Below are 55,675 nucleotides of genomic sequence, written 5' to 3'. Positions count from 1 at the left end.
AACCGCGCATTGCCGTTGAGACCGGGATTAAACTGATCCGCCGTGTACACATCTGGATGGACACGATGAATGATCTCGCCAGATGTCCAGCTTGTCCGCTTCACCAACTTATCGAGGTCCGACGGCGGTGCCTTGATCAACCGCGTCGCACCAATGCCGGCAGCCGCGCGGGTCGCTGTCGGGACATCAGGAGCGGTGGACTTGCTGGACATTGGGGTGGCCGGACGTTTGGCCTTACCCATGCAGCACCCCTGCCATCTCGTCTTCGGCCGCCGCAAGCACGCGGTCAGGCGCGCTCGCCAAAATATCCTTCGGCGCCACGCCACCCAGGAAGCTGTTCGCAGACGCGAACCAGACCGCGATATCCCAATCTTCCAAATCATTGCCGAACAGCTTCAGGATTGGCGCGAGCTGCTTGACAGGGCGATAGCCCGCATCTGCATCGAGGGCGTAACCAGGATAATAGTCGCTGCCATTGCGCCGCAAGGCGAAGATCTTGCCCTCGCGCTTCCACTTGTTGGGCTGCGCGCTGGCATTTTGTCCGCTAAAACCAGCAATCTCTGATAGTTGGGCAGCGCTCAACCATTCTCCGCTTTCCAGAACCGCCTTGCGCGCTTCGGCGTTCATCCTCGCTTCGGTCAGCAGGTGCTCGGGCAACGGAACCTGTGGGACAAGGGCGTCGACCAGCTTTTCGAGCGTCGCATTTTCCTGATCAGCGATCTTGCGTACGATCATCGGTGCAATGAGGCGCACGGCCTCTGCAAATGCCGCAGTAATCCGCTTGCTGCCATGGTCGAGCTTGAGCGCAACGATCTGGTCATCGTCCGCCCCCTTCAGCCGCTCGCGGATTTCATGCACAGAACCGGCCAGCGCCTCAATGCCGAGACTGGCCAGTTCGCTATTGGGGATCGATGCCATCATCTGTTCCATTCGAATATCTCGGTTATCAATATACAGTGATAATCTTAATATTCAATGGTCCATCGTGACCGAGCCGGTTTGCTTTCGTAGGCAGTCGTAGCCGGTACTCGGGAACGCTCATCGCTCACGTGTACGAGACGATGGAAACCGCCGCCGACACACTCACGAATAATGCTTCGACATGGCGCTTGCTGGACCTATGCTCCCCGTCCAACGACTCGTAGGAGAGGGCATAATGAGGACGTCGAACGACGCCGGCTATCCATTCCATCGGTCACAGCCAGAGGCACGAAAGGCCATCGACGCGCTCCTTCGTGGGGATTGCGCAGAAGCTATTTGCATCCAACCCGAACTTGCCCTTCGCCCGCAAATGCGCGCCATGGCCGCGATGCGGCCCCCTTCATTCATGCATTAGAGGATTGCCGCGGTAGCCCGTCCGCGTCCTGCAGGTATCGGCATCGAGGAGATGTTACCGCCGCGTTCGCCGATGGGACCGGCACGCAAAGCAATCCATATTCAGGCTTGCAGCAATAACCCTTAATAAGAGCGTCCGCGGCACGCTCATATTAAGGGTTATTGGTCATTGGCACCGGACCCAGGCACGCGCGAATTGTAGCTGCCATGGCCGTAGCGAGGCCGGAAGAGAGGTGGCCGGGTTGGTCTGAACAGGGATCGGCACTTGATAAGTGGATCGTCTGCCGGTTCTTTGCTCGCACTGCCGATATGGGGCGTCATGTAGGGAGGGCGTAGCCCGACCGGAGTGACGCCCCATATCGGCGGCCAAATTAGCTTCGCTGGCCTTTGGCTCATGCTGCCATCGCCAGCGGCAGGTTGTCAAAATATGCCTGGTCCGGGGTCCGGGCACCAAGGCTCGAATGCGGCCTCCTTGCGTTGTAAAAGTTCAGATAACGACCGATCGATACCCGGGCTTCGCTGACCGCGGCGTAGGCGCGGAGGTAAACCTCCTCGTATTTCACCGAGCGCCACAGGCGCTCGACCACCACATTGTCGCGCCATGCGCCCCGTCCGTCCATGCTGATGGCGATTTCCTCCCGGTGCAGCACGCTGGTGAAGGCGAGCGAAGTGAACTGACTGCCTTGGTCGGTGTTGAAAATCTCCGGTTTTCCGAAGCGCGCGAGCGCTTCCTCCAATGCTTCGACACAGAAGTCGGCCTCCATCGTGATCGACACCCGCCAAGCCAGGACCTTCCGGCTGAACCAATCGACGATGGCCACGAGATAGACGAACCCCCTCGCCATCGGGATGTAGCTGATGTCCGTCGCCCAGACCTGGTTGGGCCGCACAATCGGCAGTTTGCGCAGCAGGTAGGGGTAGATCTTGTGCCCTGGCATCGGCTTCGATGTGTTCGGGCGACGGTAAATCGCCTCGATCGCCATCTTCTTCATCAGCGTGGCGACATGCTGGCGGCCGATCCCGATGCCTTCCTGCCGCAGCAGATCGCGCAGCATCCGACTGCCTGCGAATGGAAATTCGAGGTGCAACTCGTCGATGCGCCGCATGATCGTTAGATCCGCCGCCGAGACCGGCCTGGGCAGGTAATAGACGCTCCCCCGGCTGATCCCCAGTTCCCGCGCCTGCCGGGCCAGCGGCAAACTGTGCGAACGGTCGATCATCGTTTTGCGCTCGGCAACAGACCGGCCTTCCCGAGCGCGCCGGCCAAAAAATCATTCGCCAGCGTCAACTCGCCGATCTTGGCGTGCAGCGTCTTCACGTCGACCGGCGGTTCGCCCGTTTCCGACGCGTTGCCCGAACCAAACACGCCTGCTGCGCCCTCCAGCAACTGGCTACGCCACGTCGTGATCTGGTTCGGATGCACGTCAAATTGCTGCGCCAACTCGGCCAGCGTCTTCTCGCCCTTCACGGCAGCCAATGCCACCTTCGCCTTGAAAGCCGGGCTGTGGTTCCGGCGGGGTCGTTTGCTCATCTCTGCTCCTGTCTCGCGGCCATCCTGGCCGCCGTCAGGCAGAAAATCCACTTAGCTCACTGTCCAGTTTTGCCAGGCCACCTCTGAAGAGAGAAGAGGGGGAGGGGCATGAGCAGGAGAAATGCTTATGTCCCTCATTGCGCACAAACCATCCCAGGAACTCGTCGATCTGGTCCAGGCCCTTGGTGGCAGGTGGCACGGTCCCATTGCCATGTGCCGGTGCCCGGCCCATGCCGACAATGATCCGAGTCTATCCCTTCGGCAGGGCGATCGGGGTATATTGGTCACCTGCTTTGCCGGCTGCACCCGTGAGGACGTTCTTCGAGAATTGACCCGGGTTCGCATCACCCAGCGCGGAACGCCACCTGAAACGACAAGCCGGGCTGGCACCGGCAACGCCGTTCGCGTCTGGAACGAGGCCGTGGACGTTCGTAACACGCTTGGCGAACGCCATCTGGCGCGGCGTCACTTCACCACGATTCCGCCGGATGTCCGCTATCATCCGCGCTGTCCCTATTTGCCCAAACCTCACACCCAGTTCCTACCCGCTTTGCTGGTCGCAGTTCGCGAGCGACGGCAACTGACGGCGATTCAGCGAATATTCCTCGACCCGGAAACGGCTGACTACACACACAAGGCGATGCTGGGAACGCCCCGGCACGGTGCGTGGCAGGGTGGATATCCTCGCCGGATTCTGGGGATTGCCGAAGGCTTCGAAGACGCCCGCGCCTTCACATTGCTGCGCAACATTCCCTGCTGGGCGTCCCTCGGCGCGCGCCGATTTGATCAGCTGATCATCCCTGATCATGTCGAGATCCTGATGCTCGCCCACGATAATGATCCTGAGGGCCTCCGTGCCGCCAACGTGGCCGCTCAGCGCTATGCTCGGCCGCGTCTCGCTATCCACCATGCTCCGCCGTCCGTGAATTTCGGTGATTGGGCCGAGCTTCTCGCCGCCCGCATGGAGCAGGGGGCGAACCTTCCTGGCTGATACGGTCCGGGACAGGAAAGGGGAGGGGGATCGGGAGAAGGTGCAGCTGCCAGGAGGGCAGCCAACCTTCGGAGATCTTCATGACCGACCTGTTCGAGGCAACCGCCCGCGCCGACCGCGAGGCCGCTGACTTGCTTTGTCGCCATCTTGACGGCAATGAACCGATAACACGTCGCCACCTCAATGATGCCATGGTGCAGGCCTTCGGCGGAAGCGATGCCGACGGCCGCTGGACCCAGCGCGACAGCTTCGAGATCCTTGAACATGCGCTGGCGCTGCATCTGGTGCGGCAACCGACGCCGCCATCATCGCTGACCGAGGTGCGAGCCGCCATCACCTTGGTTGACCGCTTGCCCACCCAGACGGTGCGCAGCGAGCAACAGATTGCCTGGCAGCAATTCTCCACCCCCGTCGATATCGCTGCGCTGGCTGTGGTGCTCGCAGATGTGCAGCACGATGACATCATCCTGGAACCCAGCGCGGGCAACGGCCTACTGATCGCCCAGTGCGGTCCACATGAATCGTTGCACCTCAACGAACTGGATCCAGCCCGCCGCGCGCGGCTCGCCTCCGCATTCCCTCATGCCAGCATCACCGGCCATGACGGGGCGACGCTCAATTCCACCCTCGCATCAATCGAGCGGCCGACGCTCGTTCTCATGAATCCGCCTTTCGCGCGCTCGTTTGGACGCGGTGCCGATGACTATGCCGCCGTTCGTCATCTCCAGGCCGCGCTCAGGATGCTTCGCCCAGGTGGAAGACTCGTCACTATCATGCCCGACTGGTTCAGCAACAACGGTCGGATGCGCGACCAGTTCGAAACCACCCTGCGCGATACAAGCGTGCGAACCTCGCTGCGCTTGGAAAAATGCTACACCAAGCATGGCACATCGATCGCCGTCAGGTTGTTCGTGATCGACAAAGTGCCGGGCGGCACAGTTCCATCGACGATCCAGCGGGCCTCCGTTGCGGATTTCCTAGATTGCTGCACGGTTGCTGCGCGCTCGGAGGTTCGGACCGTCACGGCCCCCGCGCCCAAACGTAGCGCGGGCATCTCCCTGTTCCGCGCGGTCAAAAGCACCAAGCCCGCGCCACGACCCTGGCATGCGCCGGTGAAAAATGATGTCCTGCCGGTCGATTACACGCCGCTCGATATCCCGGCGCCGCTGCTCGAACAGACCGGCATCTATCTTCCCTATCGGCCCAGCCGTATAGCTTTCACATCCGCCGGCGAACATCCGACCGCACTGGTGGAGTCGATCGCCATGGGGTCGATCCCGGCGCCCATCCCAAGCTACGTCCCGCATTTGCCCGAACGGACCGTCACGGAACGGCTGCTCTCCGCATCCCAGCTCGAAACCGTCGTCTATGCCGGCCACGCCTGGTCGCAATTCCAGCCGGGACGCTCCAGGCCTGACAAGGAGGGCGTTGGCCTTGTCATAGCCGAAGATGGCGACCGTTATCGCAAGGGCTTTTTCCTGGGCGACGGCACCGGGGCAGGGAAGGGGAGGCAGGTCGCCGCCTGCATCCTCGACAATTGGCTCGCCGGCCGTCGCCGCAACATCTGGGTTACCAAGAATGAGCCGCTGCTCGAAGACGCGCGCCGCGACTGGACTGCGCTCGGTGGCGTCGCAGCCGATATCCAGCCGATCAACAACTGGAAGATCGACGAGCCCATCACGCTCCAGGACGGGGTGTTGTTCGTCACCTATCCGACCCTCCGCTCGATGCGATCCGATCATAGCCGCTTGCGGCAGATCATTGAGTGGGCAGGGGCTGATTTCGAAGGCGTGATAGCCTTCGACGAAGCCCATGAGATGGGCGGCGTGGCAGGCGGGGAAGGGGCTCTTGGCGCCAAGGCTGGATCGCAACAGGGTATCTGCGGCGTCCGGCTCCAGAACCATCTTCCGCTCGCTCGCGTCCTCTATGCGTCGGCCACCGGCGCCTCCGAGGTCAACAATCTTGCTTATGCGGTGCGCCTGGGGCTGTGGGGACCAGAAACGGCCTTCGCCGATCGGGAACGGTTCATCACCGACATCCGTCAGGGCGGCATTGCGGCCATGGAATTGGTGGCGCGTGATTTGAAGGCCATGGGCCTCTACCTTTGCCGGGCGCTGAGCTTCGCCGGCGTTGAATATGATGTGCTCAAGCACAGCCTGACCCCGGCACAGATCGAGATCTACGACATCTATAGTTCGGCGTGGTCGGTCATTCATCGCAATATGGAGGCGGCGCTTGAACAGACCGGCGTTGTCGATGGCCTTGAGAACACGACCCTCAATAGCGGCGCCAATGCCGCGGCGCGGTCGCGCCTGCACAGCACGGTGCAGCGCTTCTTCGGCCAAGTGCTTCTCTCGATGAAATTGCCGACAGTGATCGCTGCGGTCGATCACCATTTGCGCGAGGGTCAATCGGTGGTGCTGCAGCTTGTGACCACGGCAGAGTCCATTCTCGATCGTCGCCTTGGAGCGCTCAGTCCTGATGAGCGGGCGGAGCTTAGTTTGGACTTGTCTCCGGTCGATTTCATGGTGGATTATCTCGAACGCGCCTTTCCAACGCGCCAAATGCGGGTCTTCACCGACGATACTGGCACCGCCCGATCGGAGCCGATGACCGATGATCATGGTAATCCTGTCTATAACCCACAGGCCGAAGCGGCGCGCGCCGGGCTCATAGAGCATATCTGCGCGCTACCGCCGATCGCGGCCGCGCTCGATGGGCTGCTGGAGCATTTCGGCCATGACCATGTCGCCGAGGTCACCGGGCGGACCAAAAGGCTGGTATCGACCGGCGGTGGCGCGCAGAAGCTGGAAAGCCGATCCACCCGCTCGTCCCAGGCCGACGCTGCGGCATTCATGGCTGGAACCAAGCGCATCCTGGTCTTTTCCGACGCCGGCGGCACCGGCCGCTCCTATCATGCTTCGCTCGACGTGGTGAACCAGGAGCAGCGCGTTCATTTCCTGCTCGAACCGGGGTGGCGCGCTGACCGGGCGATCCAAGGCCTCGGCCGAACCCACCGTACCCACCAGGCCAGCTCCCCGCTGTTCCGGCCGGTCACGACCGACTGCAAGGGCGAGTTGCGCTTCACCAGCACGATCGCCCGGCGGCTCGATAGCCTGGGTGCGCTCACGCGCGGCCAGCGCCAGACCGGCGGCCAAAACTTGTTCGACCCTGCCGACAATCTGGAGAGCGAATATGCCTGTGCCGCGCTGACCAGCTGGTTCCACCTGCTCGTGAACGGCAAACTTCAGAGCGTCAGCTTTACCGAGTTCGAGGAGCTGACCGGGCTCGAACTGACCGACAAGGACGGCATATTGAAGGAGGACCTGCCGCCGATCCAGCGCTGGCTCAATCGCTTGCTCGCGCTCCCCATCGATCTTCAGAACCGGATTTTCGACGAGTTCCTGACGCTGGTCGAAACCCGTGTCACGGCTGCGCGCGAAGCGGGGCGGCTCGATGTCGGCGTCGAAACCATGTTGGTTGATGATGCGACCATCCTTGATGATACCGTGCTGCGCACCGATCCGCTCAGCGGCGCCACCTCGCATCTTATCACCATCGAGGTTGCCCGACGCCGAACGCCCGTATCGCTGGAACGCATCCTTCGGATCGCCGATGCCGATGATGCGTCGGAGTTTCTGATCAACGGCAAGTCCGGCAAGGTGGCGCTACAGGTGCAGGCACGCTCCCTGATGGAAGAGAATGACGGTACGCCCATTCCCCGCGTCGAGCTGATGCGGCCCACCCGGCGGGAATATCAGCGCGTAGCGGACATGTTTGAAACCGCCTGGAAACCCATCTTGCGCGAGGATTTTGCCGAGCGCTGGGCGGCCGAGGCCGATGAAGCTGCGCAGACGCTGGAACGCGAGACCATCCGGATAGCGACCGGATTGCTGCTGCCCATCTGGTCAGCGCTTCCGAGCGATCATCTGATCGTCAACCGCATTGCCACGGCCGATGGCCGCTCTTGGCTGGGCCGCATGGTCTATGATGAACATGTCGCCCACCTCTACACCAAGCTAGGCGTGGATCGTGCCGACAATCTCCCGGCGGACCAGATTGCGAAATCGGTTCTGTCGGGCCGGAGCGTCGACCTTGTCCGTCCCTTCGCGATCACCGTCAAGCGGGCGATCGTGAACGGCAAGCCGCGTATCGAACTGGTCGGGGCGCCGGCGGCCCAGTTGCCTTGGCTTAAATCGTTGGGCGCCTTCACTGAAATCATCCAGTTTCGGACTCGGGTCTTTTTGCCGGTGGCCGAAGCGGAGTTGATCCTGGGGAAAATCCTCGAACCAACCTGATGCGATGAAAGGGAAGGGGGAGCGGGGAGGGTGTCCGGGCTGAACCGGACGCCAGAAGGAGTTACCCCCGTGATCGATTCCATCAAGCTCTCCAAGCTCCGCCTTTCCCCCATCAACGTCCGCAAGCGGCCCGATGATCAGCTTCAGATCCCGCAATTGGCCGCCGATATTGACGCGCGCGGCGTTCTCCAGAATCTGCTGGTCACGCCGGCGAAGAAGCCACGCGGCACCTTTGAGGTGTTCGACGGCGGCCGCCGGCTGCGCGCGCTCATGCTGCTCGCCGAACAGGGTGACATTGATGCGGGCGCCTATGATGTGCCAGTGAAGGTTCTCCAGGGCGACGAAGCGACACTCACCGAAACCTCGACCGCTGCCAATTTCCAGCAGTTGCGGATGACGCCAGCCGAAGAATGCCGGGCCTTCCAGCATTTCATCGGCACGAGCGGCGATATCGACGGGGTCGCGAAACGCTTCGGTGTCACCCGGCGCTTCGTGGAAGGCCGGCTGCGGCTCGCCTCGCTTGCCGAACCAATCTTCACCGCGCTCAGCGAAGGCGAGATTACGCTCGATATGGCTAAGGCCTTCGCTTCGACCGAAAATCGCGACAAGCAACTGCTCGTCTGGGACAGTTACAATATTTCCTACACCTCGGCCGATACCATCCGCCGTGCCATCAGCAACGAGACGATGAACGCCAGCGACGCGATCGCCATTCTCGTCGGGCACGAGCGCTACGAGGCGGAAGGCGGACGGATCGACCGCGATCTCTTCAGCGAAAATGGCGATCGCTGGATCGACCCGGAAATCGCCCACCGTCTCGCCGGCGAGATCATGGAAGCGGAAGCCGCGCGCCTGGGCGAAGAGAGCGGCCTTGCCTGGATCCGCCCGATTGCCAGCAGCTATACCCATAGCGCGGCGCATGGACTGTACCGCGTCCATCTCCCGCAGCCCGAGCTGACCCTGGAACAGGCCGAGCGTCTTCAGGCGATCGAGGTGCGCCGCGAGGAGATCGAAACCGAGCTCGAAGATGAGGATTTGGCCGAAGAAGCCTACGATACGCTCAACAGCGAAGATGACGCGCTCTTTGCCGAATGGCAGGAAATCGACAATCGCGCTCCCATCCTGCCCGACGCTTATAAGCCGTTGGTCGGCCTTTTCCTCACCCTCCAGCCCGACGGCGCGATGAAGCTCGACAGCTGCTATTATAGCGAGCAGCCCATCCGTACCGAGGCCGAGGAGGGGAGGGGCACTGGCAATGGCAGCGAGGGAACCAGCCTCTCGGGCGGGGGCGGTGCCTCCCCAGCGCCCAGCCTTCCGCCGGAAAATGTCGCGCCCGGCGGCAAGCCACTCAGCGCCCGTCTCTATGATGAACTCGCGATGCAGCGCCGCGACATATTGGCAGCGGCCCTCCTGGCTGAACCAGCGCTTGCGCTCGACTATGCAATCTTCTGCATGGTCGACGAGCGCGGTTACGGCTCGGACCCGGTCGGCTCCACTATCCGGGCCGGCAAGCCGCAGGATCCTGTTTCGGGTGCGGTGCCTGCTTCCCATGCCCGCGATTATCTTGCCGAGGCCCATGATGGCCTCAATGTCGCATGGAAGGATCACAAGTCGGTCATCGATCGCTTCGAGGCATTCCGCGCCCTGGATGATGATAGCAAGGCGGCATGGCTTGCTTTCGCGGTGGCGATGTCGCTGGAGGCCAAGGCCGGATATCGCAACGAGCAGGTGCCTCTCCACGATCGGCTCGGTACCATACTCGAAATCGACTCCGCCCATTGGTGGCGGCCGACGTCGGAAAATTATTTCGATCGCATTCCCAAGGCCTCGACGCTGGCGCTGCTCAATGAGGTTGGGGGACCGGCCGTCATGGCGCGGCATGCGACGCTCAAGAAGCCGGAGATCTCCGCGAGCTGCCATAAACTGTTCGCCGGCGAGTCGATCGTCGAACCGGAGGTGAAGGAAGCGGCTCTCGCCTGGGTTCCGGACATCATGCGCTTCCGCGACACCGCTGCCGACAGCGTCGAGCCAGCGGAATCGGTCGAGGCTCAGGACCCCGAGGCCGGCGAACGGAACGACGAAACCGGACAAGACGATGCGGTCGATGAGACCGCCGAAGAAGAAGCGGTGGATGACGCGGCTGAAGCGGCCTGATCGATCGCCCCTTCTCTCCCGACGACCCGCCGGCACGATCGACCCGTCGGCGGGTCCACGCCTCGCACCTTAGGGGAACGGCCATGGCGTCCAAGAAGACAAGCCGCGAGGTCGCGGCAGAAATCACCGCGCTCATTATCCGCAAGCTGGAAGAAGGTGTGGCGCCCTGGAAACGGCCCTGGGCTGTCACTGGCGCCGGTGGCCGGCCGCTGCGCCATTGCGGCACGCCGTACACCGGCATCAATAATCTTTATCTCTGGGCGATTGCTGACGCCTGCGGCTATCGCTCGCGCTTCTGGATGACCCGCCGGCAAGCCGAGGAGCTTGGTGGCAATGTGCGGTCCGGTGAGTCCGGTTCGCTCTCCGTCTATTATTCGGCCTTTACCAAAAGGAAGAATGATCCAGCGACCGGAGAGGAACGTGATCGCAAGTTTCGCTTCCTGCGCCACTATGTCGTTTATAATTGCGATCAGGTCGATGGCCTGCCCGACTTCTACTATCCACCGGTCCTGCCGGACACACCTATCGACCCATCGGCACGGCAGGCTGAGATCGATCGCTTCTTCAACGCCATACCCGCTGATGTCCGCCATGGCGGCAATGAAGCCTATTATAATCCGTCACGGGATTATATTCAGCTGCCCGCTCCGCGATCATTCAAGTCGATGGATTATTATGCCAGTGTTCGCGCGCATGAAAGCCTGCACTGGTCCGGTTCCGCGTCACGCCTGGCAAGAGTATTCGGCAAGAGATTTGGCGACAAGGCTTATTGCTTCGAAGAACTCGTCGCCGAAATAGGTTCAGGTCTGATTTGTGCTGATCTTGGACTGCCCCATGAACTGCATGATAGTCATGCAAGCTACGTAGGTCAATGGATTTCCGTTTTGAAAGCGGACACGACCGCGATCATCCACGCGGCGTCCAAGGCCGAGCAGGCCTTTACCTATCTGCGACAATTCAGCGAAAGCACAGATGAGGTCAATAAACCTATGCCTGCCGCTGCGGACCACCCGGCCGCGCTGGCCGCCTGATCGGGAGACACATCATGGCCCTGGAAATCTCGAAAATGCTTCACCTCTCGACGGCCCATGTTACGCCAGCTGTCGCCGAGGCCTTGGACCGTCATGTCGAAGTCGTCCATCCTCCCGGTCAGAAATCCGATCCAGGCCTATGGCAAAGTCATCTCGTGCCGAACGCTGGTCGGAATATGGTTGGTTCATCTGGGTCAAGTCGACCAGCCGTGAACTGATGCCAAAGCGGCTGCAGGAATGCCTCGCTTTTGCCGAGGGCATCGGGATAACCTGGATCAGTTCGACCGCGACTGCGAGCCGATTGCCAACCTTCCGACCTATGACTGGCCCTGACCGGCTAACATTCAACACAGGAGATAAGCCATGGGATGGCTCACCATGCCGTTCAGCTCGATGGGCGGTTACAAGACCGCGAGCGCCTATCTGGATGCTCAACTCACCTATGAACGTGAATTGGAAGATGGCACGACGCAGGGTCTTCGGGTTCTGGCTTCTTCCTGTCCAGGGAACCGCGTCTATTATGCAGCGGTGCAGTCCATCACCAACGGTATTCCGGGTGAGGTCTTCGCTGTCGTCTGTCTCGTTAAATGGAGTCCCCGCAGCCCAAGCGGTGAGAATTTCGGATATAAGGATATGAGCGAATCCGCAGGGCCGCACGAAGCAGAATGCCCCGCCGATATTCTGGGCCTGCTGACGACGACTGACAGCGAATATGCGCTCGATTGGCGCCGGCGTTGCCTTGCCCGATTGCGTCTTCGCTCCCGTGCCCTCCGCAGCGGCGACCGGGTGCGCTTGGCATCCCCATTGCGGTTCACCGACGGAGAGACACGCGATCAATTCATCGTCGAAAAGCGTGGCCGCACCATGCGCTTCCGCGACGCCCAAGGTGGCAGCCTTTGCCATATCAACCACTTCATGGATCGGCACTGGCTCATCGTGCCGACGACCCGGGTCCATAAGACGGTCTTCGGATGAAGGGGAGGCCGTCTATCCTGTTGCACCGATGAGGGAATGTCATGTTCGCCAAGGATGAACCCATCTCGCCCAAGCGCCGCGCCCTGTGCAGCCGCGAAAATGCGGAGCGCATCGCATCGCGGATCTTCGATCAGGGCTTCTGCCCCGTGAGCGTCATCCGAACCGGAGATGCGCTCCAACCCTTCAGGGTTTCGACGGCACCGTCGCAGGATGATCATGTTGAATTGCAGATGGTGTCGTGAGGCGACGCCCTTGTTCCTTCAGCCAGTCGGCATAGGAGAGCGGGCTTTGAGCAATGGCTCGAATGGCGCGCAACATTCGACGCCTGACGATCCATTTGAAGGTCCGCTGGCGTCGAGCGATGTCTGCATAGCTCAGTCCCTCGAGCCGGTTCAACAGAAAAGCCTCGCGGACCTGCACTGGCATCGTCGCCAGAACCGCCTGCCTCACGAGCAGGTCGTCATCTTCAGCATCGCCCCATGCTATGATTTCCCGCCTTCCCCGGATGCGCAACGCCTGCTCGCAATAGGCGCGGTGCCGCTGTCGCAGCGCCCGTTCCGCAGGCTCGATATTTGCGTTTTGCGAGCGACTGGGCTTCTCCCCGTCCATCACCGTCGCGACCATGGCCAGCGCTTCGGCGAGGCACGCCTGGACGGCTAAAGCATCGATGGACAGGCGGCCCGCAATTTCCGCGAAGGACAGATCATCATCTCGGCACAGCAGGAAAATCTCGCCCATCAGCGCGGGCAGATCGTTCACGGCGGCGTCGATGGCCACCAGCCTCGCCGCGTCAGGTCGGGTCTTGGCAGTCTCCCGGGGTAATGGGGAGATTGCTGATGTCCGGTGGGTGTGCGGCATCATGCCTGCACCTCACGCTGTTCGCGCCGCCAACCATTCGGGCGGCGATGGCCGGTCACATCATGGACATGGTCGAGCAGCGTGCGAAGCAATGGTGCAACCTTGCTTGTCGTGAAGCCGCCATCGTCCGGTCGCGCTTCAAATCGATGGGCATGGCCCCACTTCCAATATGGCGAAAGGACGGCTGCTAACCGCGCCATGTCCGGGCAGCCATGCCCGAAGCCGGTTGCGTTGGCATAGGCAAGCGACTTGGCGACATCGAGACGGATGTGCCGCGCATTCCATTCGTCGGAAAAGCCGATGTCGAGCAAGTAGGAGGACAGGCCCAGTTGGACGACAATGCCGGATCGATACAGCATTTCGCCGACGTCATTGCCGCAGATGCCCTGGTTCAATCCCCACAAGAAGGACTCTGCATTATGATAGCGGAACCGGCTCAGACTTCGGCCCTCCCTGGTCCGCGCAAGGGTGGCTGGCTGGTCTTCATACTGCGTGTGCAGCACGGCCAGCGCATCGCTTGCGGGCGATACGACTGCCACAACCGGGGCGGCCGTGAGTGCCCGCAAAAGATCGCGGCGTGACGGGCGGGGATCAAACTCATCCATATGCGCCTCCTTTTCCGCATCCGATGCGGTCCTTGCGGAGAAGCCGGGATGGACAGGGCACGGTCCCGGCGCTTTCCACATGATTCGCGGCGATTCCATTGCGATGGGCCAACCAGCGGATTGGCCGAATGGCAATATACGCCACCGTTTATTGCATAAACGACGTCGTATATGTAAATAAACGGTGGCGTCAATAGCTTTGGCTTGGAGATTGCAGATATGACCGTTAGCGACGAAGCAATGGGACGAAGGCCGCTTGGAATGAAGCCGACTACGGTCAGGCTATCGGAAGAGACGATCAGCCGTATCGATGCGCTGGTCGGCAACCGACGCTTCGCGCTATTTGTCCGCGAGGCGGTCGAGAATGAGTTGCGCCGCCGGGAAGAGCCGGAGAAGGCGAAGGATTAAGCCGCTTGATCGGCTGATTGAACCTGCTGGATCCGATGCAGAGTTCCGGCGGGAAGCTGCGAGGCCGGATCGACCCCGCAGCCTGAAAGTGACGCCTAGCGGCGCAACGCCTCGTCCATCCACCAGGATGGACCCTGTCGGAAATCCTCGGCCATTCCGATCATTGGTCCGTCCGGTTCATCGGCGACATAGGGCCGTTTGACCGGCATCGTCGGGATCTTCAGGCGCATCTGTTCACCCGCGACCCGCCCGCGCGGTTCGAGGAGAGTTTCGAGCCATTCGAGATCGTCGAGCATCTCGATCACCCCGCGGCCCGCCAGGCAGAAATAGATGCAGCGCTGGAAATCGTCGCAATTGTCGTTCGACAGGATCGACATCAGCTTCCGCTTTCCCGCTGCGGCGCCATCAAGGACCCACTGCGCGGCTTCCCGCAGTTCCCGCACCGAATAATAGGCGTCCTCCACCGGCATGTTGATGCAGGCGTTGGCGATCATCCGGCGCGTCGGCCGATTTTCCGCGTCGAGCGCGGCATCGCGCAGGCCAATGTCGAGATCAAAATGGCGGCGAATGTCTTTCTCAAGGCTCATGGGCACATCTCCTCGGAAAAGAACATATAGAGAACAATTCGCCGGGTCAAGCTTGGTTCGACCGGCAGAAGGAGAGGGGGAGCGAAGCCGTGAAGCAAAAAGGAGTACAACATGACGATCTTCCTACCCTCAGCCCAGCCGACCATGAGCATTTGGGGCGCCATCCAGAGCGCCGATCAGATCGCGCCCGGCATCTGGCATGTGTCGACCCCGAGCCACGGTGGCATCCTCTTGTCGGAGCAGCGGCAGGCGGCGATGCCCGATGCGCTCCGGCGCGACGAGCCCTTCTACGAGGAGGACGTTAACTGGGCGCTCGTCTATCTGGGTTTCGAGGCCGAACTGCGCCGGGTCGATCGGCCGGCCATGGGCGCGGCAATCCTGCTGGCGCACGACACCGTTCGATCCTGGCGGCCGCAGGCCTACAGTGACTTTACTGGCAAGCCAGTCACGCCCCGCGACAGTCATGTGCTGCGCGCGATCGCGGCCTATGAAGCCGTGATCGGCGAGGTCGTGGTGGTCGCCGCCTTCGGCTCTCATGCCGATTGGGTGCCGGAGGGGAAGACCGGGGTCATCGGCCGACGGGTGCTTAGCGTCGATCATCTGGGACATGCGACCTATGAGATGATCGACCATCGTGCCCTGGTCGATGCCGAGCGCTATGACAGCTGCCAGATCGTCAACAGCTTCACGGCGATCGGCGCCGAACCGTTGCCGTGACGATGGAGATCATCGTCGGGTTGCCGCATCTGGGCAAGGGGCCGATCCTCGACCGCGTGGTTGCGCTACGGCAACCGGCGCTTATTTCGGCCAACTGCCTTTCCAGATATTCCGCGAGCAAGGGATGGCGCGATTGGACGAGATGGAGAACCGGGCAGCTCGCCAACGCTCGTCCGCTGGCATCGCTTCATCTCGACAGCGCGGGTTTCGTCGCGACGGCGCGCTATGGAGCATTCCCCTGGTCGATCGCCCATTATGTGGCGCTTGCCGCCGCCTTTCCATTCCGATGGTGGGCCAGCGCCGACTATTGCGTGGAACAGGAAATTGCCGCTGACCGCGCACAGGTGCTTGAACGGCTGTCACGCACCATCGCGGCCAATTTCGAATGCTGCCGCCGCGCCGATGATCATGGTATCTTGTCGACCATGATGCCGGTGATCCAGGGCCGTCGACCCTGCGATTATGAGCGCTGCCTCGACGCGCTATGGGGATTGATCGAGCGTGCGCCGCTTATCGGTGTCGGCAGCATGTGCCGTCGCGAGGTCGCCGGACCTGAAGGGTTGATCGCGGTGGTCGAGCATCTCGACCGGATCTTGCCGCCGTCAACCCGCCTCCATCTGTTCGGCGTCAAAGGCCCGGCCATTCCCTATCTGCTTCCGTTCGGGAAGCGGATCCGCTCGATTGACAGCCAGGCCTATGGCACCAGCGCGCGTCGCGAGGCCCTGAGCCGGGGCATCTCAAAGACCGACCGCTTCGTTGCGGACCATCTTGAGACCTGGCTGGGCCGTCAGGCCGAGCGGCTTGGCGATGCGCCAAAAGCTCTGCCCATAAACGCTCCCAATATCACGGATGCCCTGCCGGCCGATGGGTGGGAAGCGGCGATCGCGCAGGCGCGGGGCGAGATCCAATCCTTGATCGAACAGGGTGAACTCGACCATGATGCGCTGGTCGAGCCTTGGATCCAAACATGGGCGGCCGAGATCTACCATAGTCGCAGGGATGCGTTCGGAGGAACGGCTATCCGCGCAGCGGCATGATGTCAGCCGTCATTATCATGTCCGTTCGCGCGCTCCCGTTTATCCTGGTCTGAACGATCCGAGGCGATCACGCGCACGCCCAACGCCTGGATGATCTGCATGACGTCAGGAGCGAGCTTCGCATCCTCCCACTCGGCTGCGCCGGACCATGGTTCCTCAGGCGAGACAGGGGTGAGCTCTCCGGACGAAAAGTCCATGAGATGGCCCGACTGAATGAAGTGATTCTGGAAGTCGCACTGATAGTCACCCAGGATCTGAACCGGGATTTGCTCATCGCCGGCCTGTCGCGCCGCAAACACCTCATGTTCACCGGCAAGGACGATATAGAGTGTTGGCAGTCGTGCGCCGCTGACGCGCATCACCTCGATGGGACCCGCGGGCCTTTCCTCGCGCCGCGCCGTGATGGCGCTGACCATGCGATTGTAGTTCCAGGGTTGCGCCAGCACATGGCGCGTTTCGACCTGTTGCGTGACCTGCCCTTCCAGCGATGTGCATTTGCCGGTGGTGGCGATCAGCGCTGCGGCCAAGCGATCGACCTGAAACGCCCCGCCGATCACCGTCAGCACGCCGGTTGAATTGAGCGCGGCGGAGCGATCATCGTCGGAGGCCAAGGGGGATACGCTGGGCAATCGCACGTCGATCGTCCCAGCCTGTATCAAATCGATCAAATTCATAACCACGGCATTGGCCCCCCGGCGCGACGCGGCGATGCTAATGTCGATCGCCCGCGCAAGCCATACTGCCGATGGGGTATGAACCGCAGAAAAACGGCTGCTGGCCCAGATCGGCAAAGAGGAGGGGGATCGAGGTGGAAGGAGCGCGCCCTGCGCTTGAAGCCGGAGACCCCATCATGAGCTACGATGTTGCCTTTCGCCACGCCCAGGCCCTTGATCCGAGCGGATGCACGACCATCGCCGCAACACTTCACGTGCTTGAAGCGGCGATCACCGATTGTCGCAACGCGGGCAAAGACATTGAGTGCGATCCTGCCGTCATTCTGTTGGCCCGCCATTTCAGCACCGTGTGCGCGAGCAAGGCCTCCGAGGCCGAGATGCGGCAGGCGTGCATGACGGAGATCGCCGCCATTCGCGGCAGCCCGACATTGCCCGTCCTTTGTCAGCGCGGCGTCGCGTATGACGCGCCGGCCAAACGCACCTTTCACGCCGAAGGGCGCCGCGCTCTGCTTCGCTTTGCCGATGCGTTGGGGCTTGCACCGGGGGCCTACAGCATTCGTTCCAACCCGGCGGGGCCGGCGGTATCGGGCGACATCACCCTGCATGGCCAAAATCTGTGGATGCAATTGTCGATCTCTCCTTTTGGCCCTGGCCATGAAATCTGCTTTCGTCGCGTGCGGGGCCGCGACGATCACATAGGAGAACGCAACCACTGGGCTTCGGTTCAGGAGCTGCTCACCCCGGACCGATTGGCTGACCGGGTTTGCCGCGACCTCAAGCTGCCCTGCTGCGCCAAGCCGCGTCTCGCCGTTTGACGGCGCCGGTCCGCCAACGCCTTCCCATCCTACGGATGATGGGGCTGCCGCGACCAGCCTGCTGGCGCATGCGACAATCAGGAACGCCACCCATGGACACCAAAAGCTTCATCGCATCCGATCCCGCCTGTTGGATCAGCCGAGGCCGAACCGCCGAGCATGCGGAAATGATCGCTGCCGCTTGGCGTGCCTATCCCGACCTCCCGAACGACGCCCCTCTGGATTTGCGCATGACCCGGACGCGCGAACGGGTGGTCGCCATGCGGCCAGTTACGAACGCGATTGCGCGTCAAACCGAATGCGAACGGCAGGCCCGCAATTTCGCCTTCACGCAAGCGAAGGTGGCACGGGGTGGCGGCACGCGACTTGATCAGGCTATTCTGATCGGCCGCACGGATCATGGCTATGACTGGAACGAGGCCGTGGAATTTGCCAATGGCTGGTATGCTTTATGCCCAGCTGCGCATAAGGCGTATTATCGCGAGGTTGGAATAATGCGAAGGAAGTCAGCTATGCACGAGAATTACGCCGTTTTCTAACCGCGTTGCTGCGCATTATTTTTGTTGCGAACGTCTCCGGTGTCTGAAACGACCGAGGAGACAAACGTGCTGAATATCCATGATGAGCTGATCGCTGACCTGTCCAGATCTTTGACCGAGAAGCGCTACAATCCAGTGGCTGCCCAGAACAATGTTCTCTACGCGTCCGAATTTCTGATTTATCTTTCGGAGATTGATCTGCCGATTGAGGTTGTGACCCCGTCACATGTCGATCAGTATATTCGGTATGCGACTGAGTGCTTCGAAGCCAAATATGGTCGGTATCCTTCGCCACGATGGGATAGGCTTCCCCGAACAGCGATTTGTAAAATCCTCAGCCTTGCACAGGGGCAATGGCCGCCGCAGTCAGAAGTTGCGGAGGAGTCCGCCAAGCTGCACGGTGATTTAGCTAATGGCTACAGAAGATGGATGGAAGACGAACGAGGATTTACCGATCAAACCGTTCGAGGAAATATGTGGGAAGCAAGAACCTTCCTTAAATGGCAATTGGACCGGGGGTCGGATAATAGCGTCTTATCGTTGAGTGTAAGTGACATAGACGCATATATGGACATGCGTAGCTCCAATATGAGCCGTAAATCGATTTCAGGAATTGCGGCGCGGCTCCGCTCGTTGCTCCGATACCTGTATCAAGCAAGGCTTGTTTTGACCGATCTTGCTCCCCTTGTCATCGGGCCGAGCATCTATGCCTATGAGGGCGTACCTTCGATAATCGATAGCACCCAGATCAGGGCCGTCCTGGAAGAAACTGCGAAGGACAAGTCGCCCCGGGGTTTGCGCGATTATGCCATACTCCAAATCCTGGCCACATATGGGCTCAGGGATCGTGAAATTGTTAGAATCTCAATAGATGACTTGGATTGGCGAGCGGCGACATTGCGCGTTAGCCACCGGAAAACAGGAACATTTTCTATTCTCCCACTATCCGATGCGGTCGGAGAGGCTTTAATCGAATATCTGCGGCATGGACGCCCGCAAGTAGAATCACGCAATATATTTGTTCTGGCGTTGGCGCCCTACACCCCGATGACGACTGTTTACAACGTGGCGTCGAGGCGATTGGCGGCGGCAGGCGTCCATCTGCCCGGCAGGCGAGGGCCGCATGTCTTTCGGCACGCGCGCGCGACCGAGTTGCTTCGCGCTTCGGTTCCGCAAAAGATCATTGGGGATCTGCTTGGGCATCGGTCGGTCGAATCCTCAAATACCTACCTCAAGCTTGCGACTGAGGATCTCAGGGGGGTGGCGCTTGAAGTACCGGGATCGGGGGTGCGGTCATGAGCGCGTGGCTGGATACCGACGATACAGTGGCCGAGGAATTTCTGAAGACGCGCAAATTGACGGAGAAGCGCTTCAGAGCTTATCGGTCCGTTATCCGCAGCTTTGAGCGAGTATCTCAAAGGCATCAGGCGTTAAGCCGCGAGATGCTCTCCGAATGGATGAGGGAGCGTAAGGTAAACTTTTGGCCGAAGTCGTCCCAGGTACAGGAAATACATATCGTCGACGACTTCATCGATTATCTGCTTAAACGTGGCCTGATTGACAAAAATCCCATTGCTGACCTTCGGTTAAAACATGGTGCAAGGGGCAATAGACCAGTGTGGCGGGCTATTGCGTCTCCAAATCCGGATGATGCCCTCGTGGCGCTTCGTCGGCCGGCTCCCTTCGGGAGCTTCTTGGGCGATTTTATGCAGAACCATGTGACGCTGATGCGCAATCGTGGTTACAAATACACGACAGAGGCGGACCTTCTGCTCAGATTTGATCGCTTTCTTCAGGCTAGTCCGCATTTGGCGGGAGAGAGTATTGAGAAGATGGTAGCCGCATGGGCGGCCGCCAAGCGCACACCGCATCACGCTGCACAATGCCAAAAAGCGGAGCGGATGCTCACCAAGGCCCGATATCGCATCGATGCAAAGATGCTCCCAAGACCGTGCGATCCGCGAGTTGGGCAACAGGTCGCGCGGATTTATCGGAAACCTCATATTCTCAGCCCTGGTGACGTACGGTTGATGCTCGACGTGTCACGCTCCTACTCGACGCGGACGTTTTCCTACCGTCCGCTATGTGCGCGGCACATGATAATTCTGGCCTATTGTGCTGGATTGCGCCGCGGGGAGATTGCCAGGCTGAATCTCGGCGACGTGGACTTCAATTCCGGGACGATCACGATCCGGGACACGAAGTTCTACAAGACCAGAATTCTACCTTTGTCCGACAGCGCCTTGAGCGAGCTGGGCGCTTTTGTCGACGCGAGACGAGGCGCCGGCGCCTCGCAAGATCCGCAGTCTGCGCTGTTCTGGCATGATCATCCGAGTGGCCGCCACAGCTCGTATATGGTCTCCAAAATGATCACCGAAGTCATGCGCCAAGCCGGGCTTAAACCTCTTTCTGGGAGGGCGGGGCCACGCGTTCATGATCTTCGGCACTCAATGGTCGTGAACCGGATTCTCGAATGGTACAGAACCGGCGTAAATCCTCAGGAAAGGCTGCGCTTCCTTTCCACCTATATGGGCCACCGCGACATCAATTCCACGCTGGTCTACATAACCGTCACGCGCGATCTCCTGCACGAAGCGAACGAGCGCTTCCGCGCCATTGGCATCCGATGCCTTAACCTGGAGGTGGCGTCATGAAAAAGGGCGATCCCTTTCCGACGTTGTTGCGAGCGTTCTTCCAGGAGTGGCTGGCTGAGCAACGCAACGCATCGATCCACACGATCCGGTCTTATCGGGATACCTGGAGGCTGTTGCTCCGATTCGTTGCAGAACGAAAGAAGAGCGTGGTCGCGCGGCTGACCTTGGCTGATATTTCAGCCAGCGAGGTGCGGGCGTTTCTCAATCATGCCGAGAATGAACGCAAAGGCACGATCGGCACACGCAATTGCCGGCTCTCCGCAATCCGTAGCTTTTTCAGCTTCGTATCGGGCAAGGACCCCGAGTTGATTGTTCATTGTGCGGAAGTTCTTGCGGTGCCGGTGAAACGGGAACCCACCTCTGCCCCGTTCTACCTCGAACCTAACGAGGTCGAGGCCATTCTTGCACAGCCTGACCGGTCAACTCTCGCGGGGCTTCGCGACCATGTGCTGCTTTCGTTTCTTTATAACACGGGAGCGCGTATCCAGGAGGCGCTGGACCTATGCCCAGACGCAATCCGGTTGGACGCCCCTAATTTCGTGCGGCTCTATGGGAAGGGCCAGAAGGAACGCATCTGCCCGCTTTGGCCGGAAACGGTCATGCTGCTCGAAACGCTGCTGGCAAGGCAGCCTCGAGCGCCCCATGAACGTATCTTCGTCAACCGCTATGGCGAGCCCTTGGGCGCCTCAGGGGTGCGGTTCAAGCTCGCCGCCTATGTGAAGGAAGCAGCGAAAACCGTACCGACCCTGCGATCGAAGCATATAACCCCGCACAGTTTTCGGCACGCGACGGCAGTTCATCTTGTTGCTGCCGGGGTCGATATCACTGTCATCCGCAGTTGGCTTGGCCACGTCAGCCTCGACACGACTAACCACTACGCCCAGGCCGATTTGGAAACGAAGCGCAAGGCGCTGGAGCGGGTTGGCGTTCCAGTAACAGGCACCGCTACTCCTTCGTGGAAACGAGAGGCCAGTTTGATGGAGTGGCTGGACACCCTGTAAATTAATGCGAAGGAGCGTGGCAAAATATGGCGGTTTTGCACTTATGTCCCGCGCTCCTTCGCATTATTACAACCTCGCGATAATATGCAGCGCAGGCCGGTTGGGATGTGCGCGGTCCCGTCAAACCGTTGGTTGGTTGTCCTGATCCACGGTTCGTTTCGGCCTATCATAAGGGCTTCCGCGAAGGCGGCGGCAATATCGACGATCTGTTCGATACTGCGCGGCGCGCCAATCTTGCCGTTCACCATAATGGCAGTGAAGCGCCGGCCAGGAAGGGTCATGCATCCCGGCCACTACCCTCGACCTGGCCACAGCCTTCCGATGCGGCCCGGCCGACGCCCTGGTCAAAGCGGCTTGTGCTGATGAGCGCCCGCGAGGCCGAGGAGGGTCTGGTCGACACGATCCGCCGGGCGCCAGGCGCGCATCAAGCGACCATCATCATGATCTGTCCGACGCGGGGATTCCGCAATGCGAACGATGCGGCGCAAGCTGGGTCGCTTGGAGACCTCCTCCGAGGCCGTGAATTTGAGGACATCCTGATCGCCGCGCAGGATCACGACCTGGCCGTTGCCGACGCCCATGCCGGCGCGCTGCCTCTGTGTCGAACCATGGAACGCTTGCGCCACACCAGGCTTCTCCAGCGCGCGCAATTGCGGACCTGGATCGCCCGAGGCCTTGAGGTGGGACAGGTCGCGGGCGCAGGGCATATCCGGTGGGGCAAGGCTATCAGCGGGCTTACCGGCCGGCTGGGTGAATTTACGGCGCGCTATGCTGGGCCTGCCCAGCCGCGAGGACACCGCATCGTCATCGAGGTCGATGGTGGTCGTCCGGCGACCGGCTATTTCGATGTCCAGGGTCAACCGCTCGATCCCGAGGCCGTGATCAGCAATCGAGCCCGGCTTCGCGCCGAAATGGCTGCGTTGCTGCGGTCATTTGCCGCCTCGACCCGGCTGCCCTGCATCCAGCCCTCACTCCTATGAATGGAAATCCATGCGATGCTGAACCAATTCCAGCGCATCTGCGCGCAAACCTATGACGGCGGCGATTTTGCGCATGTCGAAAATCTCGATGAGGCTGGCGCCTGCGGCGACACGCTGTTCGCGTTCCTGATGATCGAACTCTCTTCCCCAGAAGATTGTGACAGCCGTGACGAGGCCGTCCGGCGGCTCGAAGTGGCCATCGACAATGTCAAAGCCGTGATTGCCGTCCTCAAATCCTCGGAGTCTCACTGAGCGGTAATCGGCAAAGGAGAGGGCGCCAGTCCGTCGGGCATCCGATTCAAGAGGAGGGGGAACGGGACAGGCGGTTTCGAGGCCGGGAAAGGTGCTCGGCGCTGAACCTTTCCTCTGGAGAACCCTCATGTCCGATATCGCCCCGAATGCCGCCTTCCGCGCTGCCAGCCTCGTGCCCGACGAGAGGCGCATCAACTTCATCCCGACGCTGTTTGGCCGACGTCATTTCTTCAAGGGCGAAACGCTGCTCTACACTTTCATGCAGTCGCTTTCGCCCGATTATAGCGGCGGATATTGGCAGTTCTTCGAGGTCGGTCACCAACCGCTCTATCTCGCTCCGAACGGTCGGGATCGGTTCCGGATCCGATGCGGCAGCAACGGCTATGATGGCGAGGTCTCTGCAGACGCAGCCGGGATCATCGCAACGCTTTTCACCTTCTCCTATCTCTCGTTCGAATTCGACGATGACGACGACCACATTGCACAGGCCTTCCACCGGCTGCGCGATCATGCGCTCGACCATCCCGAGGCGGCGGAGATCTTCAGCGCGATCGACTAAGGCGAAAAGGGGAGTGGGAACAGGGGCCGGGAGCAAATCCGCTCCGAGGAGTTCCCATGTCCCTTCCCGCTATCATCCGCAGCGAGATCGACCCTGCGGCGATCGCCAAGGTCACGCGTCTGTTCAACAACACGCTCGGCGATGTGCTCGCCGAGCTTTTGCAGAACGCCCGCCGCGCGGGTGCCACAGTTGTCGACCTCGAGGTTCATACCATCGGCGACGATGTCTGGCTTTCGGTGAATGACGATGGTGCCGGCATAGCTGATCCCGCCGTAATACTCGCGCTGGGCCGCTCGGGCTGGAACGACGACATTGCAAAGCGTGAGGATCCGGCCGGCATGGGCGTGTTCAGCCTCGCGGGCCGCGATGTCGAGGTCCAGTCCTGCGCGAATGACGAAGGGGCGGGCTGGATAGTGCGTGTCGCCGCCGACGCGTGGGAAGCCCGCTCTCCGGTCGCCGTTGCTTCGCTCAACCGATCGCGCGGCACCACGATCCGGTTTCAGCTCGATATGCGTTGGAAGGAATCGCTCGACGCGGCAGCGAAGTCAGCTGCACTCTATTGTCCATTGCCGGTGCGCCTTCGCGGCATTTCGCTCCATCAGGAGGACTGGCTTGCCGGCGCCGAGGTTGTGGTCGAGGAGGCCGGCGTGCGCATTGGCCTGTTCAACGACCTGCGCGCGACGCGGTTCAGTCCCTGCGTCAATTTCCATGGAGTCATCGTCGCGACCGCTTTGCCATCGGTCGGCGAAAAGCGGCGCAACTGGTGGGCCCGTGTCGATATCGTCGATGCGCCTGACCTTCAGCTTGTTCTGCCGGCGCGCAAGGAGATGGTCGAGAACGCCGCGCTTGACGCGCTGCGCGACAGGGTTCGTTGCGTCATCTATCGCCATATTCAATCGCTCGGCACCCATCGCCTAGCCCACGAACAATGGCGCGAGGCCGCAGCACTCGGCATCGCGCTTCCCGAGGCCGAGCCGCTACTTCGACCCTGGTCGCCCGCGACCGCCGACCCTCACAATTGTTCCGCAGCCAGCGGCGAGCGCATTGCAAGTGAAGACCACATCATTGTCGACAGTTTCGAACCGGCCTTCGAGCAATGCGCGGCTTTTGCACTCGGCAAGCACGGCGGCTACGAGGGTCGACTGGCAGAGCCCGACGACACGATGGCGGGCTATAGCTGGTACAATTGCTTGCCGCACATCGCGGTGTTGCGGTTCGAGATAGAGCGGGACGGCGCGACGGCAATACTTGATCCCGGTGAATTTCCCGGCCTCGACAGTGGCACCGTCAATCGCCTCACTCTGGTGCTCGAGTTTAGCGGTGAAGAGGCGGACCAGATCCGGATCCCCGCGCCGGTCGCCATCGAATATGACGAACGTACGCACTGGAGCTTTGAGGAAGCCCGCATTCTGCTCGCGTCACGCGATGCCCTTACACCGGCCGAACTTGTCGACCTTCTTGAAGGGGCCTGCTTCAGCCCAAGCGACGATCGTGATGCCGACAGCTGGGACACCCAGCACAGCCGGTTCCTGCTTGATGCCCAGGAGATGGCGACCCGGTTGCTCCTGGGCGACGACGCGGCGCTGATCGAGCGCCTCCACGCCATTCTCGCCTATCGCGCGCAATGGTTTGTGCCGGAGGGCCGGCGTTTTGCGATTGTGCTTGCCCGCGACACGATCAATATCGGCCTCGAGCCTGCACAAGAGAACAAGCGGACAGTGGCTGGGGACGCCAATGCCTGACATCAAATCCGCGACGCCTGCCGACCGGGACGCTGTCCTCGCCGGAACCATGTATCTGCGGCTCGCACGTAAGCTGCTCGTCGAGGCGGGGCTCCCGCGCGCCGCAGCAGCCGTCCGCAAAAGCCCCGACGGTGCGGTGCGCCATATCGATCAACGCCTACGCAGGAGTCCATCATGAGCCGATACGACCTCAAGCCCAAGGCCGGCAGCGGCGCGTGTCGCGTCGTCGTCGGATGGGACCGACCGCTCCAAACCTTCTTCGCCCAAGTCTTCACTCCGACCGAGAACGAGCCGGACGAGGGTGAGGCAACGATCTGGCTCGGCACGGAACCGGGAGAATTGTCGACGCCCGAGGCCGCGATCGCCATTATTGCCCCCTACACGGAGATACCCAATGGTCTCGCGGCCGAACTCGAAGCCGACATGCGCGCAAGCATCGGCGTAAAAGACGGTGCGTACCAGGCTGAGGCCAAGCGCGGTTTATTCGGCTCGCTCCACTGACCGGGAACCTCGACCCCGAGGCCGCGAAGTGCGGACCTCGGATTGGGGCGCTAACGCGCCTGCTCGGCCGAACGGCCGAGGAGAGGAGGGGGAGGGAGGAAGGTGTCTCGGACACGGGAGTTCGAGCCATCATCCAGGAGAATCCCCATGAACATCGGTTCCATCAAGCAGAATGACGCCGGCATCCACGTCGGCAAGATCGCGACGCTCACGATCGCCATGACCATTGCACTGCGTGAGCTCCACTCCTCCAATCCCAAGGCGCCCAAGTACGAAGTGCTGGCGCTTTCCGCCTCACGGGCATGGGTGCAGGTCGGCGCGCTCTTCGAACTCTTCTCGAACGGCACCGGCGAGGCCTTCCTCAACGGCAAGATCGAGGATCCGAGCCTGGCCGCGCCGCTCTACATCTCAGCGTTCCGCCAAGACGACGGCAGCTACAACATCGTCTGGTCCCGCCCGACCCGCCGCCGCGATCTCGCGGCCGAAATGGCGGCCAAGGCGGACGACAGCCTGCCGCCACTGCCCGGTGAAGGCGCCGAAGCCAGCGTGGGCGAGGCGGCGCGCGAACGCACCGAGGCCGGCCTCGGCCAGTCGTCGAGCGAACACGCTTTCGCGGGCTGATCCTTCGCACCCTCAATAGGGCCCTCGCTCCGCATAGGGGCGGGGGCCTTTTCTCGTTTCCGCGCGGCCCCCGGCCGACGAGGGGAGGGCATATAAAGGCCGAGACGGTATTCGGGGTCACCATCACGAACAGTGACCAGCCCGAGGTGCCGGTGCGCCTTATCGGCGAACAACATGTGGTTGAAGATCTGGGCCGCATTCCCTCGTTCGCCGATTGGGTCCGGCTCATACAGCCGCTGCCCTGGATCCTTCGCGGCAATCCCGCCCGCTCGCCCGGCCTCGATTCTTCCTTGCAAAGGACGGCTAAGGCATGATCCTCCTGGCAATATGATGGAGTGTAAGGTCGATGGAAGAAGGTCCCTTTGGCAAACGAGCCGCGACCGCGGCCCTTGATCGGTTGATCGAGATTGCCCGGTGTGACACCGGGCAGTCCCGCCGGGTCGCCAATTTCCTCCTGGCCTGGTGGAACGGCGATGATTGTGGACATTTTCCCATCGCCGACCTTTTTGGTGTCGATGCCACGATCGCGACCCATATGACGACGATCATCGGCTTTCTCGGCCAACACGAAGGCGCGATCTATCCAGATGCCTTCGGGCGAAAAACCGACATGGTCGAGCTCGTCCAGCGCTGGCGGCAATTTGACGGCGATTAGCACGCCTGGCTCCCGGTAGAGCAGCATTTCTGCTATTACGCGACTCATGGCCGAGCTTGATCCCCACACATTGCGGGTGGCTGCATCGCTCATCCGCTTACGCATCGCCAACCTCCATCGCGACCCGCGTATGGACGGGCTGCAGCGCCTCGGCGCCCATCGCACCTTGACCCAGCTCGCCATCGATATCGAGGCATCAGCCGACCATGTCGGCCGGACCCGGCGCCGCAAGACGATCTAACGCCCCCCGCGCTTGGCGCGCGGACCGATTGTCTTCCCTACCTCGCCCAGGTTGGACTCAGAATGTCGGCGCCCCGACTGCGCCGATGGTCAGCGTCGGCCTTGAACGGCTTATCATTTATGTATATGTTGATGTATATGCAAAGGAGGCTTCATGGATCCCCGACGTTCCGATCCCACGCCCGCACGTGAGGCAAAGCTGTTTCGCAACAACAAGAGCCAGGCTGTGCGTATTCCTGCGGATTTCGAACTCCCCGGGACAAGTGTCATGATTTATCGCGACGGCGCCCGCCTTATCATCGAGCCGATCCGCCGGAAGAATATCCTGGAGGTTCTCGCCAGTCTCGAACCGCTGGGACCTGACGATCAATTCCCCGATATCGACGACACGCTGTTGCCGGCCAAGGCGATCGACCTGTGAGCAGCCTCTATATGCTCGACACCAATATCATCTCCGAACTGGCTCGCAATCCTCACGGCGGTGTCGCAAAGCGCATTGCCGAGGTTGGGCCGGATGCCATTTGCGTCAGCATCGTTACCGCGGCGGAACTGCGCTACGGTTGCGCCAAAAAGGGGTCGCCGAGGCTGCTCGCGCAAATCGACGCCATTCTCGACAGCGTCCAAATTCTCGCCCTCGATGTGCCGGCCGATACAGAATATGGCGGAATTCGCGCTGAGCTCGAAGCTGCCGGGAAGCCCATTGGACCCAACGATCTCTTCATCGCCGCGCACGCCTATGCTTTGGACGCAACGCTCGTGACAGCCAACATGGGCGAGTTCTCGCGCGTACGCGCGCTCAAAGTGGAGAACTGGATCACAGACCCACATTGATCGCAGCGAGCCGATGCGTCGCCGTGCTGGGCGTCTACAGCCTGTGATCTGCACTGCTCATTTTGGACCACCGAGGCCGCGAGGGCTTTCGCGGCCGACGGTCACGCCGCGTGCGCCTTCCGCGCGCCTTGCTGCAATACCGGAGACCGCCCGCCTTGGTAGAACATCGCGGCACCCGGCCAGCCTGTTCCCGCCTTGCCACGCGCGCCTTGCGCGGGTTGTGCAACGAAGAGGCAGCGACTAACCGCATCGGCGCCTGGTCGCGGCCGTCCAAAATCCGGCCGTCTTCCTCATACCTCTCGTTCCCGTCAGTCCTGTCCCGATGGGCCATCCGGCCACCCGCTTGAAGGGATGAACACTACGCCCGTGCGGGGCCGGCGCAACCCGCGATCTTCCGGCCGTGTTGAGGCCTGACGGCCTCTGCCCGCACCACCCGGAAGATCGCAGGTTCCCCTGCGCTGACGCTTCGGTGCGCCAGCCCCTCATGCCCGGGCTTCGTCGTCTTTTCATCCCAGCGGGATCGGCCCGCTGGCGCAAAGGAAGGACAGCATCATGAACAAGGTTTTTCTCTCAGGCCGGATCACCTCGGACATCAGCCGCTTCGGCACCGACAGCAAGGGCGGCGTAAGCTTCTCCCTCGTCACCAGCAAGCCCGTCATCAAGGACGGCCAGGTCCAAAAAGGCGACAACGGCTACACCGAAACCTACGACGAATTCCACACCGTCAAAGCGTTCAACGGCCTAGGCAAGTCGGTCGCCAACCACAAGAAGAAGGGCGACAAGCTCATGGTCGTCGGCGAAATCCGCTACAGCCGCAACGAGCGGGACGGCCGTACCTTCTACAACACCGACATCGTCGCTGAGGAAATCGAGTTCTTCTGGCCCCGGACGGGCGGCCCTCGGGCCGCCCCCTCATCTTCACGGAGACGATAGATGTTTCAGCTTGCCAGCTTTGAAGAGATCGCCGGGGTCGCCCACCGGATCGAAATCCTCAACCCCCATCTGGTCGCCCGCATCCGCCGGGCTGCCGACCAGCTCAACCGTCATGAAATCGCCGCGCATCTCGCCGGCGCGATCACCGAGGCTGCGGACGCCGCCCATATCCGGTCGTTCGAGGAAGCCCAGTTCGGCGAAGCCAGCGCCGATGCGATCGTTGATTGTGAATATCATGACGAGCTCGCCGCCGCCTGGTCGCTGGTGGCCGCCGAACATCAGCTCGTCTGCCCCGATCTCCTCCTCTCCTACGACGGGTCGGTCCACTGACCCGTCACACGCCTCCCGGCGAGTCCACCCCTGGGCTCGCCGTTCCTGCATTGCCCGTGTTGAGGATCATGCCATGATCATCCTGTCCGCCCACGTCGAAGGTCCGGTCGTTATCGAAAACGTCTGTGACGAAGCCGCCAAGCTGTGCAATCGCCTCGGCATTGGCCTTGACCTCACCATAGGCGAACACAAACTGAGCGTTCGCGCCGGCAATCATCCTTACAATCTCAAGCGCGCCTATGAACGGGCGGAACGCGCCGCGGCCGCGCGGGAAGCATAGCAGCGTTTAGCCACGCGCCTGACCCCGCCAGCGACAGCATCGGGACGCGAAGCCATCGACTGGATCAGGCCGATGTGACGACAGGCGCCGCCCCGCGGGCCGGGACCGTTGACGGTCCCGGCCTCGCCGGTGGAGCGGCCGTTGCCGGCGCAGCGTTCGCCTTGTCGAGCGCGCCTGCGACCTTGATGGCGACCTCGTCGAGCGTCGCCATCAGGCGATTGAGCTGGGACAAGTCGCCGCTCAGTTCGGGGCCATAGCGGATCGAGAGATATTCTCGGCCTTCGCTTAGTTTGCCGAGATGGTCGAGCGTGCGTTGGCGCAGCCGCAGGGCGGATACCGCGGGGTTCGCTGTGCGCTTGCGCAGGTCATGCTGGTAGCCTCTGATCTCGGCTGGCTTCACGCCGCGCGCCAGCAGCAACGCGTTGAGGTAAAGCTCGATTGCCTGGATTGCCGTCATCCGCGCGGGCGCCCAGCTCGAAGGATTGCCGCGCTTGCCTCGGCCCATCAGATCATGTGCCACGCCGCGATACTCGTCGGCGAGCTGCCTGATATCGTTCGGTGTCGCGACTTCGCCTGGATAGGCTTTCGATTCCCCCTGCATCACCTCAGTCTATGATCGACGCTGAAAAGTTCCAACGATGTTCCGACGCAGAAATAGCCGTCTGCGCGTTCGGCGCATCCCGCCCCGCGCAGCGCGCCGGACGGGACCGGGGCTCTATTCGCTAAGCCGCCGCCGGCCTGTGGCCGACCCCGGCTAACCTCACGGAGCCGCGCGAGCGCGTCTCCGCCCATCCGGGTCACGATCCCCTTGCGGGATGGTGACGCAGGGTGAGGTTATACACCCCTATTCCTCTCTTGTGTCTGCCTAGTGTGGCATGCGGGGTTGGCGGTCCGTCAAGCATGAGCGGTCCCCCCAATTTTCAGCCCGATGCCGCTGGCGCGGCTCCGTCAGAAAATCGGCTCCCCCGCTCCCCGCGTGGCGGCGGCGACGGCAAGCCGGTCGCCGTGCCTGACCTCCCTGACCACCGCATGCCCTGAGGCAAGCCTCATCGAACGGATGAGACATCCAATCCTTGGAGGCTCAAATGACCAACAGTTTCTCGAACTTCGCCGATCTCGCCAGCCACATCGCCACCGAAACGGGTACGGACGAACGCAGTTCGCTCTACGCCGACGCCTTTCTCGAGCATGACGAGCGCGCGAAGCTCTCGCCGGTCGACGAGAGCGAGCAGCTCGAAATGCCAGATCCTGACCAAGCCCGCGCGGCAGTCGAGATGGTGATGGCGACGTTGTTCGACGTGTTCCGCGATACCCGTCTCGAACCCTTCGCGGGCGACCTCGCCTGGGGCTTCGTCAACAGCTTCCATGTCGTGGCGAAGCGCATCAACGACCGCGAAGACGATGCCGCCAAGGAACTCGGCGACCTCGCGCGCAGCTTCGATCCCAGCGAAATCTACGCTTCCCAGATCGAAGAAGCGCAGATGCTCTGCCAGACCCTTCAAGGGTGCCGCGACGCCATGGAATGCATGCGCGACCATGCGGCAGAGGTCTACCGTGTGGAGACCGGACGCCCCTACGCGCCGACGCGTGGCAGCCGGGTTTCGAAGGGCGTCACCGCATCGATGATCGAAGCCCGCGACTTCCTTGCAGCGCGTGGCCGGGAACGCCGCGAGCAGTTCAGTCCCGAAGGCCCCATCGTCGCCTTCTCGGGCGGCCAGCAGTGGGAAGATCATGACCTGCTCTGGAAGGGTCTGGACTCTATCAAAGCCCGAATTCCGGAGATGGTGCTCGCAACAACCGCGCAGGCGAAAGGCTGCGACGCCATCGCTCAGGCATGGGCGGCAGCGCGAGGCGTGAAGGTCATCATGTTCCGACTGGATCGAAGGTTGGGCGCCAAGGCCGCGTTCGTGCGCAACGATCGCCTGTTGGCCCTCAAGCCGGTTGAAGCCGTGGTCTGCGAAGGCAGCGGCATCCAGATGAACCTCGCACAGAAGCTGCGGCAGGCAGGTGTCCCTTTGCATGTCGTGAAGCTCGCCCATCAGACCGTCCGCCCGACGCCGCAGCGCATGGCCGCTCGGGTTCGCCAGGGGCGCTGACGCCTCGGTTCCGAGAGGCTCCGGCCAAGGCCGGGGCCTCTTGTCCCTCTCCTTGCTTGATCATGCGGCGCTCAGGGGCATCGAACCCCTTCGACGCCGCTTCGAGGCGGCACCCCGTCCGACGGTTTTGCTTCTGGTGGGCACCATGAACGGCTTTCCCAGAGCAAAGAGAAAAGGGGGCGCGGCAAAGCGGACCAACAAGGGAGGACAAGATGTCCATCAGATTCCGCATCGCTACCAATTCCGATGACGGCGCCTTTCGGCACGCCACGATCTCCGCGCGGCAGCTCGCGGCCTTTCGACAGTTGCTTCGAGAGCAAGGCGATCGTCTCGGAACCGTGCTGCTCGACCCGGAAAACGGGCAGCATAATTTCCTCTCCTACCAGTTCGATGCGTGCATCTGCCCCATCGCGCTCGCCACCATCTGCACTCTGTTCGACCATGATCCCGATGTGGTCGCGGTGATGGAAGAGGCCCAATTTCGGCAGCGCCGCGTGACCATCTATCCCGGCCTCCATTCGCGCGACATTCGGGTGCGCGTGTCCCTGACCTCCGACGCCGGGCTGGAACTCGATCTGGCTTCCACCGATGCCCACGCGCTGCTCGCAAGCCTTGGCCTTTCGCCCGATGATGTTGGTGAAATTGGCATCGAACCGATCAGGGAGCGGCTCGCCCATCCGGCGGTGCGTCGGCGCTGCCTGGAGACGGGTGTCGCCGCCAATGCCGAACGCCTGACGCACCTCCTTGTCCTTGCCGACATGGATGAAACGGCGCGCCTGGAATGGGCATAATCGCCCAAGAGATGACAAAGTGATGCGTTTGTGCTAGCTTGTGTACAACGGAGAAAACCGCATGACTGCAACCACGACGATGACGATCCGCGTAAGCGAAGAAACCCGCGCAAAACTTGACCGTCTTGCCAGTGGAATGCGACGGAGCCGGTCCTTTCTGGCGGCAGAAGCCCTGACCGCTTATGTCGAACGCGAACTCCAGATCATCGAGGGCATTCAGCGCGGCCTGGCTGACGTCGAAAACGGGCGAACCATTCCGCACGACGAAGCCATGGACCAGCTCGATGCCATGATCGAGGGTATGCGGTCGCCTAAGCAGTGAGGCGTGTCCAATGGTCGCTTGCCGCGCTGGAAGACTTTCGGCGGCAGATCGCCCATATTGCCGCCGATGATCCCGACGCTGCCGCCAAGGTCGCGCGGCGTATCCGTGAAACAGGCGCTGCGCTCGGTGATTTCGCAACCGGTCATCCAGGCCGCGTTGCCGGCACCTACGAGAAAAGCGTGACCGGCTATCGATATATTATCGCCTATGCCCTGACCAATGATCAGACCGTGGTCTCAATCCTTCATGTCATTCACGCCTCGCGCGACTGGCAGGACGAACGCTGGCCAGAATAGGGCGACCGAGCATAGTCGAGCAGCCGCGCATGTTGGCTATGAATCCCCGCTCGAGCGCGAACGCAGATCACCATGTCGATCTGTGATTTGTCACCGCTATCGCTATAGCTACGGAAGGCACTAGCGGGGGCGCAGATACCGGGTTGTGGCTAATGCGACCGTCATCGTCAGACCGGCTCGCGCGCATGTTGCACGGTCCCTGCGAACCCCGCGCCGAACCGCCTTGCCGGCGCTTCCACAGCTAAAGAGGATCTCTCACAGACTTCCATTATGCGGTGCTTTGCTGTTAACCCCGAACCCCGCAGGGTGTTCGGGGGCAAAGCAGCAGGCTCTCACATCTCGGCATCAGACGAGACTTCATCGCCAAAGCATGACGCTGGGTGTCGATCGGCCGTCAAGGATCAGCGGTCCCCCCAATTTTGCCGCCGCCTCGCTGCGCTCTGCAGCAACAAAATCGGCTCCCCCGCTGCCCGCTTCGCGGCGACTTCGTCGTCCCTGACCGCCTCAACACCGCGTCCCAGATGCCTTCATCCTCATCCGATGGAGATGGGGAGCACCTACGTAATGGAGGCTCACATGACCAATACAAAATCCCAAAGCGTTCGCATCGTCGCTTCACACGAACCGGGCTACTGGCCGGCGCAAGCTACCGGCTTCCGCCTTATTCGTCTCCTCGAAAAATATCTCGCCCTATCCCAGACCTGTGCACGCTCAATCGGCGTCGCCAGAACTTGCATCGAACGGGATTTCTTCAGGGCCGAATATGACCGGCTCTACCGCTTAAGCGGCCGTATCGCACACCAGGTCGCCCGCTCGAACGGCTATACAATCTTACGAGCGCTCGCCGTCGACAGCCCGGCATACCGCGTGGTCATACAACGCCAACACATCCTACTGTCCACGGATTCGCGCTTCGAGGACACACCGCAATTTATCGCTTTGGAGAAGTTCCGAGCGGACGCCGAGCGCCTCGCCGAGGCGGAGATGCGGGCCACCGCAGGCGCTACCTTTGAACTCTACGCCCGCCAGTTCAGTGAGCAATGTGCGCGCTACATCGACCGGCTTGATCCGAACCTCCAGCGCTATGCCGTCGTGATTGCGAATGACCACGGTTACGTCGAGGACGAAGAAGAGCGTTACGCCGACTTTGGTGCCGATCTATGCTCCCTCACCGGCATCGACGAACAATATTGCCACTGCGGACGTCACCCCTGACGGCAGCGGGGACCGGGCTTCGCGCTCGGTCCAATTCCTTCTTCAACGCGGACCTATTTCCTGCTCGCTCGCGTGTCGCACGGTCCCTTTGGACCGCGCGGCGCTACGCCTTGCCGGAGCTTCCACAGGAAAGGAAAATCTCTCACAGACTTCCTATTATGTCGTGCGGGCCGGCGCCGCGTGCAAGGATGAGCGGTGCCCCCAATTTTGCCGCGGCCTACGCTCCGCTTCGCTGCGCTCCACCCCCGACAAAATCGGCACCCCCACTCCCCGCTGCGCGGCGCGGGGCTGTGCCCCGCGTCCTTGACCCGACCCCGACCCGCACGACGCCCATGCCCTGTCATTCAAGACGACAGGAGGACGCCATGCAGATCACATCGACCTATGCGCTTGCCGATCACGCCGCCTTCACCGCCGCTGTTGCCAATGCGCAGCGCCGCGCGCTCCACAGCTTCTTCGACCAGCACGTTATAGAGGAAGAAGGCGCCTACATCACCATCGACGAAGGGGATTATGACGCCCTGCCGATGACGATCATCGACCGGGTGGTCCATACAGTGCCCAGCGCCATGACAGACGAATATTGAAGACAGGGGAGGGCCTCATGGCTCTCCCCCCAATTTTATGTTTCGAGATGTGGACAGACCGGGCATCGAGCCCGGCCTGTCCATGTGCTGCCTGCGACCGCGCCGATCGGTTTCACGCTGCCAGGCGCTTTTGAACCTCATCGATGCCCAGCGTCTTGATCCGGCTGAGAATGGTCGTCAGCTTCTTTGGCTCAGCCTTTAGCAATCCCGATTTTTCAACGGCGGCGATCGCCATCTGCCGCTCTTTTTCCTCCAGCGCTTTCAACCGCTCCTGGAGCCTTGTTTGCTCGGCTTCAATCGCCGCGCGTTCCTGTTCCACAGTCTTTGCCATGGGGTATTCCTTGTCCATGAGATAGGGCTCCGGACAAGCCTCTCTATATCCAACCTGAACGAGCAAAGGAAGCCATGCCGGCCTTGGTTGCGTGGCCCGGGATGAGCGGTCATCGGGGGGCATCTTTCTGGGTGAGGTCATGCCGGAGATGAGGGCATCGAACCCTCATCTCCGGGCCGCTGCCAGGGGCAGCGGCGGAGGGGCTGGATGATGATGAACAGGACCGTGGATGGGCATCGGCCCTTGGCGCTCTGCGACAAGTTTGGCGGCTCGGCGGATCGTTCCTCACCGCCGACCGGGGCTCTATTCGCCGGGCCGCAGACACCCCTTGGCAGGGCTGTCGCCTCCCCGAGCTCACGGCGCCGGGGCGATGCCCCGTCGCCGCCCGTTCGGGTCACGATCCCCTGCCGGCTCGACGCGGCCAGGGCCGCGTGGGATTTTCCGAACATTGGTCCTGCTCCGCCCACTTGCAGGCCAGTTTCAGGCCCGCCCCCAGGGCTCGAAGATCGCCTTCTCCACGCCGCATTTCTGGCCGCCCGATGGGCGGTCCAGTCCCCCGCCGGAACGGCTGACCCTCCCATGACATCACCGATCAAAGCGTCCCAAGGCACCAGATTCAAGCCCAAGGATTTAAGCACACCGAACGCACCGGCTGGTGCAAGAAGTCATTGAAAATAAACTATAAATCTCAAAATAATGGGTCGGACAGTGTCTGACAGTTTTGAAAGCCGTAGAAAACCACGCATTTCAGTGGTTTGAGCGTCAGACATTTGCGGACGGCATTTTCTGCAAATTGCTCAATGACTTGCCTCAGGCAAGCAAATCCGCTATGCCTTGCCCTGCCTTTTTAATCCCCACCAGCCACCATAATGGAGGCTGGACGTGACAGGCACATCCCCAAGACTTTCGGTTCGCATCGATCCGCGCCATTTGACGCTCATCGAGGATGTCGCGCGCAAGCAGAATGTGTCGCCCTCGCAGGTGGTGCGCTGGGCCATCGACGCCTATCTCGCCGGCGCCCATGACCATGGTTCCAGCCGTCGTCGTCTGGCCCGGTTGGCCGAGTTTCAGAACCTCGCCCTGGACGTCATCATCCTGGAACAATATCCCGAATTGCGGGAGCGGATGATCGCGGAAACCGACAAGCGCCTGGAGCAATATCATGGCGCATAAGGACATAAGGTCGAACGGCCAGAACATCCCGCTCACCCATCATTCGGCACGCGGCCGGGTGCAGCGCAATTCAGGCAATTTCACTCGCGGCAGCCAGCTTCTCACCCACGAGATGCTGATGTGGTTTTCCGGGGTCAGACTGCCCTTCATCATCTGGTTCTTCGTGTTCGTCGCGGCCTGGTTCGCCATCATGTCGATCCGGCTCGATGAGCATGGCTTCCAGCTCATCTGCATGAAGCTTTATTCAGCGCTCTGGAACTGGGTTGGTCTCGATCCCACGAAGCGGGTCAATGTCACCCTGCCCAATGGCGAGATGCTACGCACGATCATGCCGATGGTGCCGGCCATACCGGCGGTGAAGACCGCTTGGGCGATCGCCATGCGGGGTCTGCTCGGCTCCTTTTTCATCTCGCTGTTTATCGTCGCGCCGCTCTCGATCTGGTTCGTCGACCTGTCGCGCCGACGCGGGAAATCGATCCTTCAGGAGCGGCATGAACGCGGTGCCATGCTGGTCGATGTCGACCTGCTGCGTGGCGAGATCAATCAGCATAATCTGACGAAATATGAGGAGGACGTCGCAGCGCTGTGCCGGGGTCTGTCGCCGGGCCAAGTATTGCGACTTCCCTTTGCCGAGCGGAAGGGCAGGGGCATCCACCACCCCTATAGTCTCGCCGGTGTTCCCTATCCGCACCGGATGGAACAGTCGCACACCATGCTGATCGGCACCACTGGATCGGGCAAGACCACGGAGCTGCGCAGCCTCGTCTCGCAGATGCGGGCGCGCGCCGACAGCGCAGTGATTTTCGACCTGACCGGCGCCTATGTCGAGGCCTTCTATGAACCTGAGCGGGACACGATCCTCAACCCCATGGATGCGCGATGCCCGGCCTGGTCGATCTTCAACGACTGCGCCACCCATAGCGAATTTACCGCCGCCGCCGCCGCGCTGATCCCGTCCGACGGCGGCTCCTCCGAACCCTTCTGGGCACTGGCGGCACGGACCCTCTTCATTGAGATGTGCGTGCGCCTCATCGAGCGCGGCCAGGCCACCAATCTGGCCCTGGCCGAAAATCTGATGACCGCTGATCTGAAACGCGTCCATCGCTTCCTCACCAACACCATCGCCGATCCTCTCACCGCGCCGGAGGCGGCTCGCATGGCGGAGTCCATCCGCGCGGTTTTCAACACCAATGCGCAGGTGTTGCGCTTCTTGCCGGAAGAGGGGGAAGCCTTCTCGATCCGGCAATGGATGACCCAGGAAAAGCGTCCGGGCTCGATCCTGTTCATCACCTCCAACTATGTCGATCTGCCGATGAACAAGGCGCTGCTGACGCTGTGGATGGACCTTGCCATCAACACGCTCATGACCATGCCACGCACGCGCAATTTACGCACTTGGTTCATGTTCGATGAGCTGGGCGCGCTGCACCGGTTGCCCGCGATCGAAAACGGGCTTCAGACCGCCCGCGCCTTTGGCGGAGCAATGATCCTCGGCATCCACAGTTTCGAGAAATTGGTCGAAGTGTATGGCGAGCAGGGCGCCCGTAATCTGGCATCTCTGGCGCGCACCAAGTTGATCCTCGCCACGGCGGATCTCGACACGGCCGAGCAGTGCGCGCGCTATATCGGCAATCGAGAAGTACGGCAGATGGATGAGGCCTATAGCTACGGCTACAACCAGACGCGCGATGCCTCCACCCTGACACCGCGCAAGCAGGTCGAGCCGCTCGTCATCGCCGACGACATCACCAACCTGCCGTCCATGCACGGCTTTGTGAAATTCCCCGACGGATTTCCCGCGGCCCGGATTCTCCTCCAGTGGAAGGACTATCCGCAGGTGGCGCAAGGGTTCGTCCGCTGTGCCCATGTGAACCCGGTTCGCTCGAAGCGAACCGACGCCCTGTTCGCGGAAGAGGGGGGTGAGGCAGGCGGCCGGGATGGCGCGGCGCAGATTGTCGAGGAGGTGCCCGATCCCGAAGTCAATCTTGCCAAGGAGATGGCCGCCCGCATCCTGTTCGGAGAGAGAAATGAAGAGCATGAAGCAGCCCGGCGGGCTGCCGATCGCGACCAGCCCGAACCTAGCAGAGTGGCCCCTCGTCATGCGGCGGACCGGGCGCTCGCAGACCGCGCCGATCCGGCAACGGGTCAGCCCGTCGGACGGGCAGGGCAGGGGAGCAGTCAGCCATCCCCGCGCGCGCCGGCGGAGGATCAGTCGCTCATTGAGATGCGGCAGGATTTTTCGGGCGGCAAGGATCTTGGCGACAGCGCGGATTGGGGGATATGATCCATGCTGTCGATCGCCTCTGTCCGCTCCGCATCGGGCGCCGCCAACTATTTCGCGCAGGACAATTATTACACCGTCGAGGGCTCGTCGGAACTCAGCCTCTGGGAAGGGGAGGGCGCCCGCGACCTGGGCCTGGCGGGCGAGGTTGGCAAGGATGCGTTCGAGGCAATCCTCAAGGGAGAATTGCCCTCGGGCGAACAGGTCGGGCAGGTCGAGAACCGACGCGCCGGCTATGACCTCACCTTCTCCATGCCCAAGTCCGCCTCGGTCATGGCCTATGTCGCGGGCGACCGCCGCATTCTCGCCGCCAATATGTCCGCGGTGAAGGCGACCATGGCCTGGGTCGAGAAGAATTTGGCGGAAGGCCGCAAGGACCAGGAGGGGCGCAAGGTTCCGATCCCGACCGGCAATCTCGTCTATGCCCTGTTCGAGCATGATACCAGCCGGGCGCTTGATCCGCAGGGGCATATCCACGCCGTCATCGCGAACCTCACCAAGATGCTGGATGGCAAATGGCAGGCGCTCCATGCCGACAGGATCTGGAGCAACAACAGCGTGATCGGCGCCATCTATCATGCCTATCTGCGCGGCGAGATCGAGAAGCTCGGCTATGGCGTCGACCTGAAGGGAAAGCACGGCACCTTCGAGATTACCGGTGTCCCGCAACCGGTGATCGACGCGTACAGCCAGCGGCGGCAGGACATATTGGAGAAGGCGACGGAACTGGGCCTTAAATCTCCCGAGGCGCTGCGCGAAATTACCACGCGCACCCGTGATCCCAAGCTCAACGTCGAGGATCGCGCGGCCCTGCTTCAGGGCTGGAAGGACAAGGGTGAAGGCCTTGGCTTTACCGGGCAGGAATTGCGGGAGGCAGCGATCCTGCGGAGCGCGGGCCACGAAGCAGCCGGGCGTCTGGAAACCGGCTATCGCGCCATCCGCGACGCGGTTGCCGGAGCATGGCATGCGGTGGGCGCCGTGTTGTCCCATGATGATCCGCTGGTCGATCGCCGGATCGCCCGCATCGTGCAAAGCCCCGCGGCGGGCCGCGCGCAGCTGGCGGTCGCCTCGGCGGTGCGGATCCATGGCGAGCGGGAAGCCGCGTTCGAACAGCATAAGCTTGCCAAGACCGCGCTCGACCTCGGGTTGAAGGGCGTGACCATCGAGCATGTCGAACGGCGGATCGGGCAGCTCGTCGACAAGGGACTGTTGCTCCGCGGGGTGGAGCGCGCCGCCCCTATGTTAACCACGAGGGAGGCGCTCGCGACCGAAGAGAATATCCTGGCCCTGGTGGAGGCGAGCAAGGGGCAGGCAGCGCCCATGCTCGATCCTGCCGAGGCGCCGCAGCGCCTGCAGCAGGCAAGCAGTCATCCGCTCAACCCTGGTCAGCTGGGCTCCGCCACGCTGATCGTCAGTTCCTCCGATCGGACGATCTCGATCCAGGGCGTCGCGGGCGCCGGCAAATCAACGATGCTCTCGGCGGTCGCACGGGTTGCGGAAGGGGAGGGGCGCAAGATTCTCGGCCTCGCCGTTCAGAACAAGATGGTCGCCGACATGAAGGAAGGCGCAGGCATCGAGGCACAGACGATCGCCTCCTTTGTTCTCGCCCATGAACGCTTCGTGGCGCGGCGCGAGGGTCCTGCCTATGAGGTGGCCCGCGAGCGTATGGAGGGCGCCATGCTGGTGGTGGACGAGACCTCGATGGTGTCGTCCCGCGACATGCTGAGCCTACACCAGATTGTCGCGGCGCTGGGGATCGAGCAGTTGGTTCTGGTCGGTGATCGCCAGCAACTCTCTTCGATCGATGCCGGCAAGGCCTTCGCCATGATCCAGGCAGGCGGCGGCACGATGGCGCGCATGGACCAGAATATCCGCCAGCGCACCGACGAACTGCGCGCCGTCGCGGCGCTGGCCAATCTCGGCAAGGCCAGCCAGGCCATGAAAGTGCTGGGCGACAAGGTGGTTGAGAGCGCTGCCCCAGCGGACGAAGCCGCCGATCGCTGGCTGTCTTTGTCGCCACAGGAGCGCGCCGCGACGGCAGTGTTCGCCTCGGGACGCGAAACCCGGCAGGCGATCAATGAGTGCATCCAGGCGGGCCTTTCCGCAGAGGGCACCCTCAAGGGCGAGGGCATCCACCTTACCATCTTCGAGCGCGTCAACATGACTCGCGAAGAATTGCGCTATGCCGCCAATTACCGTGCCGGACAGGTGCTGGAGGTTGGGCGGGGCGGCGCGAACGATGTCGGGCTCAAGGCCGGACGCTATGATGTCCTCAAGGTTCATGCCAATGGCCGGGTCGATCTCACCGATGGCCGCCGCAAGATCCGGTTCGATCCCGCCCGGCTGTCCCCCACCGAGCAGCGCGACCGGTTGCAACTTTCCGAAAAGAAGGGCCTGCATCTCCGAGAAGGCGACACGATCCGCTGGACGGCGAAGGACAAGCCGCGAGAACTGTGGAACGCCGCCATCGCGCGCGTTGTCCGCGTCGACGCCACCGGCGTTACCGTCAATCTCGGGCAGGACAAACAGCTGACCCTGGCGGTGGGCGATCCGATGCTCTCGCGCCTTGACCTTGCCTATAGCCTCAACATGCACATGGCCCAGGGGATCACGACCGACAAGGCGATCACGGTCATGGCGAGCCATGAGCGCAACCTCTCGAACCAGCGCCTGTTCAATGTGGGGGTCACGCGCGTGCGTGACGAACTGACCATGATCGTCGACGACAAGGAAAAGCTGGCGCGCCAGCTCGACCATAATCCGGGAAACAAGACCTCCGCGCTGGAGACCCTGGGGCGGCTTGCAATTGACGGACCCCAGGCGCGAGGCCCTGCCAAGTTCGACCCTGGTCCGGTTGAAGGGGTGACCACGGGCGCTGGTTCCCATCCCGCGGACTTCCCCGCCGATCTTCCGCCGCTGCCGGACAATTGCGGCAAGCCAGTCGACCCCAGAGACGGGCATGGTCCGCCAGCACAAGGCCAGGATCGCGCCGACCTCCTGCCGCCGCTGCCCGAGCGCGGCCTGGGCCTAGATTTGTGACCTTGATTCTCACGAAGGAGCATCGTCATGAAATATGCATTTCCCGCGCTCGCTGTCCTTTCCCTCGCGACCTCCCCGCTCGCTGCGCAAAAGCTGGGCAAGGGTGGCACGTCGATGAGACATCCAGCCTCCCGCAATGCGCGCAGCCTTTGGGTACGGTGGCGCTCGTGGAAGACAAGGTGCCGGCGCTCGATGATCAACTGCCGCCGGGTATGCGCGAAAGAACAGGTCGGAAGTCGCCCAGCTCATCGGCGCAGAGCATGATCGGCCCGAAACCATGGAGGAGACGCTCGAGCGCATCCTCATTCTTGAGCATGGCGCGAACCAATATGCGCGCGTCATCGCTGACGAGCTCGATGCACCGGAATTGAGGAGCGTCATCGACAGAGCCGAAGAGCCGGCGTTACGCTACGTGGTGGATATGTGCCTGGAAGGGCGCAAGGCAGTGGTGAAAACCGAGCTGGAGTTCGTCAATCGCTACCTTAATGCCCCGGGTCACATTTCCGTGCCGGGCGATCCGGGCGGGATTTTTGATCGAACGAAATTCGAGCTTGGGGAGATCGACTGGGCTCTGGTCGATGCCATGATGCTGGAGTGGCACTTCTTCTGATCAGTGCGATCGACGTCTGGCCTTGAGTGACCCATGTGTCACTTTACCTGCGTTGAAAAAGTGACATGCAATTTTGTGATGGGAAGGGCCGTTGAACCGTCGTTCGGCGGCCCTTCACGGCTTACCCGTTCACTTGGTCCTTGAGCGCCTTGCCAGGCGTGAAGGTCAGCTTCTTCGACGCAGCGATCTGGATCGTCGCACCGGTCGAAGGATTGCGGCCTTCGCGGGCCGGGCTGTCCTGTCGGGTAGGAGCGACCCGTTACCGGACCGCTCCCCCCTTAGAACTGCACGTGCAAGTTTCCCTGCATGCAGCTCAAGCCTCCACGAAGCCCTGTGTGACCAGAGCCACCAGTCCCCTCGATCAAGGGGCGGATGCGGGTCATCCGAGGTCTGCCGGTAGATCCGTGGGTCGGCTGCGCCTTGCGGCGAAGTAACCGTCCCAGACCGGATCAAACGGATTGGCAGCAGCCCGGATTTTGCAATGGCGACGGATGGGAACGTCGGCTGCATTCAGCAACCGTGTGAACGTGACGTTTCCTCCGTCGTCCTTCACGCCTGCGCGGAACACCCAGTCGCGCGTGCCTTCCCGAATGAAGTAACGCCCCTTCACCCAACGACGCGGTTTGTTCGGGTGCCTACGACAGGCCCACTGCCAGAGACACTTCCAGATGAGGTGATCGACCTTTCGGAAGGTTTCCTTCGCCACCTGGTTGTGATGATAATTGGTCCAACCCCGTATGACAGGGTTGAGTCGCCATATCAGATGCTCCTGCCTTATGCTGGCGGCGGATTTGATAATCGTTCGGATTTTGCGCATGAACGCCGCCACGTTCTTCTTGGCGGGTTTGATGTGGGTGTGCCCATCATATCTGCGCACGTTCCAGCCGAGGAAGTCGAAGCCTTCCTCGACCCGCACGAGGCGAGTCTTTTCTTCAGACAGGGATAGACCCCGTGCAGATAGAAATTCCTCTACCAAAGTCCTTGCCTCCTCCAGCACTTCTCTCGATGCACCAGTAATGACAAAGTCATCGGCGTAACGTATCATATTGACCTTGGTGCGTATGTTTCGATGTTTGGGGCCGTAATGAGCCTTTAACATCGTTTCCATTCCGTCCAAGGCCATGTTGGCAAGTGTTGGCGAGATTATTCCGCCTTGCGGAGTTCCCGCTCGAGTTGCGTGCCATTCGCCGTCCTGCATATAACCGGAGTCCAGCCACTTCCGGAGCACCGCCCTGTCCATGGAGATGTTGGCGGTGAGCCAGTCCTTGCTGATTTCGTCGAAGCAGCCAGCAATGTCAGCGTCCAGAACCCATCCCGCCGTCCCCCGTCCCCGCAGTGCAATGAAGCACTGGCGAGCCGCATCACGCGCGGCGCGAAAGGGACGGAAGCCGTATGAGTTAGGGTCTGCCGTGGTTTCCGCGACAGGCAGTAGCGCAAGCAGGTGAAGTGCCTGCATGGCCCTGTCTTTCATCGTCGGAATACCAAGCGGACGCAGCTTTTTGCTATTTGCCTTCGGGATATACACCCGCCTCAGCGGTAGTGGCCGATAGCCCCGCCGTCTGAGCGACAATACTCCTCTGACGCATTTGCCCGGCGTGTCCCAGATGATCCGGTCGACTCCGGGCGTCCTCTTACCTCGATTTTCGGTAACTCGTTTTACGGCAAGAGCCTTGCCGCTGAACGAATGGGTCAGCAGCCGCTGTAAGGCTTGCACCTTACCCCAGCGACCTTCCCGAACTGCCTTCGCGATACGCATTTGCAGCCGTCGCACGGTTCGACGCACCGAGGACCAGTCAATCTGGCTCCAGTCCGCCGTTTCGCGGGAGGCCGCACCAGTCGCTATGACCGTCATTTGCCTGTCCTCCTTTGAGGGTTCTGCATATTTTCTCGCGATGAGAGACCCGTCGGAAGTCTGCTCCTTTTCAGGCGGGGTGATGTTGGCAAGCCGCAACCCCTGTCCAGACCATTACAGCCCGGCCTTCGCTTTCTCCGACATCCTTTACCCGCACCACCGACAGCTTTCCTTGCGGTTGGCCTGCCCACTGCCGGGCGGAGATACGGGCTTACCGTGTTTCATCTAAATAACGGGGGTGGGTTAGACCCTGCCTATTCGCCGGCGGTCTATCTTGTCCGTGTGTCTCCAAAGTAAAGAGAGACATCCGACCGCGCACCTTTTGGTTCAAGCCTATCAGCATCTTTGGCTTGTCAAATTTCACGACGTTTATCAGCAGTTCACTTCAATTAGTCATACCACCCAGCCTAGCGCCCCATCCGCTCTGATGCTTGCAGAAGATACCGCCACCTCACGGCATCGGCACGGCCCGAAGGCCCGGCTACATTGTCCCAGCAGCTTCATACCGGACCGTTACCAGTCCCGCATGTGCCGGTAGGCTACTGATGACGGAACATCAGGTTTGATCCATGAGATTATTCATGCGCAAACAATTATTTAGACGACTTTCACGTCGCACTCACCTTGAACTTGCCGAAGCCGTTCAGCGACACCTCCTGCCCCTTGGCAGCCGCATTGGCGATCGAGCTGAAAACGGCGTCGACATATTTGCGGGCATCGGCCTTGGTGAGGCCCTGGTCGGCAGCCAGGGCTTCGGCGAGATCGGTGTTGTTCATTGGGCATTCTCCCGTTGATGATGCGCAAGGGCATAAGCTGGAAGATGGCCGACCGGAAGAGGGGAATTGCCCCAGAACACGGGGCGTAGCCGGGCAAAGTGACACATGGGTTTTATCTGGCACCGGCGCAGAAAAGGGGATTCACAGCGACTCATCATCTGCTAGATTCCTGATATGTTCTATCAGGCCGACCGTTTCGAGCAACCTCTGCCGTCTGCGAAGAAGCCTGTACGGCCGACGCTCGCGCCAGCGAGCGCAACGCAGCCGGAACTGGTCGATCGTATTGCGGCCGTCACGCGCCGACCGCGCTATGCGCTGCTGGTACTGGAACTCATCGCACGAGAAGCCGGACCCAATGGAAGCCTCGGGCCTTATGTGAGGACCGAGGAGGGGAGGGTGCCTGTTCGCGATTGGCTCTGCCAGGCCTTGGCTCCGCTGGCGAAACGCGATTGCCGGCGCATCGCCATGGTGGAAGCCGTGCGGGGAGAGGTGCTAGGCATGGCGCAGGATGGCGCTGATCCAGCCGAGCTGGAGCGCGCATGTGAGGCGCAGATTCAGGAGCGCATCATCCGTTCCGGTCGAACCAGTGTGAGCCGGGCGGTTTCGGATCTGGTGAAGGCCGGCCTGCTGCGGCGGCATTATCAGGGCTACCGCGTCGATCATCCCAATCGCGGTGCGCAGCGAGAAGCGGTCTACACGATCACCGCCGAGGTTAGGCGGACGCTTCGGCGACACCGAGCGATACCGCTACATGGCGGGTGAGGAAAGGGTTCATTGAAACGGCCCGTTCGCTTCAATCCAGTTGACCGCGATCGCTTCCGCGCCCGTCCTGATGCCTTCGACCACCACGTTCGATTGAAGAAGATGAACGACATTTTTAAGAAGGCCGACCTCCCAAAGCGCACCATTGCGCGCTTGGACATAGGGATTGACCGCACCTGCGACGAGGACGCCTTCGAGGCGGAAATATGAACCGATATTCATGTGGCGCAGGTAGCCTGCCTCCTGTGACATCGCCATGACGCATCCCCGGCGCGTGCAAATAAGCGGACGGAGCGAGGCACACCGCTCCTGTCAGAGACGGTCGAACACCGAACCCAAGCGTGGGGAAAACAACCGCTCATATGTTTTGAGCAGATGCGTGTCGGTCATCGCTGCAACATAATCGCAGATGATGCGCAGGTCGCCGCCCGCTGCCTCAAACTTCAAAAGCTCTTCGCGGGGGAGAAGCCGGACCGGGTCGGCCTGCATGGCTTCAAAAACGGCGATGACCATCCCCTGACCCTTGAACTCCAGATGCTGGACCCCGGGGCTGGTGATGACTTCCCGCACGACGAAATTTTGCAGGACGTCGAGGAACTGACGCTCGCCTTCCCGTACCCGGACGCGGTAACGCAGCAATGGCTCGGCAAAGGCGTCCAGTTCGACATATTCCACGGCGGTGAGAAAATGGTGGACCAGCCGTCCGATGAAGCGCTTGCGCGAGGCAGCGCCGCCGAATAAACCGTCTATCATCTGCGAGAAGACGTCATTGGCGCTCTCGCCCGGATATTTTTCCTTGAGGGCGTCGAGAAAAGTCGGGCAGCGATCCTGCAGCGCGGCGGCAAAACGCTCCCGCGTGACGAGGTCAAGGGCGATCGCATCTTCCAGATCATGGACGCCATAAGCGATGTCGTCGGCCGTATCCATGATGGAGCAATCGAGCGATTTGTGGATGGACCGACCATGCTTGCCGGGCTGGGGCGCGAACGTCTGGAATGTTTCGCGATCCTCATTGTCCAGCGGCGCAAGAATCCAGTCGACAACGTCCTGCTCGCTATCATGATAGCACTTGGGGGGCTTGCACGCCTTGCCGTCGAGTATCTTGATGGTGGTCGGGCCGGTGACGAGGGCAGGGATGATCGCCGGATTGCTCACTCGGCTGAAGGCGACGGGATATTTCAGGATGCCGAGCATGGTCCGGCGCGTCAGGTTCGCCCCGGCATGGGAGGAGAAATGCTCCAGTCGGCCCAATATTCTCAACGTCTGGCCATTCCCCTCGAACCCGCCTGCATCGCGCATGCAATAGTTGAGCGCGATCTCACCGCCATGGCCGAAGGGAGGATGGCCGAAATCATGGGTGCAACCGATCGAATGGATGGTCCCGCGGTCGGGCAGGAGCGAGGCGGCGGGGTGATCGGGGATGCTCTTGCCGAGTTGGCGGGCTATTCCGCCTGCAATCTGCGCGACTTCTAGCGAGTGGGTCAGGCGCGTCCGGTAGAAGTCGCTGTCGCCGAGATTCAAAATCTGCGTCTTGCCTTGCAGTCGGCGGAACGCGGCCGAGTGGATGACGCGAGAGTAATAGACATCCCCGTCATCGCGGGCATCTTCACTCTGTGGATTCCAGCCCTCGCGGCGCGCTGACCAGCTCATGGGCGGCGGCAGGCCATGCCTGCTGCGGCGCTGGTGATGGTCGTCATCGGTGGGCTCATGATGTGGTCCAGGTCCAAAGACAGTTGGTAAAAAGAGAGGGGCATTGAAGCAGTTAATAGTCAGTCTGGAAAAAGCATCGCTCCGTAATCCTGAGCGCCATGCAGGATGTGAACAATGACGACCTTGTCCGCTTCCACGCGATAGAAGATCAGATAATTTCCATGCCCGCGGCGCCGCACGCCCAGTCCTTCGAAGCGTGGCACGAGCGGGAAACGTTCAGGATGATTCGACAGGTCCAGGCATTTCTCGCGCAGCTCGCGCAAAAAGCTTATCGCCCGGGCGGGGTTGTCCTGCGCAATATAATCACCGATCGTCTCAAGGTCATGCTCGGCCTCGGCCGAAAGGTGGACGATCATTGAGAGCCGGTATCCATGGCGCGATATTTGTCTTCAAGGCGATCAAACACCGCTTCTGCGGGAGTTGTGTTCCCTGTATCAGCGTCGGCGAGCCCGCGCGCGATCGAAGCATCGAGCGCTGCAAGGCGGGTTTCTCGGTCCTGAATCATGCGCACTCCCTCGCGGAGCACCTCACTTTTCGAATTGTATCGACCGTTCGCGACCAAGCTGGTCACGAACGTTTCAAGCTGCTGTCCAAGATCCGCGCTGATCATCCAAATACCTCCTGACCCGAGGATAGCATCTTATCAACAGTTGATAAAGCGATCTTCGACAGCTTCGGTAGCTGTGCCTACCTCTGGCATTTCTCACAGCGCCGAAAAAATACCGTCATCCGAGGTAATTACCGCACCGCTGGAAAACGGAGCTTGCCATTCAAGGATGGATCCGCAGCATGCTACCGAAATGCCGTAGCTGACCGCAACCGAGCGATTTTCCTGTTCGGATCGAGGAAATGGCTGGGGGATGTGATACCGCCCAAACAGGGGTTCGGCGAACGCAGTGTAAATCGCAAAGGCTAAGAAGCCATATAACATGTTGACAACGCGTACATAAAATGTTCCTGCTACTTAGAGAAGTCACAATCTCTGCCAAATAGAAATGACACTCTTTCGATCAGCAGGGGCTGCGTGGAGCCCTCGAGATAGCGCAGCGCAGACCCTGCTGGAAGCGCGACTTAGATGGGGAAGGGCATGGACCCGCTGCGCACGCAGCGGGCTCGGTCAGCGCGGCCTTAGCGCGCTTTCACGAACTCGAGCGTGCCGCGCGCCCGTAACTCCGCCTGGCTGAGCCGGGGGCCGCGTTTGAGCTTGGCCCCGCCCAACCGGCGCCCATCGATCTTCGCCGGCACCTCCGGTTCCGGGAACAGATGTGTGGGCTGGTCACGACGGGCAGGAGCATTGTTGTTGCGCTGCCGGTGATGCGGGGCGATCGCCTGGATCTGCTTCGCCAGCAGCAAGGCCGCGTCGAGATGGCGGTTCTCCACGATCGCCGGCTGCTTCACCTGCCGCATCTTGTCGAACTGGCGATAGGGCAACACATGGCCTTCATGCTGGATCTCCAGCCGGCCATCAGGATATTCGCACACCATCACTCGCTTGCGCACCAGCTCCCTGGCGATCTCGGTCGGTTCCAGGATGAACATCGCCTTGTTGTAATGGAGTGTCAGCGCCGCCGTGACTGTCCGTTGTTCGCGCCACACCATGATCGCGCGCAGATCGTCATGGAGGGCGAGCGGACGGTGGAGATCGCGACTATCGAAAGCGGGACGAGCGAAGCGGGCATTGTGGCGGACCATATAGCCCGGCAGAAAGGCGTTCGCTTCTTCGATCGAAGATATGCCCTCCAGCCGCATCGCCTTGACCAGCCGATCCTGCAACGTGCCGTTGGCCCGCTCGACCCGGCCCTTGGCCTGCGGCGAGTTGGCGCAGATGATCTCGATGTTCAGCGCGTCCAGCGCGCGGCCGAAATGAGTCATGCCATCCCCGCGCGCCGCGCTGGCGCGGGAATTACGGAAGACGCTGTGCTGATCGGAGTAGAAGGCCACCGGCTTGCCATGCCGCTCGATATATTCGCGCGTCGCTTCCATGTAGGAAAAGGTGCTCTCACTCTCGACCATCTGAAGATGCATCAGTTCACTGGTCGCGTCGTCAATATAGACGAGCAGGGTGCATTGCGGACCACGATCTTCGAACCACCAATGCTTCGAGCCATCGATCTGGACCAGTTCGCCGCGGCAGTCCCGGCGGTAGCGCGGCTGATAGGGGCGCGGACGACGCGCCGCACGGTCCTTCCACAAACCAGCCTCGATCATCAGCTTGCGCAGCGTCTCACGGGAAATATGCACATCATGCCGCTCCGCCAGATACTCGGCAGCCAGCGTCGGCCCAAAATCATGGTAATGCTCCCGAACCAACGCAATCGCATGATCGCGAATTCCGTCGCCGAGCCAGCGGTTGCTACGGCGTCCACGACGTCGGGAAACCAGGCCCGACGCACCGTCCGCGCGCATCCGTATCAGCAATCGATAAACCTGCCGACGCGACAAACCGAGCAGCGTTGCTGCATCCTCGGCCCGCAACTCCCGGCGTTCAACACGTAGCAGAGTATCAAAGCGTGTAAGCTCGCCATGGCTCATGGACACCACCATCATCCGCGCACTCCCTGCATCCAGGGAGCACCATGCCACCAGTGACATCTCTATTTTGCAGAGGGTGACATTTCTATCCGGCGCTGGCGGTTTCCATTTGAAGCGCGACACCCGAGGTGATGCGTAGCATTTCATCCGGGGTGGGGCGAGCCCCACCCCGGATGGCAAAATTTATCCGGCCTTGAGGAGGGCGATCTGTTCTCCCAGGACCTCGTGCGGGGTGCGATAGCCCAGGCACTTGCGGGGTGTGCTGTTGAGGCGATCGGCGACGGCCTGGATCTCTTTGTCCGACAGGAGCGCAATGTCGGTGTTGGAGGGCAGGAAGCGCCGTATTCGGCCATTGCAATTTTCCACGCCGCCTTTCTGCCAGGGCGCGGACGGTAAGCAGAAATAACTGGTGACGCCGAGCCTGTTTCGCAGTGTCGCAAAAGCCGCAAATTCCGTGCCGCGATCAAAGGTGATGCTACGCCGGAGGGAAGGGGGGATGCCGCGCAAATGCCGATCGATCCCGGCCATGACACCGGCAGAATGTCGGCTCGGATTACGCGCGAGGAAGGTGAAGCGGCTGCAGCGTTCGACCAGCGAGGTGAGGTTGGCTTTGCCATATTCTCTCCGGAAGATCAGGAGATCGCCTTCCCAATGTCCGAAGCTGCTGCGATCCGCAATTTCCTGCGGACGTGCGCCGATCGTATTGGCCACAGGAATATGGAGACCGCGTGGCTTACGAGCGTAGCGCTGCCGTCGAGAACGGCGGGCAACGGGAAGATGGCGCCACAGCTTCTGGTGGCGTCCATCAGGTCCATAGACATATTGGTAAATGGTCTCGTGGCACACCGCCTCCCGGTTGCCCCGATGACGCCGCAGGTAACCCGCAATCTGTTCTGGCGACCAGGCGGCCGACAAGCGATCAGCGATATAAGCGGCGAGTTCCGGTTGGCGAGCGATCTTCCCGCCACGAACTCGACGCCCGCGCGCCATGGTCTGTGCGACAGTCGGAAAATAGCCGCGAAACAGCGGATTCTCATCCAGATGGCGGTTGCGCTTGAGCTCTCGATAAATCGTCGAAGGATGCCGACACAGCGCGTCAGCAATTTGCTGTGCTGACCGTCCGGTTGCTGCCAATCGATAAATGTCGCGCCGCTCGTCCAAACCCAGATGCTGATAGCCGTTCATTGCGTGCCTTCCTGGAAAAGGGATCAAACCCTTATAAAACCTAGGATTTCGCACTTCGAAATAGAATCCACCCGCTTACAGGCTCAATAGTCGATAATAAACATTATGTTAAATCAATGCGCTGGCGGCACGAATCTTGCATAAGTGTCTGCGCCGGGTTCTTCGCCCAGGAGCCGAAGTAATGATCGGATTTGACCCCAAGGAAATAGCCCGTGCAGGCTTGGCGCACCGCGCCTTCGACGTCGCCTAGGCCATATACCGCATCTGCCGCTACCCATGAAAAGGGTACATCCGCCGCCAGCGCACGCCTTATCATCTCGACCCAAGGCGGGCTTGGCGGCAAAGGACACAGTCTCTGGAACATGGGTGGCGGCAAGCTTTGTCCGATCACCAGTCCAGCTCTTGGGCAAGTAGAGGGCTCGATCGACAAAGGCATGACCCCGAGCCGAAACATAGGTCGCGAACACCGATCTGGCAGTTTGTTGTCTTGCCTGCCGAACCGGTATATTGGTGTGCGACACCGCAGGTGGCATCGCCCTTCTTAAGGAAGCCGGTCTCGTCGATGGCCAGAACAGCGTCATCTGGGGCAAGGTTCTCTACGACATAGTCACGCACGATGTCTTGAAGACCGTCTGCGTCCCAGCGCCCGCGACCCAGAATGGCCTGCTGTCGCCAGGGCTCAGGATCTCCGGCCGCCTCTGCACGCATCCATCCTGTTTTGCGCCGTTTCTCACCCAACAAACCATCCAGGAAAAGATTGGCCGATGCCGCAACGCGTTCCTGGGTGAATAGCACGCGCATGCGAGCCTTCACGTCCCGCAGCGACGATGCCCAAAGCTCCAGTGTCGTTTCAATCGATGCGCCCGTCATCCACGGCCTCCCTACCATGGAGACCTATTGATTCAGAATTTCAATCAATATGCAACTGTAATGCTAGTTGTCTGGTTGCGACACATCATTGGCGTAATATAGTACGTCGTCGACTTTAGTCATAAGATCGTCCGGTGCCGTCGGCTTGTAAAGAGGATTGGCGAGCGCGGGCATAAGGCCGATCCGCTCCTCTACCTTCTGGCATGGCGAACTGCCGTGGAGCACGCGCTGTCGTCGCCGATTGTAGGCACGGTTGAAGCCGGTCAGCAGGATTTCGAGATCAGCATGGCCGGCGACGTTGATGCCCATCACTTCGCTGGCGATGCGGCCGTTGAAGCGTTCGACCATGCCATTGGTTTGCGGCGTATAGGGTCGCGTCGTGCGGTGAACGACCTTGATCTTCGCGCAGGCGCGTTCGAAATCGTCGGCGGTAAAACAGGATCCCCGGTCTGTCAGCACATGGGTGATGCGGAAGGGGAAAGCCCTTCTGGCGGCCTTGAGGAAGGCGACGGCGTTGGCAGCATTTTCAGCATCGTAGACGGCCAGATGGACGAAGCGTGAGCAGCGATCGATGGCGACATAAAGGAAACGCTTGCGAGTTTCGCCGTCCGCGGTGCGCAGCTTGGGCAGATGTTTGACGTCGATATGGACAAAGCCCAGGTCATAGTCCTGGAAGCGCCCCTGTCCTTTACGCGGCTGCGCCGTGGGCTTGGGCGGTCGTCGATTGAGCCCTTCGGCCTTGAGTACCCTGTAGATGCTGTCGCGATTGAGGTGTGGCAGGAAGTGCCGGAGCACGAAGGTCAGGTCATCCAGGGCAAAGCCTGTCGCCCTGCGTACAGCACAGATGATCGCGCGTTCTTCCTCATTCATACGCCAAGCCAGACGATGGGGCCGACTTGGGCGATCCAGGATCGCCTGCTCTCCTCGCTTGCGCCATTTGCGGACCGTCTCATCGCTGATGCCATAGCGTTTCGCCACGACACTGGCAGGCTCGGTCGAACGGGCAATTTCCGCCCTTACAGCAGGCGTGGTTCGAGCCTGGGGATGTATCTGCACCATCACGAAACCTCATCAGCAAGGACGGCAAAGCGCCACGCGTGATCCGCGATGGCATTCTTTACCATATCCCAATGATGTGTCGCAACCAGACAGCTAGTCCAGTCGTAGAAGCTATTACCACCCTTTGATTCCCTAGTTCAGATGCCTGCACGTATGCCGAACGATCACCATGGGACGCTCGCATCACGATCTAACGGTGATGAAAAGCCATCGTGCTTGCCTATAGAAGGCAAGGAACGCGAGTCACACCCCGGAGCGCAGGGCACGGCGCGCTTCCTCAGTGATGGCGTACATGACCTGACGCTGCGCGCCGCGATTGTGATGATCGACCCGATATCCTTGATATCGCCTTTGGACTAATCCGGCTCGAACCAGTTCTGAGACGGCGCGACTGACGTTAGTTCGACCGGAAATCCGGATGCGCTCGCGTACCAGATCGTCGATCAAGGCGCCTGCTGCCGCGCTATCTTCTGGTAGCGCATTATCGTCCTCCAGCGCGCGTCGAACCTTTCCGGCGATCGCGAGCCGGCGGGGATCGCGCTGGGCGACCGGGGTCAGAGCGTCAGATAACCAGTCTCGAACCGGAATCCGCGTCTCGCCCGCTCGGACGAACGGACCGGCCGAGCCAGTTTTCGCACTCAATTGCGCGATCAGATTCAGCACCATGAAGCTGTACCGGGGGCGCTCGCAAAAGTCGGCCAGTCGCTCGAGGATACCAGGCACGTCGAGCACCGGTTGTTCCGAAACGCTGGCCGGTTCCGAGGTCGCCTCTGTGGCAAAAAGATCAGGCTGAAACATCAGAACATTTGAAGCACAATAAGAACGGAATGTGAATCCGTTATCGACCGGCTAAGGCGGTTGGACCAGTCGTGGCACTTCACCGAAGCGCAGCGGCTATTAGAGCGTGAGGTCACTAACTCGCTAGATCCTCGCTACCCACAGAACTGAGGACCGTGGCACTTTACCGACGGGTGAAGTGCCGCGGTTGGCATGCGATGTCCTCCGCAAAATACGGGCCGTTTGCGGGAGGGAGCGAAATCCTACGCTAAGGATTTTGGCCAGCGATATTCGCCGGTGAGGTTGATTTGCTCCCAAACCAGCGGTGAGAAATGGGCGAGGAGATCGGGTGGGACGGTAGCGCCATTAGCGGATCGACCGGTGACGACATCGCTGAGCTTAATCTTATTCCAGAAGATGATGATGGCGGCGAGGAAGTTCATGCCGGCGATGTGATAATGCTGACCTTCACCCGATCGGTCCCGGATTTCACCGCGCCGATGGAAGCTGATGGCGCGCTTCAGCGCATGATGGGCTTCACCTTTTTTGAGGCCGATCTGGGCCTCGCGCTGCAAACCGGCGTCTAGAGTCCAGTCGATCATGAACAGCGCCCGTTCGACAAGACCGACTTCCCAAAGGGCAAGGGCCAGCTCATTTTGACGAGGATATGAAGCCAGCTTCCGCAGAATCTGGCTGGGGGCGACAATGTCGGCGGCGATCGTGGCCATGACCCGCAGGATGTCGGGCCAGTTCCGCTCGATGAGGGGCTCATTGATCTTCCCGCCTACCAGACCCCGCACATTGGCCGGCGTCGCACCGGGGGTAAAGGCATAGTGTCTTTTCTGTTGCAGGTCGCGGATGCGTGGCGCGAACCTGTAGCCGAGAAGCGAGCAGGCGACGAAGACGTGATCGGTAAATTCGCCCGTATCGGCAATGTGCTGACGGACATGGCGGCCTGCGTCATTCATGAGCAGCCCGTCGAGAATATAGGGTGCCTTTGCTGACGGTCGCCGGGATGACCTGGGTAGCAAACGGCGCGTATTGATCAGAGACATGGCTGTATCCTTTCAAGCCTGGGACATTGCCGTATTTGGCGTTGACCATGTTCATCGCTTCGCCCCGCTCGGTCGCGAGGAAGAACTGTCCGTCGCTGGAGGCGGAGTGCCCCTGTCCCCAGAACGCGGCCATGGGTAGATCGGCATGTGCCTCCAAGATCAAGGCGAGCGCCCGATCATAGGCCCTGCCTTCAACATGCCAACGCGCGCTCCGCAGCAATT

General features: G+C 61.1%; 56 protein-coding genes and 5 pseudogenes (1 of these 61 cut by a window edge). 38 read left to right on the top strand and 23 right to left on the bottom strand.

All coding sequences use genetic code 11. From position 1 onward, the window contains the following. The 3 genes from SAB01S_RS13615 to SAB01S_RS13605 form a co-directional block, all read right to left on the bottom strand. Positions 1–242, bottom strand: partial view of an RES family NAD+ phosphorylase gene (locus SAB01S_RS13615; protein WP_061940023.1) — the 5' end (the start) only. The gene continues 502 nt to the left of window position 1, outside the view; only the first 242 of its 744 coding nucleotides appear in the window; the start codon lies at positions 240–242; the stop codon falls past the left edge of the window. Further along, the gene (locus SAB01S_RS13610) at positions 235–921 is read right to left on the bottom strand and encodes a hypothetical protein (protein WP_245646489.1); all 687 of its coding nucleotides are present in this window, start codon (positions 919–921) and stop codon (positions 235–237) included. The genes SAB01S_RS13615 and SAB01S_RS13610 overlap by 8 nt, the downstream gene beginning before the upstream one ends. A gap of 806 nt (positions 922–1,727) precedes the next feature. Next, positions 1,728–2,866, bottom strand: a protein-coding gene (locus SAB01S_RS13605; RefSeq protein ID WP_099187111.1) for an IS3 family transposase whose coding sequence is annotated in 2 segments (ribosomal slippage) — positions 1,728–2,599 and positions 2,599–2,866 — 1,140 coding nt in all. Because the reading frame shifts where the segments join, the coding sequence is not laid out codon by codon here. Between the two features lie 121 nt (positions 2,867–2,987). On the opposite strand from SAB01S_RS13605, the gene SAB01S_RS13595 reads away from it, so the two are divergent. The 5 genes from SAB01S_RS13595 to SAB01S_RS13575 all read left to right on the top strand — a co-directional run bounded on the left by SAB01S_RS13595 (position 2,988) and on the right by SAB01S_RS13575 (position 12,315). Further along, positions 2,988–3,857 carry a DUF7146 domain-containing protein gene (locus tag SAB01S_RS13595; RefSeq protein ID WP_439646681.1) on the top strand — a complete coding sequence of 290 codons (870 nt, stop codon included), beginning with the start codon at positions 2,988–2,990 and terminating at the stop codon, positions 3,855–3,857. Between the two features lie 80 nt (positions 3,858–3,937). Further along, complete coding sequence (locus SAB01S_RS13590) at positions 3,938–8,155, top strand: strawberry notch-like NTP hydrolase domain-containing protein (protein ID WP_061934253.1); 4,218 nt, start codon at positions 3,938–3,940, stop codon at positions 8,153–8,155. 69 nt (positions 8,156–8,224) lie between these two features. After that, complete coding sequence (locus SAB01S_RS13585) at positions 8,225–10,309, top strand: ParB/RepB/Spo0J family partition protein (protein WP_061934255.1); 2,085 nt, start codon at positions 8,225–8,227, stop codon at positions 10,307–10,309. Positions 10,310–10,392: 83 nt separating this feature from the next. Continuing rightward, the gene (locus SAB01S_RS13580) at positions 10,393–11,340 is read left to right on the top strand and encodes an ArdC family protein (protein WP_061934257.1); all 948 of its coding nucleotides are present in this window, start codon (positions 10,393–10,395) and stop codon (positions 11,338–11,340) included. A 363-nt stretch (positions 11,341–11,703) separates the two neighbouring features. After that, positions 11,704–12,315, top strand: coding sequence for a DUF6927 domain-containing protein (locus SAB01S_RS13575; protein WP_061934259.1), 612 nt, complete (start codon positions 11,704–11,706; stop codon positions 12,313–12,315). A 183-nt stretch (positions 12,316–12,498) separates the two neighbouring features. On the opposite strand, the gene SAB01S_RS13570 is transcribed toward SAB01S_RS13575, so the two are convergent. Both SAB01S_RS13570 and SAB01S_RS13565 read right to left on the bottom strand, forming a co-directional pair. Beyond that, a complete protein-coding gene (locus SAB01S_RS13570; RefSeq protein ID WP_061934261.1) occupies positions 12,499–13,092 on the bottom strand; it encodes a sigma factor-like helix-turn-helix DNA-binding protein in 594 nt (197 codons plus the stop codon). A gap of 80 nt (positions 13,093–13,172) precedes the next feature. Beyond that, positions 13,173–13,778: a twin-arginine translocation signal domain-containing protein gene (locus SAB01S_RS13565; RefSeq protein ID WP_061934263.1), complete on the bottom strand. Its 606-nt coding sequence runs from the start codon at positions 13,776–13,778 to the stop codon at positions 13,173–13,175. Between the two features lie 261 nt (positions 13,779–14,039). Between SAB01S_RS13565 and SAB01S_RS13560 the strand changes: the two genes are divergently transcribed. Next, entirely contained in the window at positions 14,040–14,186 is a 147-nt protein-coding gene (locus SAB01S_RS13560) for a hypothetical protein (protein ID WP_162492717.1), read from the top strand. 95 nt (positions 14,187–14,281) lie between these two features. On the opposite strand, the gene SAB01S_RS13555 is transcribed toward SAB01S_RS13560, so the two are convergent. Next, the gene (locus SAB01S_RS13555) at positions 14,282–14,773 is read right to left on the bottom strand and encodes a hypothetical protein (RefSeq protein WP_061934265.1); all 492 of its coding nucleotides are present in this window, start codon (positions 14,771–14,773) and stop codon (positions 14,282–14,284) included. A gap of 111 nt (positions 14,774–14,884) precedes the next feature. Here SAB01S_RS13555 and SAB01S_RS13550 point away from each other — a divergent pair, with 111 nt between their 5' ends. Both SAB01S_RS13550 and SAB01S_RS13545 read left to right on the top strand, forming a co-directional pair. Continuing rightward, entirely contained in the window at positions 14,885–15,490 is a 606-nt protein-coding gene (locus SAB01S_RS13550; protein ID WP_139111423.1) for a DUF7007 domain-containing protein, read from the top strand. After that, complete coding sequence (locus SAB01S_RS13545) at positions 15,487–16,527, top strand: deazapurine DNA modification protein DpdA family protein (protein ID WP_082718596.1); 1,041 nt, start codon at positions 15,487–15,489, stop codon at positions 16,525–16,527. The genes SAB01S_RS13550 and SAB01S_RS13545 overlap by 4 nt, the downstream gene beginning before the upstream one ends. Positions 16,528–16,529: 2 nt before the next feature. Here SAB01S_RS13545 and SAB01S_RS13540 read toward each other — a convergent pair whose 3' ends face one another. Then, positions 16,530–17,201, bottom strand: coding sequence for a hypothetical protein (locus tag SAB01S_RS13540; protein ID WP_061934270.1), 672 nt, complete (start codon positions 17,199–17,201; stop codon positions 16,530–16,532). 176 nt (positions 17,202–17,377) lie between these two features. Between SAB01S_RS13540 and SAB01S_RS13535 the strand changes: the two genes are divergently transcribed. The 19 genes and pseudogenes from SAB01S_RS13535 to SAB01S_RS13455 all read left to right on the top strand — a co-directional run bounded on the left by SAB01S_RS13535 (position 17,378) and on the right by SAB01S_RS13455 (position 29,854). Next, entirely contained in the window at positions 17,378–18,016 is a 639-nt protein-coding gene (locus SAB01S_RS13535) for a hypothetical protein (RefSeq protein WP_061934272.1), read from the top strand. Positions 18,017–18,246: 230 nt separating this feature from the next. Continuing rightward, a complete protein-coding gene (locus SAB01S_RS18670; protein ID WP_169576416.1) occupies positions 18,247–18,555 on the top strand; it encodes a hypothetical protein in 309 nt (102 codons plus the stop codon). Positions 18,556–18,621: 66 nt separating this feature from the next. Continuing rightward, positions 18,622–19,854 (top strand): site-specific integrase, encoded by a 1,233-nt coding sequence (locus SAB01S_RS13525; protein WP_048578767.1) that lies wholly within the window; start codon positions 18,622–18,624, stop codon positions 19,852–19,854. After that, entirely contained in the window at positions 19,851–21,209 is a 1,359-nt protein-coding gene (locus SAB01S_RS13520) for a tyrosine-type recombinase/integrase (protein WP_048578766.1), read from the top strand. Before SAB01S_RS13525 ends, SAB01S_RS13520 begins: the two co-directional genes overlap by 4 nt. Next, positions 21,206–22,210, top strand: coding sequence for a tyrosine-type recombinase/integrase (locus tag SAB01S_RS13515; protein WP_048578765.1), 1,005 nt, complete (start codon positions 21,206–21,208; stop codon positions 22,208–22,210). The genes SAB01S_RS13520 and SAB01S_RS13515 overlap by 4 nt, the downstream gene beginning before the upstream one ends. A 107-nt stretch (positions 22,211–22,317) precedes the next feature. After that, a complete protein-coding gene (locus SAB01S_RS13510) occupies positions 22,318–23,190 on the top strand; it encodes a hypothetical protein (protein ID WP_139111422.1) in 873 nt (290 codons plus the stop codon). 15 nt (positions 23,191–23,205) lie between these two features. Then, positions 23,206–23,442, top strand: coding sequence for a hypothetical protein (locus SAB01S_RS13505; protein WP_139111421.1), 237 nt, complete (start codon positions 23,206–23,208; stop codon positions 23,440–23,442). Between the two features lie 127 nt (positions 23,443–23,569). Continuing rightward, the gene (locus tag SAB01S_RS13500; protein WP_061939533.1) at positions 23,570–24,001 is read left to right on the top strand and encodes an antirestriction protein; all 432 of its coding nucleotides are present in this window, start codon (positions 23,570–23,572) and stop codon (positions 23,999–24,001) included. A gap of 56 nt (positions 24,002–24,057) precedes the next feature. Then, the gene (locus SAB01S_RS13495; RefSeq protein ID WP_061939532.1) at positions 24,058–25,743 is read left to right on the top strand and encodes an ATP-binding protein; all 1,686 of its coding nucleotides are present in this window, start codon (positions 24,058–24,060) and stop codon (positions 25,741–25,743) included. After that, positions 25,736–25,921 (top strand): hypothetical protein, encoded by a 186-nt coding sequence (locus tag SAB01S_RS18155; protein WP_062017400.1) that lies wholly within the window; start codon positions 25,736–25,738, stop codon positions 25,919–25,921. Before SAB01S_RS13495 ends, SAB01S_RS18155 begins: the two co-directional genes overlap by 8 nt. Then, a complete protein-coding gene (locus SAB01S_RS13490; RefSeq protein ID WP_061939530.1) occupies positions 25,918–26,244 on the top strand; it encodes a hypothetical protein in 327 nt (108 codons plus the stop codon). Before SAB01S_RS18155 ends, SAB01S_RS13490 begins: the two co-directional genes overlap by 4 nt. Positions 26,245–26,391: 147 nt before the next feature. Further along, a complete protein-coding gene (locus SAB01S_RS13485; protein ID WP_062733593.1) occupies positions 26,392–26,865 on the top strand; it encodes a DUF736 domain-containing protein in 474 nt (157 codons plus the stop codon). An 86-nt stretch (positions 26,866–26,951) separates the two neighbouring features. Further along, positions 26,952–27,179 (top strand): annotated as a pseudogene (locus tag SAB01S_RS18875) (DUF6915 family protein); the annotation flags it as partial. 32 nt (positions 27,180–27,211) lie between these two features. Continuing rightward, on the top strand, positions 27,212–27,520 hold the full coding sequence (locus tag SAB01S_RS13480; RefSeq protein WP_061939528.1) for a DUF7673 family protein: 309 nt from the start codon (positions 27,212–27,214) through the stop codon (positions 27,518–27,520). Positions 27,521–27,566: 46 nt separating this feature from the next. Continuing rightward, entirely contained in the window at positions 27,567–27,761 is a 195-nt protein-coding gene (locus tag SAB01S_RS13475; RefSeq protein ID WP_061939526.1) for a hypothetical protein, read from the top strand. Between the two features lie 153 nt (positions 27,762–27,914). Next, positions 27,915–28,181: an antitoxin gene (locus SAB01S_RS13470; protein ID WP_061939523.1), complete on the top strand. Its 267-nt coding sequence runs from the start codon at positions 27,915–27,917 to the stop codon at positions 28,179–28,181. Continuing rightward, entirely contained in the window at positions 28,178–28,591 is a 414-nt protein-coding gene (locus tag SAB01S_RS13465; protein ID WP_061939521.1) for a type II toxin-antitoxin system VapC family toxin, read from the top strand. The genes SAB01S_RS13470 and SAB01S_RS13465 overlap by 4 nt, the downstream gene beginning before the upstream one ends. Before the next feature lie 552 nt (positions 28,592–29,143). Beyond that, the gene (locus SAB01S_RS13460; protein WP_061939519.1) at positions 29,144–29,524 is read left to right on the top strand and encodes a single-stranded DNA-binding protein; all 381 of its coding nucleotides are present in this window, start codon (positions 29,144–29,146) and stop codon (positions 29,522–29,524) included. Beyond that, entirely contained in the window at positions 29,525–29,854 is a 330-nt protein-coding gene (locus SAB01S_RS13455) for a hypothetical protein (RefSeq protein WP_061939517.1), read from the top strand. 4 nt (positions 29,855–29,858) lie between these two features. Here SAB01S_RS13455 and SAB01S_RS18495 read toward each other — a convergent pair whose 3' ends face one another. Beyond that, positions 29,859–30,071, bottom strand: coding sequence for a hypothetical protein (locus SAB01S_RS18495; protein WP_157078345.1), 213 nt, complete (start codon positions 30,069–30,071; stop codon positions 29,859–29,861). A 127-nt stretch (positions 30,072–30,198) separates the two neighbouring features. Next, complete coding sequence (locus SAB01S_RS13445; RefSeq protein WP_061939513.1) at positions 30,199–30,735, bottom strand: HEPN domain-containing protein; 537 nt, start codon at positions 30,733–30,735, stop codon at positions 30,199–30,201. Positions 30,736–31,219: 484 nt separating this feature from the next. Between SAB01S_RS13445 and SAB01S_RS13440 the strand changes: the two genes are divergently transcribed. From SAB01S_RS13440 to SAB01S_RS13415, 6 genes are all read left to right on the top strand, one after another. Further along, positions 31,220–32,230 (top strand): DUF2493 domain-containing protein, encoded by a 1,011-nt coding sequence (locus SAB01S_RS13440; protein ID WP_061939511.1) that lies wholly within the window; start codon positions 31,220–31,222, stop codon positions 32,228–32,230. Between the two features lie 212 nt (positions 32,231–32,442). After that, on the top strand, positions 32,443–33,021 hold the full coding sequence (locus SAB01S_RS13435; protein WP_061939509.1) for a hypothetical protein: 579 nt from the start codon (positions 32,443–32,445) through the stop codon (positions 33,019–33,021). Between the two features lie 61 nt (positions 33,022–33,082). After that, the gene (locus tag SAB01S_RS13430; protein WP_061939507.1) at positions 33,083–33,343 is read left to right on the top strand and encodes a CopG family ribbon-helix-helix protein; all 261 of its coding nucleotides are present in this window, start codon (positions 33,083–33,085) and stop codon (positions 33,341–33,343) included. Beyond that, complete coding sequence (locus SAB01S_RS13425; RefSeq protein ID WP_061939505.1) at positions 33,340–33,639, top strand: type II toxin-antitoxin system RelE/ParE family toxin; 300 nt, start codon at positions 33,340–33,342, stop codon at positions 33,637–33,639. The genes SAB01S_RS13430 and SAB01S_RS13425 overlap by 4 nt, the downstream gene beginning before the upstream one ends. Positions 33,640–34,215: 576 nt before the next feature. Continuing rightward, positions 34,216–34,854, top strand: coding sequence for a peptidylprolyl isomerase (locus SAB01S_RS13420; protein WP_061939541.1), 639 nt, complete (start codon positions 34,216–34,218; stop codon positions 34,852–34,854). 365 nt (positions 34,855–35,219) lie between these two features. Continuing rightward, positions 35,220–35,441, top strand: a complete 222-nt coding sequence (locus SAB01S_RS13415) for a hypothetical protein (RefSeq protein ID WP_061939503.1) — start codon at positions 35,220–35,222, stop codon at positions 35,439–35,441. Between the two features lie 112 nt (positions 35,442–35,553). Here SAB01S_RS13415 and SAB01S_RS13410 read toward each other — a convergent pair whose 3' ends face one another. After that, positions 35,554–35,790: a hypothetical protein gene (locus SAB01S_RS13410; protein WP_327754317.1), complete on the bottom strand. Its 237-nt coding sequence runs from the start codon at positions 35,788–35,790 to the stop codon at positions 35,554–35,556. 864 nt (positions 35,791–36,654) lie between these two features. Here SAB01S_RS13410 and SAB01S_RS13405 point away from each other — a divergent pair. From SAB01S_RS13405 to SAB01S_RS13390, 4 genes are all read left to right on the top strand, one after another. Beyond that, positions 36,655–36,945: a ribbon-helix-helix protein gene (locus SAB01S_RS13405; RefSeq protein ID WP_062733591.1), complete on the top strand. Its 291-nt coding sequence runs from the start codon at positions 36,655–36,657 to the stop codon at positions 36,943–36,945. Beyond that, the gene (locus tag SAB01S_RS13400) at positions 36,935–39,229 is read left to right on the top strand and encodes a type IV secretion system DNA-binding domain-containing protein (RefSeq protein ID WP_061939499.1); all 2,295 of its coding nucleotides are present in this window, start codon (positions 36,935–36,937) and stop codon (positions 39,227–39,229) included. The genes SAB01S_RS13405 and SAB01S_RS13400 overlap by 11 nt, the downstream gene beginning before the upstream one ends. A gap of 3 nt (positions 39,230–39,232) precedes the next feature. Next, positions 39,233–42,265 carry a MobF family relaxase gene (gene mobF / locus SAB01S_RS13395; protein WP_061939498.1) on the top strand — a complete coding sequence of 1,011 codons (3,033 nt, stop codon included), beginning with the start codon at positions 39,233–39,235 and terminating at the stop codon, positions 42,263–42,265. A 277-nt stretch (positions 42,266–42,542) separates the two neighbouring features. Next, positions 42,543–42,875 (top strand): hypothetical protein, encoded by a 333-nt coding sequence (locus SAB01S_RS13390; RefSeq protein ID WP_061939495.1) that lies wholly within the window; start codon positions 42,543–42,545, stop codon positions 42,873–42,875. Between the two features lie 121 nt (positions 42,876–42,996). Here SAB01S_RS13390 and SAB01S_RS18145 read toward each other — a convergent pair. The 3 genes and pseudogenes from SAB01S_RS18145 to SAB01S_RS13380 form a co-directional block, all read right to left on the bottom strand. After that, positions 42,997–43,116: pseudogene (locus SAB01S_RS18145) on the bottom strand (HU family DNA-binding protein); the annotation flags it as partial. A 138-nt stretch (positions 43,117–43,254) separates the two neighbouring features. After that, positions 43,255–44,727: a group II intron reverse transcriptase/maturase gene (gene ltrA / locus SAB01S_RS13385; protein ID WP_061939493.1), complete on the bottom strand. Its 1,473-nt coding sequence runs from the start codon at positions 44,725–44,727 to the stop codon at positions 43,255–43,257. 620 nt (positions 44,728–45,347) lie between these two features. Then, positions 45,348–45,503 (bottom strand): annotated as a pseudogene (locus tag SAB01S_RS13380) (HU family DNA-binding protein); the annotation flags it as partial. A gap of 174 nt (positions 45,504–45,677) precedes the next feature. Between SAB01S_RS13380 and SAB01S_RS13375 the strand changes: the two are divergent. Further along, entirely contained in the window at positions 45,678–46,265 is a 588-nt protein-coding gene (locus SAB01S_RS13375; protein ID WP_061939491.1) for a hypothetical protein, read from the top strand. 9 nt (positions 46,266–46,274) lie between these two features. Here the strand turns inward: SAB01S_RS13375 and SAB01S_RS13370 are convergent, their stop codons facing one another. From SAB01S_RS13370 to SAB01S_RS13325, 10 genes and pseudogenes are all read right to left on the bottom strand, one after another. Further along, the gene (locus SAB01S_RS13370; protein WP_062733589.1) at positions 46,275–46,523 is read right to left on the bottom strand and encodes a DUF5818 domain-containing protein; all 249 of its coding nucleotides are present in this window, start codon (positions 46,521–46,523) and stop codon (positions 46,275–46,277) included. A gap of 54 nt (positions 46,524–46,577) precedes the next feature. Continuing rightward, positions 46,578–47,915, bottom strand: a complete 1,338-nt coding sequence (locus SAB01S_RS13365; RefSeq protein ID WP_061939487.1) for an anti-phage deoxyguanosine triphosphatase — start codon at positions 47,913–47,915, stop codon at positions 46,578–46,580. Positions 47,916–48,034: 119 nt separating this feature from the next. Further along, positions 48,035–48,331, bottom strand: a complete 297-nt coding sequence (locus SAB01S_RS13360) for a type II toxin-antitoxin system RelE/ParE family toxin (RefSeq protein ID WP_061939485.1) — start codon at positions 48,329–48,331, stop codon at positions 48,035–48,037. After that, complete coding sequence (locus SAB01S_RS13355) at positions 48,328–48,585, bottom strand: type II toxin-antitoxin system ParD family antitoxin (protein ID WP_061939483.1); 258 nt, start codon at positions 48,583–48,585, stop codon at positions 48,328–48,330. The genes SAB01S_RS13360 and SAB01S_RS13355 overlap by 4 nt, the downstream gene beginning before the upstream one ends. A 518-nt stretch (positions 48,586–49,103) precedes the next feature. Beyond that, positions 49,104–50,522 (bottom strand): ISNCY family transposase, encoded by a 1,419-nt coding sequence (locus SAB01S_RS13350; protein WP_061939481.1) that lies wholly within the window; start codon positions 50,520–50,522, stop codon positions 49,104–49,106. Between the two features lie 168 nt (positions 50,523–50,690). Beyond that, positions 50,691–51,692 (bottom strand): IS30 family transposase, encoded by a 1,002-nt coding sequence (locus SAB01S_RS13345; protein ID WP_061934287.1) that lies wholly within the window; start codon positions 51,690–51,692, stop codon positions 50,691–50,693. Between the two features lie 154 nt (positions 51,693–51,846). Beyond that, a pseudogene (locus SAB01S_RS13340) lies at positions 51,847–52,580 on the bottom strand (IS701 family transposase); the annotation flags it as partial. A 45-nt stretch (positions 52,581–52,625) separates the two neighbouring features. Further along, a complete protein-coding gene (locus SAB01S_RS13335) occupies positions 52,626–53,621 on the bottom strand; it encodes an IS481 family transposase (RefSeq protein WP_037520950.1) in 996 nt (331 codons plus the stop codon). Between the two features lie 243 nt (positions 53,622–53,864). Further along, a complete protein-coding gene (locus tag SAB01S_RS13330) occupies positions 53,865–54,419 on the bottom strand; it encodes a hypothetical protein (RefSeq protein WP_008832040.1) in 555 nt (184 codons plus the stop codon). A gap of 242 nt (positions 54,420–54,661) precedes the next feature. Further along, positions 54,662–55,675 (bottom strand): annotated as a pseudogene (locus tag SAB01S_RS13325) (Tn3 family transposase); the annotation flags it as partial.

The sequence above is a fragment of the Sphingobium abikonense NBRC 16140 genome (assembly GCF_001598335.1).
Classification (GTDB): Bacteria; Pseudomonadota; Alphaproteobacteria; order Sphingomonadales; family Sphingomonadaceae; genus Sphingobium; species Sphingobium abikonense.
This window is presented reverse-complemented; position numbering and strand designations above follow the sequence as displayed.

What these genes read in the sequence shown, in the direction of transcription:
- SAB01S_RS13400 (WP_061939499.1), top strand. Translation starts at nt 36,935, where the DNA reads ATGGCGCATAAGGACATAAGGTCGAACGGCCAGAACATCCCGCTCACC.
- SAB01S_RS13355 (WP_061939483.1), bottom strand. Translation starts at nt 48,585, where the DNA reads ATGATCAGCGCGGATCTTGGACAGCAGCTTGAAACGTTCGTGACCAGC.
- SAB01S_RS13470 (WP_061939523.1), top strand. Translation starts at nt 27,915, where the DNA reads ATGGATCCCCGACGTTCCGATCCCACGCCCGCACGTGAGGCAAAGCTG.
- SAB01S_RS13375 (WP_061939491.1), top strand. Translation starts at nt 45,678, where the DNA reads ATGTTCTATCAGGCCGACCGTTTCGAGCAACCTCTGCCGTCTGCGAAG.
- ltrA (WP_061939493.1), bottom strand. Translation starts at nt 44,727, where the DNA reads ATGACGGTCATAGCGACTGGTGCGGCCTCCCGCGAAACGGCGGACTGG.
- SAB01S_RS18155 (WP_062017400.1), top strand. Translation starts at nt 25,736, where the DNA reads ATGCCTGACATCAAATCCGCGACGCCTGCCGACCGGGACGCTGTCCTC.
- SAB01S_RS13490 (WP_061939530.1), top strand. Translation starts at nt 25,918, where the DNA reads ATGAGCCGATACGACCTCAAGCCCAAGGCCGGCAGCGGCGCGTGTCGC.
- SAB01S_RS13500 (WP_061939533.1), top strand. Translation starts at nt 23,570, where the DNA reads ATGTCCGATATCGCCCCGAATGCCGCCTTCCGCGCTGCCAGCCTCGTG.
- SAB01S_RS13480 (WP_061939528.1), top strand. Translation starts at nt 27,212, where the DNA reads ATGGAAGAAGGTCCCTTTGGCAAACGAGCCGCGACCGCGGCCCTTGAT.
- SAB01S_RS13610 (WP_245646489.1), bottom strand. Translation starts at nt 921, where the DNA reads ATGATGGCATCGATCCCCAATAGCGAACTGGCCAGTCTCGGCATTGAG.
- SAB01S_RS13590 (WP_061934253.1), top strand. Translation starts at nt 3,938, where the DNA reads ATGACCGACCTGTTCGAGGCAACCGCCCGCGCCGACCGCGAGGCCGCT.
- SAB01S_RS13485 (WP_062733593.1), top strand. Translation starts at nt 26,392, where the DNA reads ATGAACATCGGTTCCATCAAGCAGAATGACGCCGGCATCCACGTCGGC.
- SAB01S_RS13460 (WP_061939519.1), top strand. Translation starts at nt 29,144, where the DNA reads ATGAACAAGGTTTTTCTCTCAGGCCGGATCACCTCGGACATCAGCCGC.
- mobF (WP_061939498.1), top strand. Translation starts at nt 39,233, where the DNA reads ATGCTGTCGATCGCCTCTGTCCGCTCCGCATCGGGCGCCGCCAACTAT.
- SAB01S_RS13495 (WP_061939532.1), top strand. Translation starts at nt 24,058, where the DNA reads ATGTCCCTTCCCGCTATCATCCGCAGCGAGATCGACCCTGCGGCGATC.
- SAB01S_RS13365 (WP_061939487.1), bottom strand. Translation starts at nt 47,915, where the DNA reads ATGAGCTGGTCAGCGCGCCGCGAGGGCTGGAATCCACAGAGTGAAGAT.
- SAB01S_RS13330 (WP_008832040.1), bottom strand. Translation starts at nt 54,419, where the DNA reads ATGTTTCAGCCTGATCTTTTTGCCACAGAGGCGACCTCGGAACCGGCC.
- SAB01S_RS13415 (WP_061939503.1), top strand. Translation starts at nt 35,220, where the DNA reads ATGCAGATCACATCGACCTATGCGCTTGCCGATCACGCCGCCTTCACC.
- SAB01S_RS13335 (WP_037520950.1), bottom strand. Translation starts at nt 53,621, where the DNA reads ATGGTGCAGATACATCCCCAGGCTCGAACCACGCCTGCTGTAAGGGCG.
- SAB01S_RS13435 (WP_061939509.1), top strand. Translation starts at nt 32,443, where the DNA reads ATGTCCATCAGATTCCGCATCGCTACCAATTCCGATGACGGCGCCTTT.
- SAB01S_RS13505 (WP_139111421.1), top strand. Translation starts at nt 23,206, where the DNA reads ATGCTGAACCAATTCCAGCGCATCTGCGCGCAAACCTATGACGGCGGC.
- SAB01S_RS13370 (WP_062733589.1), bottom strand. Translation starts at nt 46,523, where the DNA reads ATGGCGATGTCACAGGAGGCAGGCTACCTGCGCCACATGAATATCGGT.
- SAB01S_RS13440 (WP_061939511.1), top strand. Translation starts at nt 31,220, where the DNA reads ATGACCAACAGTTTCTCGAACTTCGCCGATCTCGCCAGCCACATCGCC.
- SAB01S_RS13455 (WP_061939517.1), top strand. Translation starts at nt 29,525, where the DNA reads ATGTTTCAGCTTGCCAGCTTTGAAGAGATCGCCGGGGTCGCCCACCGG.
- SAB01S_RS13565 (WP_061934263.1), bottom strand. Translation starts at nt 13,778, where the DNA reads ATGGATGAGTTTGATCCCCGCCCGTCACGCCGCGATCTTTTGCGGGCA.
- SAB01S_RS13575 (WP_061934259.1), top strand. Translation starts at nt 11,704, where the DNA reads ATGGGATGGCTCACCATGCCGTTCAGCTCGATGGGCGGTTACAAGACC.
- SAB01S_RS13555 (WP_061934265.1), bottom strand. Translation starts at nt 14,773, where the DNA reads ATGAGCCTTGAGAAAGACATTCGCCGCCATTTTGATCTCGACATTGGC.
- SAB01S_RS18670 (WP_169576416.1), top strand. Translation starts at nt 18,247, where the DNA reads ATGACCCGGACGCGCGAACGGGTGGTCGCCATGCGGCCAGTTACGAAC.
- SAB01S_RS13410 (WP_327754317.1), bottom strand. Translation starts at nt 35,790, where the DNA reads ATGGACAAGGAATACCCCATGGCAAAGACTGTGGAACAGGAACGCGCG.
- SAB01S_RS13430 (WP_061939507.1), top strand. Translation starts at nt 33,083, where the DNA reads ATGACTGCAACCACGACGATGACGATCCGCGTAAGCGAAGAAACCCGC.
- SAB01S_RS13560 (WP_162492717.1), top strand. Translation starts at nt 14,040, where the DNA reads ATGAAGCCGACTACGGTCAGGCTATCGGAAGAGACGATCAGCCGTATC.
- SAB01S_RS13595 (WP_439646681.1), top strand. Translation starts at nt 2,988, where the DNA reads ATGCTTATGTCCCTCATTGCGCACAAACCATCCCAGGAACTCGTCGAT.
- SAB01S_RS13515 (WP_048578765.1), top strand. Translation starts at nt 21,206, where the DNA reads ATGAAAAAGGGCGATCCCTTTCCGACGTTGTTGCGAGCGTTCTTCCAG.
- SAB01S_RS13445 (WP_061939513.1), bottom strand. Translation starts at nt 30,735, where the DNA reads ATGCAGGGGGAATCGAAAGCCTATCCAGGCGAAGTCGCGACACCGAAC.
- SAB01S_RS13580 (WP_061934257.1), top strand. Translation starts at nt 10,393, where the DNA reads ATGGCGTCCAAGAAGACAAGCCGCGAGGTCGCGGCAGAAATCACCGCG.
- SAB01S_RS18495 (WP_157078345.1), bottom strand. Translation starts at nt 30,071, where the DNA reads ATGATTGCCGGCGCGAACGCTCAGTTTGTGTTCGCCTATGGTGAGGTC.
- SAB01S_RS13360 (WP_061939485.1), bottom strand. Translation starts at nt 48,331, where the DNA reads ATGATCGTCCACCTTTCGGCCGAGGCCGAGCATGACCTTGAGACGATC.
- SAB01S_RS13550 (WP_139111423.1), top strand. Translation starts at nt 14,885, where the DNA reads ATGACGATCTTCCTACCCTCAGCCCAGCCGACCATGAGCATTTGGGGC.
- SAB01S_RS13535 (WP_061934272.1), top strand. Translation starts at nt 17,378, where the DNA reads ATGAGCTACGATGTTGCCTTTCGCCACGCCCAGGCCCTTGATCCGAGC.
- SAB01S_RS13345 (WP_061934287.1), bottom strand. Translation starts at nt 51,692, where the DNA reads ATGAACGGCTATCAGCATCTGGGTTTGGACGAGCGGCGCGACATTTAT.
- SAB01S_RS13420 (WP_061939541.1), top strand. Translation starts at nt 34,216, where the DNA reads ATGACCAATACAAAATCCCAAAGCGTTCGCATCGTCGCTTCACACGAA.
- SAB01S_RS13350 (WP_061939481.1), bottom strand. Translation starts at nt 50,522, where the DNA reads ATGATGGTGGTGTCCATGAGCCATGGCGAGCTTACACGCTTTGATACT.
- SAB01S_RS13475 (WP_061939526.1), top strand. Translation starts at nt 27,567, where the DNA reads ATGGCCGAGCTTGATCCCCACACATTGCGGGTGGCTGCATCGCTCATC.
- SAB01S_RS13390 (WP_061939495.1), top strand. Translation starts at nt 42,543, where the DNA reads ATGGAGGAGACGCTCGAGCGCATCCTCATTCTTGAGCATGGCGCGAAC.
- SAB01S_RS13520 (WP_048578766.1), top strand. Translation starts at nt 19,851, where the DNA reads ATGAGCGCGTGGCTGGATACCGACGATACAGTGGCCGAGGAATTTCTG.
- SAB01S_RS13540 (WP_061934270.1), bottom strand. Translation starts at nt 17,201, where the DNA reads ATGAATTTGATCGATTTGATACAGGCTGGGACGATCGACGTGCGATTG.